The 56,269-nt window shown below is 71.4% G+C and carries 53 protein-coding genes (2 of these 53 only partly in view); 31 read left to right on the forward strand and 22 right to left on the reverse strand.

Annotated features, from left to right (window positions below; translation table 11 throughout):
* Window positions 1–400, reverse strand: the 5' portion of a protein-coding gene (locus ACQEU6_RS13125) for a LuxR C-terminal-related transcriptional regulator (RefSeq protein WP_499331799.1). It extends 812 nt beyond the left edge of the window; only the first 400 of its 1,212 coding nucleotides appear in the window; the start codon lies at window positions 398–400; its stop codon lies beyond the left edge, outside the window.
* Window positions 401–466: 66 nt separating this feature from the next.
* The gene (locus ACQEU6_RS13130) at window positions 467–1,525 is read right to left on the reverse strand and encodes an ATP-binding protein (protein ID WP_499331801.1); all 1,059 of its coding nucleotides are present in this window, start codon (window positions 1,523–1,525) and stop codon (window positions 467–469) included.
* A 641-nt stretch (window positions 1,526–2,166) separates the two neighbouring features.
* Between ACQEU6_RS13130 and ACQEU6_RS13135 the strand changes: the two genes are divergently transcribed.
* Together ACQEU6_RS13135 and ACQEU6_RS13140 are read left to right on the forward strand one after the other, a co-directional pair.
* Window positions 2,167–3,018: a DUF72 domain-containing protein gene (locus tag ACQEU6_RS13135; protein ID WP_499331802.1), complete on the forward strand. Its 852-nt coding sequence runs from the start codon at window positions 2,167–2,169 to the stop codon at window positions 3,016–3,018.
* Window positions 3,019–3,078: 60 nt separating this feature from the next.
* On the forward strand, window positions 3,079–4,506 hold the full coding sequence (locus ACQEU6_RS13140; RefSeq protein ID WP_499331803.1) for a GntT/GntP/DsdX family permease: 1,428 nt from the start codon (window positions 3,079–3,081) through the stop codon (window positions 4,504–4,506).
* A gap of 54 nt (window positions 4,507–4,560) precedes the next feature.
* On the opposite strand, the gene ACQEU6_RS13145 is transcribed toward ACQEU6_RS13140, so the two are convergent.
* The 4 genes from ACQEU6_RS13145 to ACQEU6_RS13160 are packed head-to-tail and all read right to left on the reverse strand — an operon-like array spanning window position 4,561 to window position 7,956.
* Window positions 4,561–5,517, reverse strand: coding sequence for a glycine betaine ABC transporter substrate-binding protein (locus ACQEU6_RS13145; RefSeq protein WP_499331805.1), 957 nt, complete (start codon window positions 5,515–5,517; stop codon window positions 4,561–4,563).
* Between the two features lie 17 nt (window positions 5,518–5,534).
* The gene (locus ACQEU6_RS13150; protein WP_499331806.1) at window positions 5,535–6,308 is read right to left on the reverse strand and encodes an ABC transporter permease; all 774 of its coding nucleotides are present in this window, start codon (window positions 6,306–6,308) and stop codon (window positions 5,535–5,537) included.
* Entirely contained in the window at window positions 6,305–7,315 is a 1,011-nt protein-coding gene (locus tag ACQEU6_RS13155) for an ABC transporter ATP-binding protein (RefSeq protein ID WP_499331808.1), read from the reverse strand. Before ACQEU6_RS13155 ends, ACQEU6_RS13150 begins: the two co-directional genes overlap by 4 nt.
* Window positions 7,312–7,956: an ABC transporter permease gene (locus ACQEU6_RS13160; RefSeq protein ID WP_499331809.1), complete on the reverse strand. Its 645-nt coding sequence runs from the start codon at window positions 7,954–7,956 to the stop codon at window positions 7,312–7,314. The genes ACQEU6_RS13155 and ACQEU6_RS13160 overlap by 4 nt, the downstream gene beginning before the upstream one ends.
* A gap of 435 nt (window positions 7,957–8,391) precedes the next feature.
* Here ACQEU6_RS13160 and ACQEU6_RS13165 point away from each other — a divergent pair, with 435 nt between their 5' ends.
* Entirely contained in the window at window positions 8,392–9,576 is a 1,185-nt protein-coding gene (locus ACQEU6_RS13165; protein WP_499331811.1) for an alpha/beta hydrolase, read from the forward strand.
* Between the two features lie 1,584 nt (window positions 9,577–11,160).
* Window positions 11,161–11,517 (forward strand): MmcQ/YjbR family DNA-binding protein, encoded by a 357-nt coding sequence (locus tag ACQEU6_RS13170; protein ID WP_499331812.1) that lies wholly within the window; start codon window positions 11,161–11,163, stop codon window positions 11,515–11,517.
* 33 nt (window positions 11,518–11,550) lie between these two features.
* Here ACQEU6_RS13170 and ACQEU6_RS13175 read toward each other — a convergent pair whose 3' ends face one another.
* Together ACQEU6_RS13175 and ACQEU6_RS13180 are read right to left on the reverse strand one after the other, a co-directional pair.
* Complete coding sequence (locus ACQEU6_RS13175) at window positions 11,551–12,453, reverse strand: type IV toxin-antitoxin system AbiEi family antitoxin (RefSeq protein ID WP_499331814.1); 903 nt, start codon at window positions 12,451–12,453, stop codon at window positions 11,551–11,553.
* A gap of 65 nt (window positions 12,454–12,518) precedes the next feature.
* On the reverse strand, window positions 12,519–13,337 hold the full coding sequence (locus tag ACQEU6_RS13180; RefSeq protein WP_499331816.1) for an alpha/beta hydrolase: 819 nt from the start codon (window positions 13,335–13,337) through the stop codon (window positions 12,519–12,521).
* Between the two features lie 87 nt (window positions 13,338–13,424).
* Between ACQEU6_RS13180 and ACQEU6_RS13185 the strand changes: the two genes are divergently transcribed.
* The 3 genes from ACQEU6_RS13185 (at window position 13,425) to ACQEU6_RS13195 (ending at window position 15,466) form a co-directional block, all read left to right on the forward strand.
* The gene (locus ACQEU6_RS13185; RefSeq protein ID WP_499331818.1) at window positions 13,425–13,997 is read left to right on the forward strand and encodes an RNA polymerase sigma factor; all 573 of its coding nucleotides are present in this window, start codon (window positions 13,425–13,427) and stop codon (window positions 13,995–13,997) included.
* Entirely contained in the window at window positions 13,990–14,865 is an 876-nt protein-coding gene (locus ACQEU6_RS13190) for a VOC family protein (RefSeq protein WP_499331819.1), read from the forward strand. Before ACQEU6_RS13185 ends, ACQEU6_RS13190 begins: the two co-directional genes overlap by 8 nt.
* Before the next feature lie 265 nt (window positions 14,866–15,130).
* On the forward strand, window positions 15,131–15,466 hold the full coding sequence (locus ACQEU6_RS13195; protein ID WP_499331820.1) for a hypothetical protein: 336 nt from the start codon (window positions 15,131–15,133) through the stop codon (window positions 15,464–15,466).
* A gap of 96 nt (window positions 15,467–15,562) precedes the next feature.
* Here ACQEU6_RS13195 and ACQEU6_RS13200 read toward each other — a convergent pair whose 3' ends face one another.
* Entirely contained in the window at window positions 15,563–16,804 is a 1,242-nt protein-coding gene (locus tag ACQEU6_RS13200) for an IS256 family transposase (RefSeq protein WP_499331822.1), read from the reverse strand.
* A gap of 587 nt (window positions 16,805–17,391) precedes the next feature.
* On the opposite strand from ACQEU6_RS13200, the gene ACQEU6_RS13205 reads away from it, so the two are divergent.
* On the forward strand, window positions 17,392–17,556 hold the full coding sequence (locus ACQEU6_RS13205) for a hypothetical protein (RefSeq protein WP_499331823.1): 165 nt from the start codon (window positions 17,392–17,394) through the stop codon (window positions 17,554–17,556).
* 226 nt (window positions 17,557–17,782) lie between these two features.
* Entirely contained in the window at window positions 17,783–18,688 is a 906-nt protein-coding gene (locus tag ACQEU6_RS13210; protein ID WP_499331824.1) for an LLM class F420-dependent oxidoreductase, read from the forward strand.
* On the opposite strand, the gene ACQEU6_RS13215 is transcribed toward ACQEU6_RS13210, so the two are convergent.
* Together ACQEU6_RS13215 and ACQEU6_RS13220 are read right to left on the reverse strand one after the other, a co-directional pair.
* Window positions 18,675–19,052, reverse strand: a complete 378-nt coding sequence (locus ACQEU6_RS13215) for a VOC family protein (RefSeq protein ID WP_499331826.1) — start codon at window positions 19,050–19,052, stop codon at window positions 18,675–18,677. The two genes, ACQEU6_RS13210 and ACQEU6_RS13215, sit on opposite strands and share 14 nt — an antisense overlap.
* Entirely contained in the window at window positions 19,049–19,669 is a 621-nt protein-coding gene (locus tag ACQEU6_RS13220; protein ID WP_499331828.1) for a TetR/AcrR family transcriptional regulator, read from the reverse strand. Before ACQEU6_RS13220 ends, ACQEU6_RS13215 begins: the two co-directional genes overlap by 4 nt.
* A gap of 276 nt (window positions 19,670–19,945) precedes the next feature.
* Here ACQEU6_RS13220 and ACQEU6_RS13225 point away from each other — a divergent pair, with 276 nt between their 5' ends.
* From ACQEU6_RS13225 to ACQEU6_RS13240, 4 genes are all read left to right on the forward strand, one after another.
* On the forward strand, window positions 19,946–20,863 hold the full coding sequence (locus ACQEU6_RS13225) for an ABC transporter substrate-binding protein (protein ID WP_499331829.1): 918 nt from the start codon (window positions 19,946–19,948) through the stop codon (window positions 20,861–20,863).
* Between the two features lie 307 nt (window positions 20,864–21,170).
* Window positions 21,171–22,205: a FecCD family ABC transporter permease gene (locus tag ACQEU6_RS13230; protein WP_499340173.1), complete on the forward strand. Its 1,035-nt coding sequence runs from the start codon at window positions 21,171–21,173 to the stop codon at window positions 22,203–22,205.
* A complete protein-coding gene (locus tag ACQEU6_RS13235) occupies window positions 22,202–22,972 on the forward strand; it encodes an ABC transporter ATP-binding protein (protein ID WP_499331832.1) in 771 nt (256 codons plus the stop codon). Before ACQEU6_RS13230 ends, ACQEU6_RS13235 begins: the two co-directional genes overlap by 4 nt.
* Complete coding sequence (locus tag ACQEU6_RS13240) at window positions 22,969–23,655, forward strand: adenosylcobinamide amidohydrolase (protein WP_499331834.1); 687 nt, start codon at window positions 22,969–22,971, stop codon at window positions 23,653–23,655. Before ACQEU6_RS13235 ends, ACQEU6_RS13240 begins: the two co-directional genes overlap by 4 nt.
* Before the next feature lie 287 nt (window positions 23,656–23,942).
* On the opposite strand, the gene ACQEU6_RS13245 is transcribed toward ACQEU6_RS13240, so the two are convergent.
* Both ACQEU6_RS13245 and ACQEU6_RS13250 read right to left on the reverse strand, forming a co-directional pair.
* Window positions 23,943–25,274, reverse strand: coding sequence for a chromosome segregation ATPase (locus ACQEU6_RS13245; RefSeq protein WP_499331835.1), 1,332 nt, complete (start codon window positions 25,272–25,274; stop codon window positions 23,943–23,945).
* Between the two features lie 77 nt (window positions 25,275–25,351).
* Window positions 25,352–26,899, reverse strand: a complete 1,548-nt coding sequence (locus ACQEU6_RS13250; protein WP_499331837.1) for an AMP-binding protein — start codon at window positions 26,897–26,899, stop codon at window positions 25,352–25,354.
* A gap of 219 nt (window positions 26,900–27,118) precedes the next feature.
* On the opposite strand from ACQEU6_RS13250, the gene ACQEU6_RS13255 reads away from it, so the two are divergent.
* The gene (locus tag ACQEU6_RS13255) at window positions 27,119–29,212 is read left to right on the forward strand and encodes a vWA domain-containing protein (RefSeq protein ID WP_499331839.1); all 2,094 of its coding nucleotides are present in this window, start codon (window positions 27,119–27,121) and stop codon (window positions 29,210–29,212) included.
* A 10-nt stretch (window positions 29,213–29,222) separates the two neighbouring features.
* The gene (locus ACQEU6_RS13260; protein ID WP_499331840.1) at window positions 29,223–30,596 is read left to right on the forward strand and encodes an extracellular solute-binding protein; all 1,374 of its coding nucleotides are present in this window, start codon (window positions 29,223–29,225) and stop codon (window positions 30,594–30,596) included.
* On the opposite strand, the gene ACQEU6_RS13265 is transcribed toward ACQEU6_RS13260, so the two are convergent.
* Window positions 30,593–31,189 (reverse strand): SACE_7040 family transcriptional regulator, encoded by a 597-nt coding sequence (locus ACQEU6_RS13265; RefSeq protein ID WP_499331843.1) that lies wholly within the window; start codon window positions 31,187–31,189, stop codon window positions 30,593–30,595. The two genes, ACQEU6_RS13260 and ACQEU6_RS13265, sit on opposite strands and share 4 nt — an antisense overlap.
* A gap of 78 nt (window positions 31,190–31,267) precedes the next feature.
* Here ACQEU6_RS13265 and ACQEU6_RS13270 point away from each other — a divergent pair, with 78 nt between their 5' ends.
* The 6 genes from ACQEU6_RS13270 to ACQEU6_RS13295 all read left to right on the forward strand — a co-directional run bounded on the left by ACQEU6_RS13270 (window position 31,268) and on the right by ACQEU6_RS13295 (window position 38,311).
* Window positions 31,268–32,881 (forward strand): carboxyl transferase domain-containing protein, encoded by a 1,614-nt coding sequence (locus ACQEU6_RS13270; protein ID WP_499331845.1) that lies wholly within the window; start codon window positions 31,268–31,270, stop codon window positions 32,879–32,881.
* Between the two features lie 8 nt (window positions 32,882–32,889).
* Window positions 32,890–34,827: an acetyl/propionyl/methylcrotonyl-CoA carboxylase subunit alpha gene (locus tag ACQEU6_RS13275; RefSeq protein ID WP_499331847.1), complete on the forward strand. Its 1,938-nt coding sequence runs from the start codon at window positions 32,890–32,892 to the stop codon at window positions 34,825–34,827.
* Window positions 34,824–35,753, forward strand: a complete 930-nt coding sequence (locus tag ACQEU6_RS13280; RefSeq protein ID WP_499331849.1) for a hydroxymethylglutaryl-CoA lyase — start codon at window positions 34,824–34,826, stop codon at window positions 35,751–35,753. The genes ACQEU6_RS13275 and ACQEU6_RS13280 overlap by 4 nt, the downstream gene beginning before the upstream one ends.
* Before the next feature lie 4 nt (window positions 35,754–35,757).
* Entirely contained in the window at window positions 35,758–36,906 is a 1,149-nt protein-coding gene (locus tag ACQEU6_RS13285; protein ID WP_499331851.1) for an acyl-CoA dehydrogenase family protein, read from the forward strand.
* A 108-nt stretch (window positions 36,907–37,014) separates the two neighbouring features.
* The gene (locus ACQEU6_RS13290; protein ID WP_499331852.1) at window positions 37,015–37,761 is read left to right on the forward strand and encodes an FkbM family methyltransferase; all 747 of its coding nucleotides are present in this window, start codon (window positions 37,015–37,017) and stop codon (window positions 37,759–37,761) included.
* A gap of 85 nt (window positions 37,762–37,846) precedes the next feature.
* Entirely contained in the window at window positions 37,847–38,311 is a 465-nt protein-coding gene (locus ACQEU6_RS13295) for an SAM-dependent methyltransferase (RefSeq protein ID WP_499331853.1), read from the forward strand.
* Here the strand turns inward: ACQEU6_RS13295 and ACQEU6_RS13300 are convergent.
* Complete coding sequence (locus ACQEU6_RS13300) at window positions 38,251–39,402, reverse strand: hypothetical protein (protein WP_499331855.1); 1,152 nt, start codon at window positions 39,400–39,402, stop codon at window positions 38,251–38,253. The genes ACQEU6_RS13295 and ACQEU6_RS13300 overlap by 61 nt on opposite strands.
* A 260-nt stretch (window positions 39,403–39,662) precedes the next feature.
* Between ACQEU6_RS13300 and ACQEU6_RS13305 the strand changes: the two genes are divergently transcribed.
* The 3 genes from ACQEU6_RS13305 (at window position 39,663) to ACQEU6_RS13315 (ending at window position 40,770) form a co-directional block, all read left to right on the forward strand.
* Window positions 39,663–39,923, forward strand: coding sequence for a hypothetical protein (locus ACQEU6_RS13305; RefSeq protein ID WP_499331856.1), 261 nt, complete (start codon window positions 39,663–39,665; stop codon window positions 39,921–39,923).
* A 17-nt stretch (window positions 39,924–39,940) separates the two neighbouring features.
* Window positions 39,941–40,273, forward strand: a complete 333-nt coding sequence (locus ACQEU6_RS13310) for a hypothetical protein (protein ID WP_499331857.1) — start codon at window positions 39,941–39,943, stop codon at window positions 40,271–40,273.
* Window positions 40,274–40,557: 284 nt separating this feature from the next.
* Complete coding sequence (locus ACQEU6_RS13315) at window positions 40,558–40,770, forward strand: hypothetical protein (RefSeq protein WP_499331859.1); 213 nt, start codon at window positions 40,558–40,560, stop codon at window positions 40,768–40,770.
* Window positions 40,771–41,878: 1,108 nt separating this feature from the next.
* Here ACQEU6_RS13315 and ACQEU6_RS13320 read toward each other — a convergent pair.
* Window positions 41,879–43,321: a recombinase family protein gene (locus tag ACQEU6_RS13320; RefSeq protein WP_499331860.1), complete on the reverse strand. Its 1,443-nt coding sequence runs from the start codon at window positions 43,319–43,321 to the stop codon at window positions 41,879–41,881.
* Window positions 43,322–43,388: 67 nt separating this feature from the next.
* On the opposite strand from ACQEU6_RS13320, the gene ACQEU6_RS13325 reads away from it, so the two are divergent.
* On the forward strand, window positions 43,389–43,871 hold the full coding sequence (locus ACQEU6_RS13325) for an SAM-dependent methyltransferase (protein WP_499331863.1): 483 nt from the start codon (window positions 43,389–43,391) through the stop codon (window positions 43,869–43,871).
* Window positions 43,872–43,913: 42 nt separating this feature from the next.
* Here the strand turns inward: ACQEU6_RS13325 and ACQEU6_RS13330 are convergent, their stop codons facing one another.
* The 3 genes from ACQEU6_RS13330 to ACQEU6_RS13340 all read right to left on the reverse strand — a co-directional run bounded on the left by ACQEU6_RS13330 (window position 43,914) and on the right by ACQEU6_RS13340 (window position 46,402).
* Window positions 43,914–44,939 carry a hypothetical protein gene (locus ACQEU6_RS13330; RefSeq protein ID WP_499331866.1) on the reverse strand — a complete coding sequence of 342 codons (1,026 nt, stop codon included), beginning with the start codon at window positions 44,937–44,939 and terminating at the stop codon, window positions 43,914–43,916.
* A gap of 4 nt (window positions 44,940–44,943) precedes the next feature.
* A complete protein-coding gene (locus ACQEU6_RS13335) occupies window positions 44,944–45,876 on the reverse strand; it encodes an LLM class flavin-dependent oxidoreductase (protein ID WP_499331869.1) in 933 nt (310 codons plus the stop codon).
* Window positions 45,877–45,988: 112 nt separating this feature from the next.
* The gene (locus ACQEU6_RS13340) at window positions 45,989–46,402 is read right to left on the reverse strand and encodes a MarR family winged helix-turn-helix transcriptional regulator (RefSeq protein WP_499331871.1); all 414 of its coding nucleotides are present in this window, start codon (window positions 46,400–46,402) and stop codon (window positions 45,989–45,991) included.
* Between the two features lie 222 nt (window positions 46,403–46,624).
* Here ACQEU6_RS13340 and ACQEU6_RS13345 point away from each other — a divergent pair, with 222 nt between their 5' ends.
* From ACQEU6_RS13345 to ACQEU6_RS13365, 5 genes are all read left to right on the forward strand, one after another.
* Entirely contained in the window at window positions 46,625–47,173 is a 549-nt protein-coding gene (locus ACQEU6_RS13345; RefSeq protein ID WP_499331873.1) for a hypothetical protein, read from the forward strand.
* Window positions 47,174–47,212: 39 nt separating this feature from the next.
* The gene (locus tag ACQEU6_RS13350; protein WP_499331875.1) at window positions 47,213–49,186 is read left to right on the forward strand and encodes a WD40 repeat domain-containing serine/threonine protein kinase; all 1,974 of its coding nucleotides are present in this window, start codon (window positions 47,213–47,215) and stop codon (window positions 49,184–49,186) included.
* 3 nt (window positions 49,187–49,189) lie between these two features.
* Entirely contained in the window at window positions 49,190–51,025 is a 1,836-nt protein-coding gene (locus ACQEU6_RS13355) for a WD40 repeat domain-containing serine/threonine protein kinase (protein ID WP_499331876.1), read from the forward strand.
* Window positions 51,026–51,133: 108 nt separating this feature from the next.
* The gene (locus ACQEU6_RS13360) at window positions 51,134–51,466 is read left to right on the forward strand and encodes a TfoX/Sxy family protein (protein WP_499331878.1); all 333 of its coding nucleotides are present in this window, start codon (window positions 51,134–51,136) and stop codon (window positions 51,464–51,466) included.
* Window positions 51,467–51,781: 315 nt separating this feature from the next.
* Window positions 51,782–53,317, forward strand: coding sequence for a DHA2 family efflux MFS transporter permease subunit (locus ACQEU6_RS13365; RefSeq protein WP_499331880.1), 1,536 nt, complete (start codon window positions 51,782–51,784; stop codon window positions 53,315–53,317).
* A gap of 76 nt (window positions 53,318–53,393) precedes the next feature.
* On the opposite strand, the gene ACQEU6_RS13370 is transcribed toward ACQEU6_RS13365, so the two are convergent.
* Together ACQEU6_RS13370 and ACQEU6_RS13375 are read right to left on the reverse strand one after the other, a co-directional pair.
* Window positions 53,394–54,929, reverse strand: coding sequence for an acyl-CoA synthetase (locus ACQEU6_RS13370; RefSeq protein WP_499331883.1), 1,536 nt, complete (start codon window positions 54,927–54,929; stop codon window positions 53,394–53,396).
* A 58-nt stretch (window positions 54,930–54,987) separates the two neighbouring features.
* Entirely contained in the window at window positions 54,988–55,218 is a 231-nt protein-coding gene (locus ACQEU6_RS13375; protein WP_499331885.1) for a DUF397 domain-containing protein, read from the reverse strand.
* 195 nt (window positions 55,219–55,413) lie between these two features.
* Between ACQEU6_RS13375 and ACQEU6_RS13380 the strand changes: the two genes are divergently transcribed.
* The gene (locus tag ACQEU6_RS13380; RefSeq protein ID WP_499331887.1) at window positions 55,414–56,040 is read left to right on the forward strand and encodes an ATP-binding protein; all 627 of its coding nucleotides are present in this window, start codon (window positions 55,414–55,416) and stop codon (window positions 56,038–56,040) included.
* Here the strand turns inward: ACQEU6_RS13380 and ACQEU6_RS13385 are convergent.
* Window positions 56,021–56,269, reverse strand: partial view of an alpha,alpha-trehalose-phosphate synthase (UDP-forming) gene (locus ACQEU6_RS13385; protein ID WP_499331889.1) — the final stretch only. 1,158 nt of this gene lie beyond the right edge of the window; only the last 249 of its 1,407 coding nucleotides appear in the window; its start codon lies beyond the right edge, outside the window; its stop codon occupies window positions 56,021–56,023. The two genes, ACQEU6_RS13380 and ACQEU6_RS13385, sit on opposite strands and share 20 nt — an antisense overlap.

Here is a 56,269-nt window from a genome sequence, read left to right on the forward strand (position 1 = left end):
CGAAGTCGCCCGCGAACAACGCGGCGACGCCCTGGCCGCAGCGGACGCCCGCGACCGCCGCCCGGTCGCCCTCCGCCTCCGCCTGGGCCAGCGCCCGCTCCAGCAGCTCGCCGCCCCCGGCGAGGTCGCTCTGCATCGTGCTCGCCAGGGCGGCCATCGTCAGCAGCCCCGACCAGCCCGGGCCCGCCGTGTCGCGGGTCTCGAGCAGCCGGTCCATCCAGTAGCGGCCCTCGCCGAGCACGCCCTTCAGCACCCAGAACCGCCCGAGGCTCTCCATGGCGCCTCGGACCGTGTCCTCGTCGGCCGTCGGAAGCACCTTCCCCAGCACGTCGCGGACGTTGGCGCGTTCGCAGTCGAACCATTCCAGCCACCGGACCTGCTCCGGGCCGGCGAGCTCCATGCGGGCGCGTTCCAGCAGTCCGGCGTACCAGTCGAAGCAGCGGGACCGCAGCCGGCCCTCCTCGCCCTAGCCCCACGCGGCGAGGCGTTCGGCGCCGTACTCCCGCAGCGTGTCGAGCATCCGGTAGCGGACCCGGCCGCGGCGGTCGGCGCGCTGCACGATGGACTTCTCCAGGAGGCCCGCCAGCACCTCGGCGACGTGCCCGGCGTCCAGACCGTCCCCGGAGCAGACGTGCTCGGCGGCGGCGGGGTCGAAGTCGGCCGCGAACACCGACAGCCGCGCCCACAGGAGCCGCTCCTCCGGCGAGCAGAGAGCGTGGCTCCAGTCGACCGTGGCGCGCAGGGTCTGGTGGCGCTGCAGGCCCGTCCGCCGGCCGCTCCCCTGGAACAGGCGGGTGCCGAGGCGGGCGAGGACCTGGTCCGGCGAGAACGCCCGCAACTGCACGGCGGCCAGCTCGATCGCCAGCGGGATGCCGTCGAGGCGGGCGCACAGCCGCACCACCGTGTCGCGGTTCGCGCGCGTGAGCGTCCAGCCCTGGACGGTCGCCGCGGCGCGCTCGGCGAACAGCGTGACCGAGTCGCACTCCCGCTCGTCCGGGCCGACGTCGCGGGCGGCTCGCGGCCCGTCCAGCGGCGGAACCGTGAAGGTGTACTCGCCCACGACGTCCAGCGGCTGCCGGCTGGTCGCCAGGACGCGCAGCCCGGGGGCCGACCGCAGCAGCGCCTCGCTCAGCACCGCGCAGTCGTCGACCATGTGCTCGCACGTGTCGAGCACGAGCAGGACCCGCAGGTCGGCGAGGTGGTCGGCGAGCCGGGCGGGGGCCGGCCGGTCGTCGCGCTCCCCCACGCCCAGCGCCTCGCAGACCGTCTGCGCGAGCAGGGTCGGCTCGGTCAGGTCCGAGAGGCAGACGAAGAACACGCCGTCGCGGAAGGAGTCCCGCGCGAGGTCGGCCGCCCGGACGGCGAGCCTGGTCTTGCCCACGCCGCCCGCCCCGGTCAGGGTGACCAGCCGGTGACCCTCGATCAGCCGCCGCGCCTGCTCCAGCTCCGCCTTCCTGCCGATGAAGCTGGTGAGCTCCGCGGGAAGTCGTCCCGTCTGTCGTTCCAGCGTCGCGGTCAGCGGCACGGCGTCTCCAGTCAGCTACGGCCGGGGTCCCCGGCCCCAGGAGGTACCTGGATTGTAGTCATACCGATACGCACCGCTACGGCTTTCCCAAAGTCGGTGCGCGCCGGTGACCGGCTTCGCGACACGGGCCGTCGCGCGGCCGCCGCCCTCGGTCGGTACGCCCGGGCGGTACGCGAATCGGTTGAAGAATCGGTCCGTCTACCGATGCGCGCTCCCCGGCGGGCCGTCAGGATGATCCACAGCCGGACGGGGAGGGCCGTCTCGCGGGGGCTCCGGTCTCTTCGGGGACGGGAGGAGCGAGCGCGGCCCCCCGCGGTTCCGCGGCGGCGCCGCCCCGTCCGCCGGCGTTCCCGTGCGGTTCGCCGGCCCGGCGGCCCGGCGTGCGCCCCCGCGAGAGGACGGGCAGCGCACCGGGCCCGGCGGGATCGGTTCCGGCCGGGGGCGCGTGCTGCGGGACTTCACCGCGGCGCTCCAGGCCGAACGCCCCGGCTCGTGGGGCACGGACTGGACGGTCCGGCTGAGGCTGGCGCGCAATCCGGAGTACCGCTACGAAGTCCTCCTCGCCATGGGCGTCCACACCCCCGGAGCCGACGCGGTCACCGTGGGGGCCGCTGACCCCGGATCACCGGTAGCGTCGGGGCATGCGGCTTCACGTGGGGTGCGCGATGTGGACTCACGCGCGATGGCAGGGACGGTTCGTCCCGCCGTCGCTGCCTCCGGGCGAGCGCCTGCGGGCCTACGCGAGCTGGTGCGACGCGGTGGAGGGCAACACCACCTTCTACGCGACGCCCGCGCGGGACACCGTGGAGTCGTGGGCGGAGCAGACCGGCCCCGGCTTCCGCTTCGTGCTCAAGCTGCCGAAGACGATCACGCACGAGCGGCGGCTCGCCGGGGGCGGGGAGGATCTGCGGGCGTTCCTGCACGCGATCGAGCCGCTCCAGTCGCGGGCGCACGCCCTGTGGGTGCAGCTCCCCGGATCCTTCGGCCCCGGCGACCTCGGGACGCTGGCGGCGTTCCTGCGCGGGCTCCCCGCGGCGTACAGGTACGCCGTCGAAGTCCGTCACCGCGCGTTCTTCGAGGACGCGGGGTCCGTGCGCGACCTTGAGCGGCTCCTGTCCCGCGCGGGGGCCGAGTGGGTCCCGTTCGACACGACCGCCTTCTTCCAGAGCCGCCCGACCAGCGACGCCGAGCGGGACGCCTGGACGAAGAAGCCGCGGGTGCCGCGCAGGTCGGCGGCGCTCACGGACCGGCCGATCGTCCGCTACCTCGGCAGGGACGACACCGAGCGCACCGTCGAGGGCTGGCGGTTCTGGGTCGGCCGCGTCGCGGAATGGCTGGCCGAGGGGCGCTCGCCGACCGTGTTCGTCCACACGCCGGACAACGCCGACGCGCCCGAGCTCGCCCGGCGCTTCCACGACGAGGTGAGGGCCCGCGTGCCCGGCCTGGAGCCGCTGCCCGAGCCCGTCCCGGCGGAGCCGCCGACGCTGTTCTGACGGGTCAGCCGGGCTCCAGCATGGCCCGGGTCGCCTCCTCGACGATGTCGCCTGTCGGCCATGCACGGCCTGGTCCCCCCGCACCCGGGGCCGCTCGTCGCGATCGACAACCTCAAGGCCGACCTCGGCCTCGCGCTCGCCCTCGGCATCGCCGTCGCGCTCCCCACCATCGCGCTGTCCGGCCCGGTGTTCGCCCGGTTCGCGTCCCGCTGGGTGGACGTCCCGGCGCCGGATCTCTACGTCACCGGCGCGGACCGACGCGGCACCGAGGACCACGCGGCCGACGACGCCGAGCCGCGGCGCCGCCCCTCCTTCCCCGTCACCCTGTGCACCGTGCTCCTCCCGGTCGTGCTGATGCTGGGCAAGGCCGTCGCCGACATCGCCCTGGACGAGGGCGGCCGGGTCCGCACCGCCCTGGACAACCTCGGCACCCTGCTGGTGGCGCTGATCATCGCGGTCGTCGTCGCCATGTTCGCCTTCGGCCGCGGCTCCGGCATGGACCGGGAGGCGATCGCCTCCTCGCTGGCCGGGTCGCTGCCGCCCATCGCCGGCCCGCTGCTGATCGTGGCCGCCGGCGACGGCTTCAAGCAGACGCTCGTCGACACCGGGATCGGCGACCTGGTCGCCGACTGGGTCAAGGACAGCGACCCTTCGGTGCTGTTCCTGGCGTGGCTGGTCGCCGTCCTCATCCGGCTCGCCACCGGATCGGCGACCGCCGCCACGGTCACCGCCGCCGGGATCCTCGCCGCCGCTCGCCGGGACGCTCGACAGCGGGGAGACCTCGCTGCTCGTCCTCGCGATCGGGGCCGGCTCGCTGTTCTTCTCCCACGTCAACGACGCGGGATTCTGGCTGGTCAAGGAGTACTTCGGCCTCAGCGTCGGGCAGAACATCAGAACATGGTCCTTGATGGAGACCGCCATCTCGGTGTGCGGCCTCGTGTTCGTCCTTCTGCTGAATCTGGTGGTGTAGCCATGACCTATCCCGACGCCCGCTACTTCGGGGACGGCGGCGAGAGCAGCGCGGCGCTCCGTCCCGCCGGGGAGGCGCCCGACCTGCTCATCGGCGCGGCCGACAGCGACCGCGTCCACCGCGGGACGCGCGTGCACTACCTCGGCACCGGCGGCTCGACGAACGGCGCGTTCGGCCTCTACCGCTGGGAGATGGGGCCGAAGCCCTCAGGTCCGATGCCGCACTTCCACCGGACGATCACCGAGTCGTTCTACATCCTGTCCGGGACGGTCCGGCTGCACGACGGGACGGACTGGAAGGACACCTCGGCCGGCGACTTCCTCTTCGTCCCCGAAGGCGGCGTGCACGGGTTCCGCAACGAGTCGGGCGAGCCGGCGGCGATGCTCTTGCTCTTCACGCCGGGCGCTCCCCGCGAGGCCTACTTCGAGGAGCTCGCCGAGATCGCCGCCACGGGGCGGCGGCTCGGCGACGAGGAATGGACGGAGCTGTACCGGCGCCACGACCAGTACATGGTGTGACGGCCCGCGGTCCGGGCGGCGACCGGCCGCCCGGACGCCGCGCCCGCCGCGCGGCTACCCGCCGATGAAGCCCTTGGACTTCAGCCACGTCTCGGCGACCTCCTCGGGCTGCTTGCCCTTGATGTCGACCTCGCCGTTCAGCTCCTGCAGAACCGCGTCGGTGAGCGCCGCGGCGATCGGGTTCGCGATCTTCTCGACCGCGGGATCGTCCCGGTAGACGGACTCCCGGACGGTGAGGGCCGGGTTGTAGACGGGGAAGAACCTCTTGTCGTCGGGGACCGGCGTCAGGCCGAGCGCCTTGATGCGCCCGTCGGTGGTGGCGACCTCGCCGAAGGCGCACGGCTTCCCCTTACCGACGGCGTCGTAGATGGCGCCCTCCGCCAGCGTCGCCACGTCCGACTTCGGCAGGCTGAACCCGTAGGCCTTCTGCAGGCCGGGCCACCCGTCGCTGCGTCCGGCGAACTCGCTCGCCACGCACGTGGACGCCTTCGACGGGTCGCTCTTCGCCAGCCGCGCGTAGCCCGACAGGTCCGCGATGCCCAGCTGCCGCAGTGTCGTCGTCTTCACCGCGAGGGCATAGGTGTTGTTGGCAGGCGCGGCGGCCAGCCACTTCACCTTGTTCTTCGCGAGGTCCTGCTCAGCGACGGCCGCGTACTGCCGGGCCGGGTCGCCGATCGGCTCCGTCTGCTTGAGGTAGTTGACCCACGCGGTGCCCGTGTACTCCCAGTACATGTCGATGCTGCCGGACGTCAGCGCGGCCCGCGTGGTGTTGCTGCCCTGGAGCCCGCACTTCTCCTTCACGGTCGCGCCCGCCGACCGCAGCGCGAGCGCGGTGACCTGGCAGAGGACGAGCTGCTCCGTGAACTCCTTGGACCCGACGGTGAGGGTGACGCCCTTCAGCGAGTTGCCCTCGGCCAGACTCCCGGCCTTGGCGTCGGTGCCGGTGGAACTGAAGCATCCGGCGGTCAGGGCCACCGCGGCGAGGGACGCGGCGACGGGGAGCTTGCGCATGGTGACTCTCCTCGGGTTCAGAGGCCTCGGGGGCGCAGGACGGACTCGACGATGCCGATCAGCCAGTCGGCGGCCATCGCGAGCACGGCGGTCAGGACGCTCCCCGTGAGCAGGATCGGGGTCCGGTTGAGGGAGATGCCGGTGTTGATGAGGTCGCCGAGCCCGCCCGCGTTGGTGAACGCGGCCAGCGTCGCGCTGCCCACGTTGAGGATCACCGCGACCCGGACGCTCGCGAGGATCACCGGGACGGCGAGGGGCAGCTCGACGCGGAACAGGACCGCCGCCCTGGACAGCCCGATGCCGCGCCCCGCCTCGATGAGCGTCCGGTCGACGCCCTGGAGGCCGACCATCGTGTTGCGCAGCACCGGCAGCGCGGACACGAGGATGAGCGCTATCACCGCCTTCTGGAAGCCGATGCCGACCGTGACGGCGAGCAGGACCAGCACCCCGATCGACGGGACGGCCTGCCCCACGTTGGCGAGCGCGAGGAACGGCGCCGCCAGCCGGTTCAGCCGCGGCCGGGTCAGCAGCACGCCGAGCGGGATCGCGACCGCGAGGACCAGCGCCGTGGACACCGCGACAAGCCTGACGTGCTGGAGGAACTGGTGGGTGATCTCGGACCGGTTGAGGGAGCGGCGCTCGATCGCGTCGAGGTCCAGGCCGCGCACGTACAGGTAGAGCGCCGCCGACACCGCGACGAGGAAGACGGGGGTGGCGAGGAGCCCGGTGAGGGAGCGCCCCGCGGTCTCGTCGCCGGGCCTCGTCCGCTCCGGCACCGCCGTGACGGTCACGGCCTCGGCTCCGGGGTCCGCCGGACGATCGCCGACCACGAGACCGCGCCCGCCGGGCGTCCGTCCCCGTCCAGGACGGTGGCGGTCTCCGTCCCCGCGCGGAGCATCGCGTCGAGGGCCTCGTAGAGGGACTGGTCCGCGCGGACGGTCGCGCCCGGTGCGCCCTCCGCGGCGGGCAGCAGCGCGATCGAGCCGACCTCGACCAGCCGCAGCCGCCGCATCGCGGCGCCCGCCCCGACGAACTCCGCGACGAACGCGTCGGCCGGCTCGGCGAGGATCGCCGCGGGCGTGTCGTACTGCACGAGCCTCGCCCCCTCCCCGAGGATCGCGATCCGGTCGCCGAGCTTGAGCGCCTCGGTGAGGTCGTGGGTGACCAGCACGATCGTCTTGCGGATGCGGGCCTGGAGTTCCAGGAACGCGTCCTGCAGCCGCTCCCGCGTGATGGGGTCGAGCGCGCCGAACGGCTCGTCCATCAGCATCGCGGGCGGGTCGGCGGCGAGGGCGCGGGCGACCCCGACGCGCTGCTGCTGCCCTCCCGACAGCTCCTTCGGGTACCGGCCCCGGTACGCGCCGGGGTCGAGGCCGACCATGTCGAGCAGCTCGTCGACGCGGGCGCGGACCCGCCCGCCGTCCCAGCCGAGCGTCCGCGGGATGAGCCCGACGTTCGCGGCGATCGTCATGTGCGGGAACAGCCCGACCTGCTGGATCACGTAGCCGATGCGGCGGCGCAGCCGGTCGGGGTCGACCCGGGTGACGTCCTCCCCGTCGAGCAGGATGCGGCCCGAGGTCGGTTCGATCAGCCGGTTGACCAGGCGCAGCGTGGTCGTCTTGCCGCAGCCGGACGGGCCCAGCAGCACGACGATCTCCCCGTCACGGACGCTGAGCGTGAGGTCGCCCACGGCCGGCGCGTCCTGCCCCGGATACCGCTTCGTGACGCCCTCCAGCCGGATCATCTCCCGTCCGGGCGGGGCGTCCCGCGCGGTCTCGGTCGCGGCGGATTCGGTCATCGCAGCCCCCTGGAGGTGGTGAGCCGGGACAGCAGGGCGAACAGCGCGTCCAGGACGAGCGCCAGGACGGCGACGCCGAGCGTTCCGGCGAGGGTGTCGTTCAGCGCGTTGGCGCCGCCGATGCGCGACAGCCCCCCGAAGATCAGCTCGCCGAGCCCCGGCCCGGCCACGGCGGCGGCGATCGCCGCGATCGCCACCGTCATGATCGTGGCGACCCGGACGCCGGTGAGCACGACCGGCCAGGCCAGCGGCAGCCTGACCCGCAGCATCCGGCTCAGCGGACTCATCCCCATCCCCCGCGCCGCCTCCTCCACCGCGCTCGGCACGCCGTCCAGACCGGTGATGGTGTTGCGCAGGATCGGGAACACCGCGTACAGCGCCAGCGCGGTGACGGTCGGGGCCAGGCCCAGCCCGAACAGCGGGATGAGCAGCCCGAACAGGGCGAGCGAGGGGACGGTCAGCATGGTGCCGGTGACGGCGAGGGCCAGCCCCCTCGCCCTCGGCCGCCCCTCGACCGCGGCGCCGAGCCCGATCCCGACCACGGCCGCGATCCCGACGGCGATCAGGACGACCTCGGCGTGCTCGCCCATCATCCGGGCGATCGTGGGCCAGCGTTCGGAGAGGTACTCGGAGAAGCTCATCACCGCCTCCCGTCGCCGCACGCGGCGGCGGGAGCCCGGGCAAGGACGGTGGCGTTCGCGTCTCCCATACCTCAGAGGCTGCCTACGGATGATCAGTCTGGCAATAACAAATCAGTAAGTCCGAACGCCCCACCACTCCCGAACCCACCCATCAACGGCCCCTACCCCGCGCAGCAACCCCCACGGGTGACGCCCACTCAGGAGGACCCCGAAACGCCCCCGACCGCACGGGCCGCAAGCAAGCAGGCACCGCCTAACGCCGCAGCACACCCCGCACCGGGGCGGGCCAGCGGCGCATGCCGTCGTCGTGGAGGAGGTAGGCGCCGAGGCAGACAGTGAGGAAGCCGACGGCAGACCTCTTCCGGGCGATCCGTGACTGGGCAGGCGGCGCGAACCGTCCGACACTGATGACGCACGGCCGAAAGGAGCCTTGAGGTGCCCTACGCCTACGATCCGGACCTCCTCCCGTGGATCGCGCGGGTCCCGCGCCTCTCGATCGCCGACATCGAGCAGACCCGCCGGGGCGAGAAGGACATGTTCGCCGACATGCCGAAATACGTCCCTCCCGCTCCGGTCGAGACCCGCGACCTCACCGTCCCCGGCCCGCGGAACGCACCCGACGTCCCCCTCCGCCTCTATGCACCGGCGAACCGGATGGGCGTCCTCCCTGGACTCGTCTACATTCATGCGGGCGGATTCGTCCTGGGCAGCATCGACCTGTCCTCTGACGACGCGACCGCCATCGCTGTTGAGGTCGGCGCTGTGGTGGTGTCCGTCGAGTACCGGCTCGCTCCCGAGCACCCCTTCCCGGCCGGGCTGGAGGACTGCTACGCCGCCCTCACCTGGACGGCGGCGAACGCCTCCGACCTCGGCATCGACCCGGGCCGGCTGGCGGTGGGCGGAGAGAGCGCGGGCGGCGGACTGTCCGCGGCCGTGGCCCTGCTGGCCCGCGACCGGGGCGGCCCTCCGCTGTGCTTCCAGCTCCTCGGCGTCCCGGAGCTGGACGACCGGCTCGACACCCCGTCCATGCGCGCCTTCACCGACACACCGATCTGGCATCGTCCCAACGCCGAACTGAGCTGGGACTACTACCTGGGCGAGGGCGTCCGCGGCACCGACGGCGTCTCCCCGTACGCGGCCCCCGCCCGCGCCGAGGACCTCTCCGGGCTACCGCCCGCCTACATCACGACCTGCGAGTTCGACCCCCTCCGCGACGAGGGCCTGACCTACGCGCAACGCCTGATCCAGGCGGGCGTCCCGACCGAACTGCACCACTACCCCGGCACCTTCCACGGCTCCACGATGATCAAAGACGCCCCCATAAACAAGACGCATGACCACCAACCGCACAACCGCCCTGCACCACGCCCTACACCCCACCCCCTAGACCACCCACCAACCCCCGCACAACCACCCAACACGAGCACGCGACAGACGCCCCCACGAACCACTGGCGCTTCCACACCAATACATCAGCCATCGCCAACCAATGCAGACGTCATTGATGCCCTTCCGCCGCCCCACCTTCAGGATGCCTCCCCCAGCCTTCGGGAAGCCGCCCCCACCCTTCGGGATGCCGCCTCCAGCCTCGGGTGCCGCCCTCCGGCACACCCCACATAGGCGTCCGCAGAACGCTCTCGCCCACAACCACCGCCATCTGACCTTCCGCAGAGCGGAAGAACTTCCCTCTCCCCCACTCCCAACCCGCAAGGATCCGAATCAAACAATCAGCGGCAGCCACCCCAGGTCGATCGACGCAGCGCGAACGTCCTGAACACCCCTTCATCCCTACGAAGCGTTTACTGCCGCCAATAGGCACAGCTCCGCCATTGAGCCCCGGGGTGGACGCGGCCCCCGCTTCCTAGGGCCGCGCCCATCCCCGGTCCGACCGATGCCTGCCAACGCCACCACCAACCCACGCCGCTACCGCAGTCCACGACCCCAGCCGCAACAAAGCCAGGCCCCAGGCAGAGCCAAAACCACGCTGGACCGAACCCACACCACAGGCACGTCCCCAAGCAACGTCCCAAGCCACCTCAACGCCCAAAGCCACCCGAACTTCCATGAACATCCGGACGTCCGTGGGCACCAGGACCTTTGCGGGGGTCGTCGAGACAGTGGTGGCCTCCTGGACGTCTTCGATACCTCGGCACCGCGGGCACAGCATCGCCTGGCACAACCCACGGCCAACACCAACTGTTGCTGGCCGCCCAGCCAGGGCGGCGGTGCCCCCGAGGGGCATGATTCAGCACGCGCCCTAGGGAGGAGCGGGGTCGTCTTGCTTCCCGTGGCGTCGTGTCGGTGCAACTGACTTCTGAGCATGGCTTCGCGCTTCCCCCCCCCGGTCCACTGCCTGGTCATCAACGCTTGTGAAACGACTACGCCCACCGCGTTCTGAACGGCCGCGTTCTGAACGGCCGCGTTCTGAACGGCCGCGTTCTGAACGGCCGCGTTCTGAACGGCCGCGTTCTGAACGGCCGCGTTCTGAACGGCCGCGTTCTCCACGGCCGCGTTCTCCACGGCCGCGTTCTGGAGGGCCGACCCGTTCAGCAGTTCTCTACCGCTCGGACGGCGACATCATTGTTGACGCGTTCCCAGTGCCTCCTCGTGCGGTACTGCATCTCTGACGCTGGCAGGAGGACCGCGAAGAGTCGGTCGCAACTGGGCCCCCGGCTGCTGAACGATCTGACCAGACCACCCGATCCAGCCCCTACCGGGCTTCCGCTGACGCGGGGGTTGGACACGGTCGATCCGTTCTTTTCGGGTTTGTGTGCCGCAGGTGGTGGTGGCGGCGTGTGCGGTGCCGGTGCTGGTGCGGGCTGGTGGCGGCGGATTGGGCGTCGGCGCTGGTGGTGACGGTGACGGTTCCGCTGGTGCCGGTGTTCGGTGCGCCGGTGGGAGCCTCGGTGTCGATCACGCCGATGCCACCGGTGTGCAGCCAGGCCCTGCTCGGATGCTTGGGAGGCCGACGTCCGTCGCATCCTCGCTCCTCGCGCTTCCTCTTGGCGCCTGCTGCTTGCTCCTGGTGGTCCTCCTCCTCGATGCTCGGTGTTGGGTGCTGGCGCGCCGGCCTCGGTCATCCGCCATGTGCCGTGGAGCGGGCTTGTGAACTCCGACGGCAACGGGTCTTGTGTGCTGCGACCTCTGAGCCCCCTACCGAATAGCTGTCCCGCGACCATGTCGCTTACAGAAAAGGAACAAGTGATGAGCGACTTTGAGCCCTTGGCTCGGATACGAGAGATCTGCATGTCGCTGCCAGAAGTGACGGAGAAGCCCTTCGGCGGTCACACCGCCCCCTCCTTCCGTGTTCGCGACAAACTTTTCGTCATGACTTCCGAGGACGGCCTGTATCTGACGTTCAAGGCTGGGCCCGGCGTGCAGGAAGCCCTCGTTGCGGAGGCACCCGAACGTTTCTTCGTCCCGAAGTACGTGGGCGCCAAGGGCTGGATCGGCGCGCGACTCGACGTCGACCATGACTGGGAAGAGATGGCCGAACTGGTCGAGGACAGTTACCGACTCATAGCTCCCAAGCGTCTGGCCAAGCTTCTCGACAGCGAGTAGTTCCTCCTCCAGTCGACATGCGACTCCTGCCGGTCAGTGTGGTCGGCGTTCTAGGTGTTTGAGGTGGGCGGCTATGTGGTCCATCGTGGCGTTGTCGGGTTGCCAGCCGCGTTGGAGTAGCGCCGTAAGGAGAGCGCCCAGGTAAGGAGCGGGGCGAGTCAGGAAGCTCTTGGTGACGGGGATGACGGCCCAGCCCATCTCCTTGGCGAGCCAGTCTCGGCGGCGTGTGTCGTGGGTCCTGGCCTCGCGGCCGGTGTGGTGGCGTTCGCCGTCGTATTCGAGGCCGACGCGGAATTCGCGGTAGCCGAGGTCGATGTAGAGCCAGTGACCTTGCGCGCCCCGCACGGGGATCTGGGTCTCGGGTTGCGGGAAGCCTGCGTGCACGGCGGCGGCACGAATCCAGCTTTCGCCGTGGGAGGCCGCGCCACGGTCACCGAGCCGGAGGATCTGGCGCAGCCGTTTGTTGCCGCGGTACCCCCGCAGCGTCCGGGCCATCTCGGTGAGATCCTCGACGTCCACGTCTCGCCGCAGGAACTGGTCCAGGGCCGCGACCGCTTCGTAGCGAGGGAGCCAGCGGGCGCAGTCCAGCGCGGTGCGGGCAAGGCTTGTGAGGCGCACATCGGATTCCTCCACTACATGTTCGGACGGCAGTTCGACATTGTCGGCGCTGATTTGGAATGCGCTTGATGGGGGTTCGGGAGTGATGAGCTCGACGTCCCAGTCGAGTTCGTTCACTCCCGGAGGTAATACGTCCAGGCCCCATACCCACGCGGCCGTGCGCCGTGCGACGACGCATTCCTGGGGAAGGATGCCGCTCAATGCCTCGGCGCGCGCGGAGAGGCCGGTCCCGTTGACGGGGACGAAGTAGGAGTCGGGTCGGATAGGGATGATCGAGTCGGCGGCCGTTCGCTTCCAGGTAAGGGTGAATCCGTCCATGGGATCGATGATGCCTGGCCGGGCGGGCCCGTGAAGGCGACCGCAAGAATGTGGATAACTTTGAGTTATCCCAGGTCAGAGCTTTGGTCGCGAAGATCACGGCCCGGCGGTTCCTCATCTGGGAGCGATGGAGCCGGGGTTGCGGAGACCGCCTTCGTCGCCCAGGCGGCAATGCGGTTGATCAAATCAGGAGTGGCCGCAACCTCGGCGTGCCCGAAGCCCGGTTCTATCCACAGTTCTTTCGGATCGGACGCCGCCTCGTACAGCTGGTGGCCGTGTTCGACGGGGAAGAACGAATCCGCGGCTCCGTGGACGACCAGCAGCGGCACCGGCGCGATCCGTCCGACGACCTCGTGTGGTGCCTCCGGGACCGGATCCCAGCCCTTGGGCGCGATTCGTGTGCCGCGCGCCAAGCGGGCCGCCAGTCGCCCTGCGCGTCGTTCGATCACCCAATGCACACGCCGCATCGGCACCGTTCCGCGGTAGTACCAGCGTGCGGGAGCGCTGACCGAGACCACCGCGTCCACTCCGCCGTGCAACGCCGCGTACCTGACGACGATGGCGCCGCCCATGGAGAAGCCCGTCAGGATGATCCGTTCGTATCCCCGACGGCGTGCCGCCGCGACCGCCGCTTCGATGTCGAGCACCTCTCGGTCGCCGACCGTGGAGTGTCCGCCGGACCGGCCGTGGCCACGGAAGTCGAGCCCGATCACGCCGCCGTGCCGGCCGAGGGCCTCGGCGATCCGGCGGAGCGCGGGCTGGCGCCACGAGCAGGTGAAGCCGTGGGCCAGGATGAAGCAGACCTCACCGTCGAAAGCCGCGTGACCTGCGTCGATTCGGACACCGTCGGCGGTGTAGAGGGTGAGCGGTTCGGGAATCACCACGCCTCAATGGTCGCGCATCCGCAGCGACGCCTCGAAAAATTTCCGTCCCGCCCGTCGGAGAAGCGGCCCGCCGAGCGATGGAGGGGTATGAACCACCCGGGAAAGCTGGAGCCCGACCCGGGGCCGGCCCTGCTCGATCTCTACGACACGGCCTTGCCCGAGGTCTACGGCTACCTGCTGCCCCGGTGCGGGCGGCGAGCTCTGGCCGAGGACCTCACGGCCGAGACCTTCCTGGCCGCCGTGGAGGCACTGCGCAAGGAGCCGCCCCCGGCGCTGTCGGTCGCGTGGCTCGTCGGCGTGGCGCGCCACAAACTGGCCGACCACTGGCGGCGGGCGGAGCGGGAGCAACGCGGTCTCCAGGCCCTGAACGGGGGCGTCCTGGATGCCGCCGAGGACCCGTGGGACGAACGCCTGGATGCGCTCGTCGCCCGAGAGGTCCTCAGCAGGCTGGCGCCTCACCACAGGGCTGCTCTGACGCTGCGCTACCTCGACGGGCTGCCGGTCCCGCAGGTCGCCGAGCATCTGGGCCGCACCCTTCACGCCACCGAGGCGCTTCTGACACGGGCTCGCAAGGCCTTTCGGCACGCCTACACCGATCACTGTCCACCAGGGAAACGGGTCTCCGGACACCGCGACGGAAAGGAGGGCCACGATGACTGATCCGCTGGAGGCTCTCCGTGCACCGGTCGTCCCCATCGACCCCGACCCCGACTTCGCAGCGCGCCTGCGTGAACGCCTTCAGCGCGCGCTGCTGCAACCGACGGGAGACACCATGACGACGGACACCATCCACGACAAGCGGCACGGCGACATCGGGTACGCCTCGGTCTGGGTTCCCGACGTAGAGCGCGCCGTCGCCTTCTATGGCGCCGTCCTCGGCTGGCACGCGGATTCGGGGGCCACCGGGGCTGTTCGCCACATCGAGGGACTGCCCGAACAGCACATCGGGCTCTCCGGCGGGCAGGAGCAGCGCACCGTCTACCTGGCTTTCGCGGTCGAGGACGTCCACGAGGCCGTCCGGCAGGTCCGTGACGCCGGGGGCGACGCCCAAGACCCGACCGACGAGCCGTACGGTCTCAGCGCCATGTGCACGGACGACCAGGGCCTGCGCTTCTCGGTCTACCAGCCTCCGGAAGTGGTCAGCCAGGTCGAGGCCAGGCTCGCGGAAGCGGCCGGGCTCACCGCTCGTCACGGCGAGATCTCCTACCTCACCATCGGCGTCCCCGACATCGCCCGCGCACGCTCCTTCTACGGCGAGGTGCTGAACTGGGAGTTCAGACCTGGTCATACGCCGGGCGGCTGGAGCGTCCACCTCCACGGAACGGAGGTCCGCCCGATGACCGGTATGTACGGTGGCGCCGACCGTCCCGTGGTCGTCCCCATGTACACCGTCGACGACATCGGTGCCGCCGTCACCCGCGTCCGCGAGGCCGGCGGCACCGCGACGGCTCCGGCCCGACAGCCCTACGGCGTCACCGCCGAATGCACCGACGACCAAGGGAGCCGCTTTTACCTCGGCCAGCACTGACATTCCCTACCAAACCCGATCCGCTCCTTCTCCAACCACGTTCACGAGGACGCCGCGAACGTCAAGACCCTCACTACCGACGCCCCCAATCCGTCTCTCGCCCGGCGCGAGTCCCGGGCCTCAGGGACCCCATGGCCGTCCATAGGGAAATGACGGGTTAGGTATGTGTCCGCCGAAGTGGGCTGAAAGGACACGCTGCCGGGTAGAAGTCGAACGTGTCTGATGGGCTGGTTGGTCGACGAGCTTCGGCGTCGGATTGGCTGGTATGGACAGCGAAGACCGCCCGCATCGGGTGAAGGCCGGCCGTACGCGGCGGGCCGGGGAGCGCAGAGCGGCAACGCGGCTGCCGGACGGCTCCGAAGCGCCTCTGGCGGCTCCGGAGCGCAGGCGCGAGGCTGAGGAGTACGCGCGGCAAGCGATGGTCTCATCGGCGCGAGCCCACGACCGAGCCGCGTCGCTGCTGGAGGAGATGGCCAACGTCCATCCCGAAGAGGCCGAGCTCCATCTCCAGTCAGCCGCGCGCCACCGCCGATGGGCCGACAACGACCGGCGACTGGCTCAACAACACGCACCCCAAAACAGCGAACCCCACACCACCTGACCCCAGCCTCCCCCGCCCAGCCGGCCAGCACATCCATGGGTCACGTCCAGCGGAGTGGTGTATGAGTCGGCCTCCGCGTGATCCTGTTTCTACAGGTTAAGCGGTGAGTTCCTGGTTGTCGATCTTGGGGTCGGGTGTGGTTCCGTCGATGACGCGCAGGCGGGCTTTGGCCAGGAACTCCAGGCCCATGTAGCGGCGGGCCTCGGTCCATTCGTCGGTCTGCTCCATCAGAACCGCGCCGACCAGGCGGACGATCGCGGCCCGGTCGGGGAAGATCCCGACCACGTCGGTGCGCCGACGAATCTCCTTGTTCAGCCGCTCCTGGGGATTGTTCGACCAGATCTGCCGCCAGATCTGCCGAGGGAACGCGGTGAAGGCCAGCAGATCGGGTTCGGCCTGGTCCAGGTGCTCGGCGGCATCGGGGTGCTTGGCCTCCAGCGAGGCGACCACGCGGGCGTGCTGGGCGTGGACCTCTTCGGAGGCGGGCTGGTCGAAGATGGTCCGCACCAGCGTCGCCACCCACGGCTGCGCCGACTTGGGGACCCTGGTCAGCAGATTGCGCAGGTAATGCGTCCGGCACCGCTGCCAGCCCGCGCCGGGCAAGGTGGAGCCGATCGCCTCGACCAGGCCGGCGTGGGCATCGGAGATCACCAACTGCACGCCGGTCAGGCCGCGGGCGACCAGCCCGCGCAGGAACGCCAGCCACCCGGCGCCGTCCTCTGCCGAGGTGACCTCGACGCCGAGGATCTCGCGGTGCCCGTCGGCGTTGACACCGGTGGCCACCAGCACGTGCACGTTCACGATCCGGCCGCCCTCGCGCACCTTCTGGGTCAGGGCGTCCACCCACACGAACGCATACGGGCCGCCCTCCAAAGGCCGGTTGCGGAACGCGGCCACCTGGGCGTCCAGCACCTTCGACATCTGCGACACCTGGCTCTTGGAGATGCCCTTGATGCCCATCTGCTCGACCAGCTTGTCCACGCGCCGCGTGCTGACGCCCAGCAGATAGGAGGTGGCGACCACGCTGACCAGGGCCTGCTCGGCGCGGCGACGCCGCTCCAGCAGCCACTCGGGGAAGTAGGACCCGCTGCGCAGCTTCGGGATCGCCAACTCCACGGTGCCGGCGCGAGTGTCCCATTCCCGGACCCGGTAGCCGTTGCGGCGGTTGACCCGCCCGTCCGAACGGGCCCCGTAGTCGGCCCCGCAGACCACGTCGGCCTCCGCCGACATGAGCGCCTCGGCCATCGTCTTGACCATCGACCGCAGCAGATCCGGCTCACACGCCCCGATCTGCTCGGCAATCCACTCGCCAGGGTCCACACTGTTGTCCGCGGCCATCGCGTTGTCTCCTTCTTCTTGATCATCCATCTCGAAGGATCTACGCGGTGGCCGTCTCACGTCACGACGCCACGCTCTTCACCTGCGGAAACTCGTACACCACCTCCGTGGACGCAACCCATCCATGCCATCGGTGGCCCGACATCGAGGACAACACCAGGAAGCGGCAGCACGCCCCGGGAACGATGTGGGTCGCGTGAATGAAAGGTGCCGCCGCCCGAAGACGATGAACTGCATCGTCCCGCCGTCGCTGGTCTTCAGGGGTATCGCTGCTAGTTGTGAATGTCGCCTCCGCCCGCCGCCAAGCAGGCGGCGGGCGGCAACGCCCCGGCCGGGGCGTTCTCGGCGACCGCCCGCCACCCTCAAAAAAAAGCCCAAGCCGACAGTCGCCATCCACGCTGGACGCGACCACGCAGGCGGCAGGGTACGACCGGCACGCTCCGACGATCCACCGGTATCTCGCTCGGCGGTGATCTGGCCGACGATCTGATGGCCGAGACGTTTCTGCAGGCGGGTGAACGAGCACGCCACCGACGCCGCCGGCCGTCTCGCCGTCTCAGGACTCCGACGGCGGCCGGCTGGAGTTGATGTTCGACCGCTCCACCTACCGCTTCCTGGGCAGCCGCTGCCTCGACCGGACGCCCCGCCCCCGCGGCGGGGACTGGACCGGCACGGCCGAGAGCGGCGCCGGAGAGGTGAAGACCACCGTCCTCCAGGTCGAGGTCGCCGACCGCCTTCCCGCCCGGTCCTGATCCGCGGCAGGCCCGCCGTCGCCACCGGGCTCGCGTCCGGTGGCGACGGCGAGGTCCCAGCCGTGCAGGACGCACCCGCCGAGCACGATGTCCTTGTTGTGCAGCTCCACGAAGACCGAGACCTGCGATGCCGGGCATGCCGGGTGTTCGCCTTGTGGCGGTCGGGGCGGGGCGCTTAGGTAGGGATGGTCATGTAAGGAGCTGGTTATCTCTCTGGGAGGTCCTTGTGCGGGTCGGGGTTCTGCTCAACGAGCGCGGCGGGGTCGAGGCGCTGGGGAAGCTGGCCGACGACGTGCGGCGCGCGGCGGACGACGGGTTCTCCTCCGCGTGGATGTCGCAGATCTTCGGGGTGGACGCGCTGACCGCGCTGGCCGTGGCGGGCGGCGGGGTGTCCGGGATCGAGCTCGGGACGGCGGTGGTGCCGACCTATCCGCGGCATCCGGCCGTGCTGGCGCAGCAGGCGAGGACGACCTCACTGGCGCTGGGGGGACGGTTCACGCTCGGCGTCGGGCTGTCCCACAAGATCGTCATCGAGGACATGTACGGGTACGACTTCGGCAGGCCGCTGCGGCACATGGACGAGTACCTGTCGGTGCTGGCGCCGCTGCTCGCCGGGGAGAACGCCTCGTTCACGGGAGAGACGTTGCGGGGCGCCATCGGGCTGACCGTGCCGAACGAGGGGCGGGTGCCGCTGCTGCTGGCGGCGCTCGGCCCGAAGATGCTGAAGCTGGCGGCGGAGCGCGCGGACGGGACGGTGCTGTGGATGACCGGTCCGGTCACCGTCCGCGAGCACATCGTGCCGACCATCGCGGCCGCGGCCGAGGCGGCCGGACGGGACGCGCCGCGCGTCGTGTGCGTCCTGCCCGTGTGCGTCACCGGTGACGTGGAGCGCGCGCGGGAGCAGGCCGGGGAGACGTTCGAGGTGTACGGGATGCTGCCGTCCTACCGGGCGATGATGGACCGGGAGGGCGTGGAGGGGCCGAAGGACCTGGCTCTCGTCGGGGACGAGGACGCGGTCGCGGCGAAGCTGGAGGAGCTGTCCAAGGCGGGTGTCACCGATTTCGTCGCGGCCGAGTACGTGCCGGGCGACCGGCGCACCCGGGAGTTCCTGAAGACGGTCACGGCGAGATGAGCTCGTAGAGGTTGCCGCTGGCGTCGGAGAAGTAGAGGCCGCGGCCGCCGAGCGGGTGGTCGTCGTCGACGCGGCCGTTGTCGGCGTGGGCGGGGTCGTCCCCGTAGGGGATCTCGCGGGCGTCGAGGCGGTCCACGACCGTGTCGAAGGTGACGGCGTCCACGTCGAAGGCCAGGTGGTGGCCCTGCGGGTAGGCGACGGTCATGAAGTCGAGGGTGAGGCCCTCGTTCACGCGGATCGGGACGAAGTGCCGAGCGTGCGGGTGCGGGCCGGTGTACTCCAGGCCCATGACGGCGGCGAAGAAGCGGGCGGCCTCGTCGTTGTCGGCGGCGGTCACGATCGCGTGGTTCAGGGTGATCGTCATGAGGCGGTTCCTTCCTTGAGCGCGCCGTGCAGGAAGACGTCCAGGTACTCCTCGACGGAGGGGAGCTGCGCGTCGGGACCGGCGGCGGGCCGGGCGCGGCTGAACACGAAGCCCATGAACAGGCCCGCGATCTGCTCGACGGGCAGGCGCAGCCGGTCCCGTTCGGGGTCGAACAGCTCGGCGAGCGCGTCGCGGGTGCGGGTCATGGCGGCGCCGCGGTCGGGGCCGGGCTCGCCGGCGCCGGGCTCGCGGCGCTCGCGCCGGCCCGTGGCGTGCAGGGCGCCGATCACCAGGCCCATGCGGGCGAGGTAGGCGTCGATCGCGGCGGCGGCCTCGGCGAGCCGCGCGGGCAGCGGCTGGTCGAGCGGGATCGCGCCGATCTCGGCGAGGACGTGGTCGGTCCGCAGCGCCTCGGCGACGCAGGCGTCCAGCAGCTCGTCCTTGTCGGCGAACACGCGGAAGATCGTCGCCTCGCCGATGCCGGCGGCGCGGGCGATCTGCGCGGTGGTGACGGCCGTGCCGTGCTCGGCGACGAGCGGCAGCGCGGTCCGAATGATCATCTCGCGGCGCTGCTCGGGGCTCATTCCCGGGGCGCGCCGGCGGGTCTTCTCCTCCATGCCCGCCACGGTACGGAGTGAGCACTCACTCCGTCAAGGGCGAAGTGAGTGCTCACTCCGCTCAATCCGACAGATCAGCATTCGGTGGCTGATACCGTTGCGATGCTGCGCGCCAGGAGCGAAGTCCGGTGGAAAATCCGGCGCTGTCCCGCAACTGTGGTGCCCCTCTCGAAGTGGCCGAGCCAGGTCGCCTCCTCGCGCGCCGACGCTTGTCGACCTCGTGGAAGGGCGATCCGTCATGACGGGCCGCGGCTTCCCTGCAGCCAGGAGGCTCCTGTGAGACCCGTACGCACCTTGGGCGCGGTGATGGCGATCGGCGTCGTCACGTTCGCCGCCGCATGCGGCGGCGACGACGGCAAGACCGGCGGCGCGGCGGACGGGAAGACCGTCACCGTCCAGGCCGCCAACGGGGCCGTGTCCGTCCCGGCCGACCCGAAGCGCATCGTCTCCCTGTCCCCCACGCACACCGAGACGCTCTTCGCCATCGGCGCCGGGCCGCGGGTGGTCGCGGTGGACGACTACTCCAACTTCCCCGCCGGCACGCCGCGGACGAAGCTGTCGGGCTTCAAGCCGAACGCCGAGGCGATCATCGCCTACAAGCCGGACCTCGTCGTGCTGTCCGACGACATGGACGGCATCGTCAAGGCGCTGGAGAAGGTGAAGGTCCCGGTCCTGCTGGAGCCGGCGGCGAAGAGCCTCGACGAGGCCTACGACGAGATCGGCGACCTCGGGCGGGCCACCGGACGGGAGGCCGAGGCCAAGAAGATCACCGACGGCATGCGGGCGGACATCCAGAAGACGGTCGCCGCGTCATCCAAGGCCAAGGGCCTCACGTACTACCACGAGCTGGACAACCAGCTTCACTCGGTGACGTCCAAGACCTTCGTGGGTCAGGTGTACGGGCTCTTCGGCCTGCAGAACATCGCCGACAAGGCGGACAAGGCGTCCGGCGGCTACCCGCAGCTGTCCCGCGAGTACCTGCTCAAGCAGGACCCCGACCTGATCTTCCTGGCCGACACCAAGTGCTGCGGGCAGAACACCGCCGCCCTCACCAAGCGCCCCGGCTGGTCGGATCTGGACGCGGTCGGCCACGGCGGCGTGGTGGAGCTCGACGACGACATCGCCTCCCGCTGGGGGCCGCGCCTGGCGGCGTTCGTCAAGGCGATCGGCGACGCGGTGCAGAAGGTTCAGTGACCGCTGCCGCCGAGGACGCCCGCCCGTGAGCCGGCGCCGACCGCGCGCCGGGGACGTCCCGGCCGCCGCCGAGGACGCGCCTGGGACGTCCCAGGACGTCCGCGCACGGCCCGAGGACGTCTCCGGACGCGATCCACGCGCCGCCGAGGACACGGACCCGCAGGCCGCAGGCGGGGATTCCGAGGACGTCCCCGGGCAGGAGCAACGGACCGGGATCTCCGGCGGCCGCGGCGGGCCGCCTGCCGAGACGGGCGGCCGCACCGGCGGCACCGGCGACCTGGACCGTGCCACCGCACCGCCCGGCGGCCTGAGCCGGGCCAGGCTGCGGCCGCTGCCGTTCGCGGCGGCGGCCGGGCTGCTGCTCGCGACGCTTCTGGCGGGGGTGCTGGTGGGATCGGCCGGGCTGCCCGTCGGCGGGGTTCTCAAAGCTCTGGCCGACAAGATCCCGTTCGTGCACGCCGACAGCGGGTTCGGCGTCATCGACGAGAACGTGCTGTTCCAGCTGCGGGTGCCGAGGGCGCTGATGGCGGCGCTGGTCGGCGGGATGCTCGCCGTCGCGGGCGCCGGGTACCAGGGGGTGTTCCGCAACCCGCTCGCCGACCCGTACCTGCTGGGCGCGGCGGCGGGGGCGGGCGTCGGAGCGACGCTGGTCATCGCGCTGGTGCCGGGCGACCCCGGGTACGCGGTGCCGCTCGCGTCGTTCGCCGGGGCGATCGGCGGGGTGGCCCTGGCCTACCTGCTGGGCAGCTTCGCGACGGGCCGCGGGAACGGGACGGCGACGCTGGTGCTGGCCGGCGTCGCGGTGTCGTCGTTCCTCGCCGCGGTGCAGACGCTGGTCCAGCAGATGAAGGCGGAGGAGCTGCAGCGGATCTACTCGTGGATCCTCGGCGGGGTCGGGTCGGCCGACTGGCACCAGCTGGCGCTCGTCTTCCCGTACGCGCTGGTCTCCACCGTGGTGCTGCTCGTCCACGGCCGGCTGCTGGACGTGCTGAGCGTCGGCGACGAGGAGGCGGCCTCGCTCGGCCTGTCGGCGGCGCGGGTCCGGCTGACGGTGCTGGTGGCGGCGTCGCTGGCGACGGCGTCGGCGGTCGCGGTGAGCGGGCTGATCGCGTTCGTCGGCATCGTCGTCCCGCACGTGGTGCGGAAACTGGCGGGCGGGTCGTACCGGATCGTGCTGCCGCTGTCGCTGCTGGGCGGCGCGGCGTTCCTGGAGGTGGCCGACCTCGTGGCGAGGACAGTGATCAAGCCGGGGGAGCTCCCGCTCGGGGTGGTGACGGCGTTCGTCGGCGGGCCGTTCTTCGTCGCGGTGCTGCGCGCGTCGCGCCGGCAGGTGGAGACGTGACCGTCTCGGTGCGGCGCCTGGACGTCGCGCTCGGCGGGCGGCCGGTGCTGGAGGGCGTGTCGCTGGAGGTCCCGGCCGGGTCGTGGACGGCGGTCATCGGGCCGAACGGCGCGGGCAAGTCGACGCTGCTGCGCGCGGTCCTCGGCCTGGTGCCGTCCCGCGGCGAGATCACCCTCGCGGGCGCCGACCTCCAGTCGCTCAAGCCGAGGCAGCGCGCCCGGCTCGTGGCCTACGCCCCGCAGAGCCCGAACCTCCCGGTGGGCATGACGGTGTACGACTACACGCTGCTGGGGCGCTCCCCCTACGTGCCGCATCTGGGCCGGGAGAGCTCCCGCGACCGGGCCATCACCGGGGAGGTCCTCGACCGGCTGGGCCTCACTCCCCTGGCGGCCCGCCCCCTGGACCACCTGTCCGGGGGCGAGCGGCAGCGCGTGGTGCTGGCCCGCGCCCTCGCGCAGCAGACCTCGGTACTGCTGCTGGACGAGCCGACGACCGCGCTCGACATCGGCCACCAGCAGCAGGTGATGGAGCTGATCGACCGGCTGCGGCTGTCGGACGGGCTGACCGTGGTGACCACGATCCACGACCTGACGCTCGCCGGGCAGTACGCCGACGGGCTCGTCCTCATCTCCGGCGGGCGGGTGGCCGCGGCGGGCCCGCCCGGCCTGGTCCTCACCCGCGACGCCGTCGAGGAGCACTTCGACGCCCGTGTGAGCGTCACCCCGGGACCGGGCGGACGGCCGGTCCTGTCGCTGGAGCGTCCGTGAACCTCGAGACGGTGTGGCGGGTGGAGGACGGCAGGCGCCTCGCCTCGACGGTGTGGCGGGCGGGACCCGGTCGGCGGATGATCTCCTCGGCGATGCTGGGCGGCGGCGTCGGCCCGGCCCGCTGGGTGCTGAACGCCCAGGTGCCCGGCGCCTACGCGCGCACCGACCCGGTCGCGCACCTGGCCGAACTCGCGGCGGGCAGCGGGCTGGAGGGCCCCGGCGTCGGGATGCTCACGGCGGCCTCGGTGGCACGCACGGTGCGCCGGGACGGCGAGGGCGTGAGCGTGTCGGCGACGGTCGGGCTGCGCGTCCCGACCTGGGCGGCCTCCCCCGCCGGGGCGCCCGATCCCGAACTGGCCCCGTTGGAGGGGGACGGGACCCCGGCCTGGAAGCCCGGGACGATCAACATCGTGGTCGCCGTGCCCGTCGCTATGAGCGACGCGGCGCTGGTGAACGCGGTCGTCACCGCGACCGAGGCCAAGACGCAGGCGCTGCTGGAGGCCGGCTTCCCGTGCACGGGCACGGCGTCCGACGCGATCTGCGTCGCGGCGGCGACCGGCGGAGCGCCGGAGGTGTTCGCGGGGCCCCGGTCCGTCTGGGGCGCGCGGATCGCCAGGACCGTGCACGCCGCCGTCCACGCCGGGGCTCTGGACTACGCCGCCCGCCTGAAGGCACCCGGCTGAGGCCTGTCTCGAAGTGGCCTCGGCGATGCGCGCGAACGCGTGAGCTGCCCGGTGGAGCGAAGCCGGAGGCGAGCGGAACCGGGCAGATCGCGAAGCGATGCCGCGTTCGCCCAGGCCCGGTCACGTAGCGAGCCGCCAGGCGAGCAAAGTGGGCCGGGACTGTAAAAACACAGCCTAGACCGGCCGCCGCGCCACCCCGGTGTGGTGCGGCGGCCGGTATCAGGGCCAGTGCAGTGTGGGGGCTGGGCCTCACCTCCTCCCTGTGGGTCTCGGGGCCGGCATGACGGTCAGCCGGCATGGGGAAGGCGATGCCCGTTGTGTCCTCCGTATCCGTTGTGACCATTACGGCGCAGGGGGCCGGTGGCGAGCGGATCGCCGCCGTCCAGCAGGGAGCCGCTCATCGGCGGCAGGGAGTGCAGCCCGGTCGGCGGTTCCCGGTCGACGTCCGGGCGCGGCCCGCCCTGACCCGGGTCCGCGCGCCCCTCCGACAGCGCGGTGATCGCGTCGACGCGGCGGCGCGCGCGCTCGGCCTCGGCGCGGGCGGCGTCCCGCTCGGCGGTCAGCGCCCGCACCGCCGCGCGCAGCTCCTCGGCGGTGCGGGCGATCTGCCAGTTGTGCCGCTCCAGCTCGCGGGCGCGCGCCTGGATCTGGTCGCGGTCGGCGACGGCCTGCCCCCGCTTGGCCTCGGCGTCGCGGACGGCGGAGCGCAGGTCCTCGGCGGCGCGGTCGGCGGCGGCCGCCTCGACGCGCCGGCCCTCGACGAGGGTGTCGGCCTCGGAGAGCCGCCCGTGCAGGGCGACGAGTTCGGCGCGGGCGCTCTCCAGGGAGGCCAGCAGCTCGCCCTCCCGGGAGGCCATGCGGTCGCGCTCGCGCTCGGCGGCGAGGCGGGCGGCGCCCGCGCCGTCGGCGTCGTCCCTGGCCTCCCGGCGCTCGCGCCGCGCGGCGTCCCGTTCGGCCGCCAGCCGCTCGGCCTCAGCGCGGGCGGACGCCGCCTCCTGCTCGGCGGCCTCGGCGCGGGCGCGGGCGGTGGCCGTCTCGCGCCACGCCGCCTCGGCCTGCCGCTGGGACGCGTCGCGCTCCCGCTGCGCGATCGCGACGAGCCCGGCGGCCTCGGCGCGGGTCTCGGCGAGCCGCCGCTCGACGCCCGCGACGCTCAGCTCGGAGATCAGCGACCCGGCGAGCCGGTCGGCGAGGCCCTCCAGCCGGTCGACCATCTCCCACGTCCAGGCGACCTGTCCGGTGAGGCCCGGCGCCTCCAGCCCGCGCTCCCGGCTCTCGCGCGCGGCCCGCTCGCACGCGCCGCCGCCGTCCTGGCAGTAGCGGACGGTGCGGGCGCCGCGCACCGGCTGCGGCACGGGCCGTCCGCAGCCGGCGCACGGCCAGACCGCGACCGGGTCGCCGAGGCGTGCGATCCCGGCGCGGTCGTCTTCGGGGACCGGCGGCTCCCCCGCGCCGGCCGGCGGGACGTCCGGCAGCGCGCCGGCGGACCCGCGCGGCGGCGCGGGGTCGTCGCCCTCGGCGTAGGCGGCGGGATCGGTGATGACGGGAAGGTCGGTCTGCGTCGGGGCGGCGGGGATCGGGGCGACGTTGGCGATCGGGGCGACCTTCTGGTCTTTCATGTGCCGTGGTACGCACGGTGGCCCGGAGGCGTTCGACGTTCGCCGCGACGAGTTGGGGCCCGGCCGTGGCGGCGGCGTCAGTCCGCGTGTTCGCGCAGGTAGGCCTCTCGGACGCGGTGACGGCTGAGTTTGCCGGACGGTGTGCGCGGCAGCGATTCGCGGAACTCCACGCGCCGGGGGTGCTTCAGCTTCGCCAGCCGGGGGCCGCAGTGCGCGAGCAGTTCGGCGGCGAGTCCCTCTCCCGGGTCGGCGCCCTCGGCGGGTTCGACGAGCGCGACGACACGCTGCCCCCAGTCGTCGTCCGGGACGCCGATGACGGCGACGTCGCCGACCGCCGGGTGCTGGAGCAGCACGGACTCGATCTCGGCGGGATAGACGTTGACGCCGCCGGAGATGATGAGGTCGGTGCGGCGGTCGCTCATGTAGAGCCAGCCGTCCGCGTCGAGGTGGCCGAGGTCGCCGGGAGTGTAGTAGGCGTCCCGCATGGCGGCGGCGGTCTTGGCCGGGTCGCCGTGGTACTCGAACCCGGGCTGCCCGGTCGCGTAGATGAGGCCGGTCTCCCCCGGCGGCAGCTCGGCCCCCTCGGGGTCGAGGATCTTGATCCGCACGCCGTCGACCGCGCGCCCGACCGTCCCGGGGCGGGCGAGCCACTCGTGCGGGGTCGCGACGACGACCGGGCCGCTCTCGGTGGAGCCGTAGTACTCGTAGAGCACGGGCCCCCACCACTCCATCATCCTCTGCTTCGTCTCCACGGGGACGGGTGCGGCGCTGTGGTAGACCTGGCGCAGCGTCGACAGGTCGTAACGGGCGCGGACGGCGTCCGGCAGGGCCAGCATCCGGTGGAACATCGTCGGCACCATGAACGTGTTGGTGACGCCGTGCCGCTGGATCAGCTCCAGGGTGTGCTCGGGGTGGAACCGCGGGGCGACGGCGACGGCGTGGCCGAGGTTCAGCGCCATCATCGCGTGGACGCAGGGCGCGGAGTGGTAGAGCGGCCCGACGGCCAGGTGCACCTCGTCGCCGGGCTCCAGCCCGAGGTGCCGCCCCAGCGTCCGCCGCATGATGTCCATCAGCACCTCGGGCGCGATGTCGAGCAGCGGCCGCCGGACTCCCTTCGGCCGTCCCGTCGTCCCGGACGTGTAGAGCATCACCGAGCCCATGCGCCGCTCGGCGGGCGGTTCCGCGTCACCCGTCGCGCAGAGCGCGGCCATCGACCGGTACCCGGTGCCGGCGTCGACGCTCACCCGCCCCTCGGCCGGGACGCCCGCCTCGTCGGCCGCGCCGGACACCGCCCCGGCCAGGGCGCTCTCGGCGATGACGGCCTTGGCGCCGCTGTCGCCGAGGATGTAGCCGATCTCGGAGGCGGTCAGGTGGCGGCTCACCGGGACCAGGTACAGGCCCGACTGGACCGCCGCGAGCAGGACGGTGAGGAACTCGGGCCGGTTGCCGAGGACGGTGGCGAGGGTGTCGCCGGGACGCAGCCCGATCCCGGCCAGCGCGTTGGAGAGCCGGTTCACCTCGGCGTGCAGCTCGCCGTAGGACATCGGCACGCCGGGGGCCAGCACGGCGGGGCGGTCCGGGTCGTTGCGCGCGATCTCGTAGAAGCCGGCACCCTCGACGCCCATGCGGCCCTCCTCTGTCCGGGGCATGCAACCGAATCGTGTTCGACCATCTGATCCGGAGGTGCTGGGAGAGTCAAGGCCGGCCATGGCCGGCCCGCCGGCCGCGGGGAAGATCGTCCGATGCAGGACAGGGCTTTTCCATGACCTTGCTCGTCCGGGCAATTACCATTGGGCGTCAGATCGAGGACGATACGTCGTGCTTTCCGCGTCGACGGAGCCGGTATGAGTGAGTCGGGCAACGGGAACTCTGACGCGCCGCTCGACCGGCTCGTGCGCGCGGCGGTTCCCGGCCTGATCGTCGGTGTGGCGTCCGGGCTGATCGCCAACCAGGTGCTGAAGCTGGTCGACGCGGTCGCCTGGCTGCAGACGGTCCTGCCGCTGGCCGTCATCGCCCTGGTGATCGTGGCGGTGTCGGTGGCGCTGTTCCGGTCCGAGCGGGCGGGCACCGCGCTGAAACGGCTCACCCGGATCCTGCCCTGGAACGCCGAGGCCGTGGCGTGGGCGTGCGCCGGCGCCGCGGCCATGGCGGCGGTCCTGCTGGCGCAGGCGAGCGTCGCCTCGCTGGCGGCGCACGCGCGGCCGTGCGGGCAGCCGCTGGAGCTGCGCGTCGTCACCGCGCCGGAGACGCTCATCTCGCTGCGCGACGCCGCGCGGGGGTTCGAGGCCGACAGCGAGGAGCGGGGCTGCCGCGAGTACAGCGTCAGCGTCGCGCCGGAGCCGGAGTTCGTGCAGCTCTCCGAGGCGTTCGGGCGGCTGTGGCGGCGCAGCGAGCCCGCCGGCGGCGAGGCGGCGCCGCAGGACGAGCGGCTGTACGGCCCGCAGCCCGACGTCTGGATCCCGTCGTCGACGGCCGAGTTCGACTACGTGGAGAAGAGCCCGGACCAGGTCCGCGAGGCGCGGGGCGCCGGTTCCCCGGCCCAGGGCCCGCCCGCCAAGGCCGATCCGGTGTTCACCACGCGCGGCTCGCTGGGGTCGTCGCCTCTGGTGCTCGCGCTGTTCGGCGGCGACCACGCCCAGGTGGAGGATCTGGCCATCAAGCCGCCGGAGCGGCTCACCACCGACCTGCTGCGGCGCTTCGGCAGGGCGGGCGTGGAACTGCGCGAGATCGCCCGTCCCGTCCCGGAGACGTCGGCCGCCGCGCTGGCGGTGACGCCCGTCCTCTACGGGGCACTTCCGGGGAACGACCAGCAGGACGAGGAGTTCGCCGAGCCCACCGACCTCGTGGCGCCGGACGCGGTGACCCTGCTGTGCAAGGCACGGCAGCGCGCCCACCCGCCGGACCGCGTGGCCTTCGCCGTCCCCGAGCAGGTCGTCAGCGACTACGACGCGGGCCGGCTCAAGAAGCAGTGCGGCGCCGCGGGCGCGCCGGGCGCCGGGGGCGAGTGGACGCTCTACCCCTACTACGCCGAGGACCTGCCGACGCTCGACTACCCGTTCGTCCAGGTGACGTGGCGCGGGCAGGACACGCGGGAGCGCGACGCGGCGGTCACCGCCTTCCGGCGGTGGCTGACGCGGCATCCGCTCACCGAGCAGGGCCTCCGGGACGACAGGGGCGCCATGCCCTCCGCGCAGGAGGGCGACTCCGCCCGCCCGGACCTGACGGCCCTGTGGACGCTGCTCGGCCCGAACGTCATCCCGAACCGGATGGCCCCGAAGCCGCTGGGGCCGCAGGGCGGGGACCGCGGCGGGAAGTACGTCGCCGAAGGACTCCAGCGCGTCGCCGCCGCCCGTCCCCCGACCTCGGTCTCCCTCATGCTGGACGTGTCGGGGTCGATGGGGCACCCGGCCCAGGGCCGCGACACCCGGCTGGCGCAGAGCGTCTCCTTCCTGCAGAGCCTGGTGGCCCAGTTGCAGAGCCGGGACAGCGCGGGTCTGCAGGTGGCGTCCAGGAAGAAGCCGCCCGACGACCCGGGCACCCTGGAGAACGTGGACCTCGCCGGGACGAGCCCCGCCCAGAAGAACCGCATCACGAGCCATCTCCAGGCGGTCGCGACCGCCGGGGGCGACGTCGCGCTCGCCGACATGATCGGCAAAGCCGACGTGGACCCGGGGTCGGACCTGATCGTCGTCACCGACGGGCAGACGCCGGGGACCAACGGCCCCGGATCGTCCCCCGGCGAGGCCGCCGCGAGGTTCCGCGACCGGCACCGCGACGTTCGGGTGACCGTGGTGCTGACGGGCCCGGCGGACTGCGGCGCCTCCCCCGTCAAGGAGATCGTGGACGCGTTCGGCCCCTCCGGCGGCAGCGGCTGCGTGCCGCTGACCGGCGCGCCGGCACCGCAGCAGGCAGCCCAGCTCCTCTCCGACCTGCGATGAACGGAAGGCCATGACGCGACGGCGGCGACGGTTCGTGCCCCACGGCCGGACGGCCTGGCTGAGCGCCGCGGGAGGGGCCGCCGCGGCGCTGGTCTGCGCCGAGGTGCTGGCCTTCTGGCCGGGCTCGTCCTACCGGGCGCTGACGCCGCACTGCGACCGCTCGGAGCTGGTCGTCGCGGGCGGCACCGACGTCAGCCTGAACAGCCAGCGCCGCCGGCTGATCCAGAAGTGGAACGAGGACAGGCGCAACCCGCACGCCACGCTCGTGGAGATCTCCGAGTCCACCGACTCCCAGCACAGCCAGATCAAGGCGATGCAGGAGTCCCGCGGCTGCGGCTACGACGTACTGGTCATGGACAACACCTGGACGGCGGAGTTCGCCGCGGGCGGCTACCTTCGGCCGCTCGACGACATCGGAGAGCGGAGCGACTTCTTCCCCGCCGCCCTGGAGACCGGGAAATGGCAGGGGAAGCAGTACGCGGTCCCGTTCAACGTCGACGTGGGGCTGCTCTACCGGCGCGACGGCGCGCAGGCCCCGCGCGACTGGCCGCATCTGCTCGGCTCCGGCACCGCCATGCAGCTCGACGACTACGAGGGGCTGACGGTCAACGCGCTCGAAGCGGTGTGGAACGACGGCGGCGGCGGCCTGCTCACCGGCGAGAGGCGCCCGGACGAGAAGGCGTTGCGGGCGAAAGTGTTCCCGGCGTTGAAGCGACTGGCGGCGCGTGCCCCCGACCCGCAGCCCGCGGCGCGGACGCACGGCCCGCTGACGGCGTCGCGCTCGTACGACGAGCAGATGAGCATGGAGGCGTTCACGTCCGGGACGCCGCTGATGCGGAACTGGCCGTACGCGTTCTCCACGCTCGCGACGGAGCCGGGGATGCGGGACGGGACGCGCCTGCGGTACGGGGTGACCGCCCTGCCCGGACGCACCGTCCTCGGGGGCCAGAACCTCGCCGTGTCCAAGTACTCCCCCAACCCGGACGACGCGCTCAGGCTGGTGAAGGAACTGAGCGGGACGGAGAGCCAGAAGCAGCTGTTCTCGTGCGGCGGCTTCGCGCCGGGACGCTACAGCGCGCTCGGGCTGGCCTCCGGGCAGCACGCCGCCGCCGACGTGCAGGCGCAGAACTGCTCGGCCCTCACCGGGGAGCGCCTCGATCCCGGCGACGTCGAACTCGACCAGGCGCAGCTGACCGAGCTGGGGACGGCCGTGGTGAACGCCCTGGACCGGGCGCGGCCCCGTCCCGTCACTCCGCACTACAGCACGTTCACCGGCACGTTCCGCGCGTGCGTGCAGAAGCTCTTCGACCAGACGGGAACCGACGCCAGGACGTTCGCCAGGGCCGTGGAGCGCTCGCTCGACGGGCGCACGGCGTCCTGCTAGCGGGCGTCTTCGAGGGCCGCGCGGGCCATGCGGTGCAGGAGGTCGGCCATCGCGGCTCGGCCGAGGCCCTGCGCGGCGCTGCGCGGGGTGGAGTTGAGCAGGCCGAAACAGGCGTGGACGGCGGCGCGGGTGCGCTCGTCCGGCCGCCGGGGGCCGAGGCGGCGCAGGACGGCGACCCACTCCTCGACGTAGGCGCGCTGGAGCCGGCGGACGCGGTGGCGCTGCGGCTCGGGGACGTTGTCCAGTTCCCGCTCGTGCACGGTGATCAGGGCGGGGTTGTCGAGGGCGAAGGCGATGTGCCAGCTCAGCAGCGCGTCCAGGGCCCGGCCGGGGTCGGGGCCGGCGGCGCGGCGCCGGCCCTCGGCGAGCAGCCGCTCGCTGATGTCGAGGAGCATCTCGGCGAGCACGGCCTCCTTGCCGCTGAAGTGGCGGTAGAGGGCGGGGCCGGTGAGCCCGACGGCCCGGCCGAGGTCGCCGATCGACGCCCCGTGGTAGCCGTGGCGCGCGAAGAGCTCGGCGGCGGCGCCGAGGATCTCGGCCCGGCGCGGGTTGGGCGGGGGGCCCGGCGGCGCCTCGGCGGGGTGGGACGTCATGCGGGCCAGTCTAGACTAGAGTTGTTAACGGCCGTTAACATCGGCATTGTTAATGAACGTTAACCGGGAAGGGGGGTCATGAGCGGACCCGAGATCGGCTCGCGCGCCGACGTCGCGGGCGAGGCGTTCAAGGCGAGCGCCGCGCACAACGAGGCGCTCGTCGCCGAGCTGCGCGACCGCGTCGACCGGGCGGGCCGCGGCGGACCCGAGCGCGCCCGCGAGCGGCACGCGGCGCGCGGCAAGCTGCTGCCCCGCGACCGGGTCGACACGCTCCTGGACCCCGGCTCGCCCTTCCTGGAGCTGTCGCCGCTGGCCGCGGACGGCATGTACGGGGACGAGGCGCCCGGCGCGGGGATCATCACCGGCGTCGGCCGCGTCTCCGGCCGCGAGTGCGTCGTCGTCGCCAACGACGCCACCGTCAAGGGCGGCACGTACTACCCGGTCACGGTGAAGAAGCACCTGCGGGCGCAGGAGGTGGCGCTGCACAACCGCCTCCCCTGCCTCTACCTGGTCGACTCCGGCGGCGCGTTCCTGCCGCGCCAGGACGAGGTGTTCCCCGACCGCGAGCACTTCGGCCGCATCTTCTACAACCAGGCCACGATGTCCGGCCGCGGCATCCCGCAGATCGCGGCGGTGCTGGGCTCGTGCACGGCGGGCGGCGCCTACGTCCCGGCGATGAGCGACGAGGCCGTCATCGTGCGCGGCCAGGGGACGATCTTCCTCGGCGGGCCGCCGCTGGTGAAGGCCGCCACCGGCGAGGTCGTGACGGCGGAGGAGCTGGGCGGCGGCGAGCTGCACTCGCGCACGTCCGGCGTGACCGACCACCTCGCCGAGGACGACGCGCACGCGCTGCGGATCGTCCGCGACATCGTCGCCACGCTGGGGCCGCGCGAGCCGCGCCCGTGGGAGGTCGCGCCGCCCGAGGAGCCGGCCGCCGACCCGGCCGAGCTGTACGGGATCGTCCCCCCGGACTCGCGCACCCCCTACGACGTGCGCGAGGTCATCGCCCGGATCGTGGACGGCAGCCGCTTCCAGGAGTTCAAGAAGGAGTACGGCGCGACGCTCGTCACCGGGTTCGCCCGTGTCCACGGGCACCCGGTCGGGATCGTCGCCAACAACGGCATCCTGTTCGGCGAGTCGGCGCAGAAGGGCGCGCACTTCATCGAACTGTGCGACCGGCGCAGCGTCCCGCTGGTGTTCCTGCAGAACATCACCGGGTTCATGGTCGGGCGCGAGTACGAGGCGGGCGGCATCGCCAAGCACGGCGCGAAGATGGTGACCGCCGTCGCGTGCGCCCGCGTCCCGAAGTTCACCGTGGTGATCGGCGGCTCGTTCGGCGCCGGCAACTACGCGATGTGCGGCCGGGCGTACTCGCCGCGCTTCCTGTGGATGTGGCCGAACGCCCGCATCTCGGTCATGGGCGGCGAGCAGGCGGCGAGCGTCCTCGCCACCGTCCGCCGCGACCAGATGGAGGCGCGCGGCGAGGAGTGGGCCGCCGAGGACGAGGAAGGGTTCAAGGCGCCGATCCGCGAGCAGTACGAGGCGCAGGGCAACCCGTACTACTCGACGGCGCGGCTGTGGGACGACGGGGTGATCGACCCGCTCGACACCCGGCGCGTGCTGGGGCTCGGGCTGTCGGTCGCGGCCAACGCACCGCTGGAGCCGGTCGGCTACGGCGTCTTCCGGATGTGAGGGTGTTGATGTTCGACAGCGTCCTGGTCGCCAACCGCGGGGAGATCGCCGTCCGCGTGTTCCGCACGCTGCGGCGGCTCGGCGTCCGGTCCGTGGCCGTCCACACCGGGGCCGACGCCCTGGCGCGCCACGTGCGGGAGGCGGACGAGGCCCTGCTGATCCCGTCGTACCTGGACATCGAGGCGGTCATCGCGGCCGCCCGCGACGCCGGCGCGTCGGCCGTGCACCCCGGATACGGGTTCCTGGCCGAGAACACGGCGTTCGCGCGCGCCTGCGCCGAAGCGGGACTGGTCTTCGTCGGGCCGCCGGCCGAGGCGATCGACGCGATGGGCGACAAGATCCGCGCGAAGCGGACCGTCGCGGCCGCTGGCGTCCCGGTGGTCCCCGGGCGGGACGAGCCCGGCCTGTCCGACGCCGAACTGGAGGCCGCCGCGTTGGAGATCGGGCTGCCGGTGCTGCTCAAGCCGTCCGCGGGCGGGGGCGGCAAGGGCATGCGGCTCGTCCGGGACGCCGCCGGCCTGCCGGAGGCGATCGCGTCCGCCCGGCGGGAGGCGCGCGGCTCGTTCGGCGACGACACGCTGCTCGCCGAGCGGTTCGTCGAGAACCCGCGGCACATCGAGATCCAGGTCTTCGCCGACGCCCGCGGCGGCGCCGTCCACCTCGGCGAGCGCGAGTGCAGCCTCCAGCGCCGGCACCAGAAGATCATCGAGGAGGCGCCGTCCCCGCTGCTGGACGCCGCCGCGCGCGAGCGGATGGGCGCCGCCGCCGTCGCCGCCGCGCGGGCCGTCGGATACGTGGGCGCCGGGACGGTCGAGTACATCGTCTCGGCCGACCGCCCGGACGAGTTCTTCTTCATGGAGATGAACACCCGGCTCCAGGTCGAGCACCCCGTCACCGAGTTCGTCACGGGACTCGACCTGGTCGAGCTCCAGCTCCGGGTGGCCGCCGGAGAGCCGCTGCCGTTCACGCAGGACGGCGTGCGCCTCGACGGGCACTCCATCGAGGCCCGCGTGTACGCCGAGGACCCGGCGCGCGGCTTCCTGCCCACGGGCGGGCGGGTGCTCGCGCTCAGCGAACCCGAGACCGCGCGGGTCGACTCCGGCCTGGACGCCGGGACGGAGGTCGGCGGCTCCTACGACCCCATGCTCGCCAAGGTCATCGTCCACGGCGCCGACCGCGCCGAGGCGCTGCGCAGGCTCGACCGCGCGCTCGCGTCCTACACGCTGCTCGGCGTCCCGACGAACATCGCGTTCCTGCGCGCGCTGCTGCGGCACCCGTCGGTCGTGTCGGGCGACCTCGACACCGGCCTGGTCGAGCGCGCCCTGGACGGCCTGGTGGCGGGCGCGTCCGTCCCGTCCGAGGTGCTCGCCGCCGCCGCGCTGGAGCGGATGCTCGACCTGGAGGCCGGCGACGACCCGTGGGACGTCCCGGACGGCTGGCGGCCCGGCGCCCACGCCTGGGCGTCCTGGATCATCACCCCGGCCGGCGGCGACCCGGTGGAGGTCCGCGTCCAGGGCAGGGCGGCGTCCGCGCGCGTCGCCGTCGGCGGCGAGCCACCGGTCGCCGCGTCGCTCACCAGGCCGTTCACGCTGACCTACGGTGGAAGGACGACCTCGTTCGCCGGCGCCAGGGACGGGCGGACCCTGTGGCTCGGGCGCGACGGGCACGCGTGGGCGCTGGGCGAGCACGTCCGGGCCGAGGGCGGGGCCGACGCCTCCGCCGGGGGCGACGGCGTGCTGCGCAGCCCGATGCCCGGGACGGTGCTGGCGGTCAAGGCGGCCGAGGGCGACCGCGTCGAGGCCGGGCAGCCGCTCGTGGTCGTCGAGGCGATGAAGATGGAGCACACCGTCACCGCGCCGCTGGCCGGCGTCGTGGCGAAGCTGCCGGTCCGCGCGGGCGCGCAGGTCGCCCTCGACGCGGTGCTGGCCGTGATCGAGGAGGCATGACGGTGCCGGTACCCCTTCCCGGCCTTCCCGAGCGGGTCACGATCTACGAGGTCGGGCCGCGGGACGGGCTGCAGAACGAGAAGGCGGTCGTCCCCGCCGAGGTCAAGGCGGAGTTCGTGACCCGGCTCGCCGGCGCGGGGCTGCGCACGATCGAGACGACCAGCTTCGTCCACCCCACGTGGGTGCCGCAGCTCGCCGACGCCGAGCAGCTGCTCGACATCCTGCCGCGCTCCCCCGAGCTGCGGTACCCCGTCCTCGTGCCGAACGAGCGGGGCCTGGACCGGGCGCTCGCCAACGGCGTCACCGAGATCGCGATCTTCGGCAGCGCCACCGAGACGTTCGCCCGCCGCAACCTCAACCGCACCGTGGACGAGTCCCTCGCGATGTTCGCCCCGGTCGTGGAGCGGGCGCGCGCCGAGGGCCTGTGGGTGCGCGCCTACGTGTCGATGGTGTGCGGCGACCCGTGGGAGGGCGACGTCCCCGTCGAGCAGGTCGTGTCCGTCGCGTCCCGGATGATGGACCTGGGCTGCTCCCAGCTCAGCCTCGGCGACACCATCGGGGTCGGCACGCCCGGCCAGGTGACCGCGCTCATCGAGGCGCTGGGCGAGGCGGGCATCGGGGCCGACCGGCTCGCCGTCCACTTCCACGACACCTACGGGCAGGCTCTGGCGAACACCCTCGCCGCGCTCCGCGCGGGCGTCACCGTCGTGGACGCCTCGGCGGGCGGCCTCGGCGGCTGCCCGTACGCCGAGAGCGCCACAGGCAACCTGCCCACCGAGGACCTCGTCTGGATGCTCGACGGCCTCGGCGTCGAGACCGGCGTCGACCTCGCCGGGCTCGCGGCCACGAGCCGCTGGATGGCGGGCCGGCTGGGCCGTCCCAGCCCGTCCCGCGTAGTGCAAGCCCTGCGACCTGGATCGGAGTAGCCAAATGATCGAATTCACGCTCGGCGAGGAGCAGGAGGAGCTGCGGCGCACGGTCGAGCGGTTCGCCCGCGAGAGCGTCGCCCCGGTGATCGGGGACCTGTACGAGCGCGGCGAGTTCCCCTACGAGATCGTCGCCGCGATGGGGAAGATGGGGCTGTTCGGGCTGCCGTTCCCGGAGGAGCACGGCGGGATGGGCGGCGACTACTTCGCGCTCTGCCTGGCCCTGGAGGAGCTGGCGCGCGTCGACTCGTCCGTCGCGATCACCTTGGAGGCCGGGGTGTCGCTCGGCGCGATGCCGATCCACCGGTTCGGGTCGGCGGAGCAGAAGGAGCGCTGGCTGCCGCGGCTCACCTCGGGCGAGCGGCTGGCGGGCTTCGGGCTGACCGAGCCGGGCGGCGGGTCGGACGTCCCCGGCGGCATGCGCACCACGGCCCGCCTGGACGGCGACTCCTGGGTGATCAACGGGTCCAAGTCGTTCATCACCAACGCCGGCACCGACATCACCGCGTTCGTGACGGTGACCGCGTTCACCGGCGACGGCGAGATCTCCACGATCCTCGTCCCGAACGGGACCCCGGGCTTCACGGTCGGGCGCAAGTACTCCAAGGTCGGCTGGTCGGCGTCCGACACGCGGGAGCTGTCGTTCGACGACGTCCGCGTCCCGGCCGAGAACCTCGTCGGCGAGCGCGGCCGGGGCTACGCCCAGTTCCTGCGGATCCTGGACGAGGGGCGCATCGCGATCGCCGCGCTGTCGGTCGGCCTCGCCCAGGGCTGCGTGGACGAGTGCCTGCGCTACGTCCGCGAGCGGGAGGCGTTCGGCCGGGAGATCGGCCGCTACCAGGCGATCCAGTTCAAGGTCGCCGACATGGAGGTCCGGGCCCACACCGCCCGCCTCGCGTACTACGCCGCGGCCGCGCGGATGCTGGCGGGCGAGCCGTTCAAGAAGGAGGCCGCCATCGCCAAGCTGGTCGCCTCCAACGCCGCCATGGACAACGCCCGCGACGCGACGCAGGTGTTCGGCGGCTACGGCTTCATGAACGAGTACGCCGTCGGCCGCTTCTACCGGGACGCGAAGATCCTGGAGGTGGGCGAGGGCACCTCGGAGGTGCAGCGGATGCTGATCGCCCGCGCCCTCGGCCTCCCGCCGTCCTGACGCCGCGCCGCGCCGCGCCCGGCCTCGCCGCCGGGCGCGGGCGCGCGTGTCCCCGTGCGAGGCGCCGAGTTCCCGCCGGTCGCGGAGCCCGCGCGGTAAAGTCGGCGAATGCTGCTGCGCGCCTACGGGATCGCTCGCTCACTGGTCATGTACCACGGAATTCCGGGCCGGCACCGGCGCGCGTCGCGCCTCTACGGGGAGTTCCTCGGGCCCGGCGACCTCGCGTTCGACGTCGGCGCGCATGTGGGCGGCCGGGTGCGCGTGTGGCGGGGGCTCGGGGCGCGCGTCGTCGCGGTGGAGCCGCAGCCCGACTGCCTGCGCGTGCTGCGCCTGTTCTTCGGCCGCGACAGCGGCGTCGCCCTCGTGCCGGGCGCCGCCGGAGCCGAGCCCGGACGGGCGCGCCTGGCCCTGTCCACCGCGACGCCGACGGTGTCCTCGATGTCGCCCGGCTGGATCAGGGCGGTGACGACGGACCGCGGCTTCGCCCGCGTCCGCTGGGACCGCTCGATCGGCGTCGACGTGACCACGCTGGACGAGCTCATCGCCGTCCACGGCGTGCCGGCCTTCTGCAAGATCGACGTCGAGGGCTTCGAGGCGGACGTGCTGGCGGGGCTGTCCCGTCCGCTGCGCGCCCTGTCGTTCGAGTACGTGCCGTCCGCGCACGAGGCGGCGCTGAAGTCGCTGGACCTCGTGGACCGGCTGGGCGACTACGTCTACAACTACTCCCCCATCGAGACGATGCGGCTCGCCAGCCCCCGCTGGCTCGACGCGGCCGAGCTGGTGCGGCGGCTGGAGAGGATCCGTCCGCGCGGGAGGTCGGGCGACATCTACGCCAGGCTCCGCGAATCCGGGTGAGAGCGGCACCGGGAAAGGCGTCCCATTAGATAACAAGGCTTACTAATATCGGCGGGCGCCAGCGCACCGAGCGACGGGGCCCATCGTGCCGGACAAGACCACCCGTGAACCGACGTCCGCCGATCTGAGGACGGACGTCGCCCACTCGGCCCGGGTCTACGACTACCTGCTCGGCGGCAAGGACAACTACGCCGCCGACCGCGCCGCCGCCGAGGAGGTCGTCAGGATCGCCCCGTACATGCGCACCCCCGTGCGGGCCGACCGCGACTTCATGGTCCGGGCCGCCCGCCATCTGGCGGCCGAGCGCGGCGTCCGGCAGTTCCTGGACGCCGGGACCGGGCTGCCGACCTCACCGAACCTGCACGAGGTCGTCCAGGAGGCCGACCCGTCCGGCCGCGTCGTGTACGTCGACAACGACCATGGCAAGCGGGGTTGTGCACACGGAATGCACCGCGTATCCCCTGGTCAAGGCGGCCAACCTGTTGAGCCTCAGGTGGCGCGGCCGGTGGGGAACGGTAGGACCGACCGCAGTTGCTCCCGCGCACGCTGAATTTCCGGAACCTTCGACCACGGCGCTGAAATAGCGAGAATCTCGCGCAAGCGCGAGTCCAGCCGTGCCGAATCGACAAGTGGCGCGATACGCACAAGGCTTGAGATTTGGTCTGCCGCCTCCGGAAGCGCCACCGCACTAAAAGACGCCTTTACCTGCTGTGTCGCCCATGTTGCACGAGACAGCGGAAAGGTCTCAAACAGATGCAGGCACTCAGTGAATGCGACATCCGCTTCTTGGTAGCGTCGAAGGCCAGCCAATGCGAGTGCCGCATTTCCAGTGATTACGGCACCTGTGACTTGCGGGAGGCCATCGAACCCTCTCGCGATATCAATGGCAGACTGCGAGGGCCTGGGACCGCGATGCGCATATGGGGACTTCTTTGAAAGGGCGACGGCAAGTCGAGCATTCAACCGGGCGTGATGTTCCTCTGCCAACTCCGCTATCTGAAGTCCGCGCTGCGCGTAGTGGGCTGCACGAACGGGATCTATCGAGGTAGTGAAACAGCAAAGATTCTCGTAGTTATGCGCGGTTCCCTCTACATAGTGCGCGCGCCGCGCAAGAGCCAGTGAAACGTTGCCGACTTTCTCCGCAAGCTTAAGATTTCGTGCATCGTAAAGAACCAAGGATGCGCTACGGGCAAGGTCTGATGCGGCCCGTTGCAGGGCGACATCTCTGCTATTCATCGCCCCTTCAACACGGCGTACATGACGCAGCGCAGTAGCGACCAGTGGCACCCCTCCGAGTTGCTCTTTGGATCCCTCAAGACGTGACGCCAACGCCTGCACATAATCCGGATCTTGATACGGGCTCGCTGAAGGCGACGGAACGAAAGCTACAGAAGCGGCAACGGTAAGAAATTCTCTGCGGTCCACAGGATCACGGTCCTTTGCCACGGGGGTTATGCGTACCTCCCAGCCAACTCGCGACAGGAGGTCGATTGCCTTGCCGATAGGGGTATCCCTGGTGCCCTTGATGACCTGGGAGACCCAGGGCTGGGATACCTCCAGCTCACGGGCGAGATCAGCTTGCGTCCATGCCCGCTGATCCATGATCAGCTTAAGGGCTTCGGCGAGGCTGTGTGCTTCCACGACCTCAGCTTATAACTCTCAGCAAAAGATCGCACTAGCGAACCTGTAAGAGCGTGACAGGATGCGTGGCAGACAAGATAAGGCGCACTTCTAGCGGACAACACAACAAGCTGTCCGGCGAGGTGATATCCGACATGGGCCACCACACGATTCATCGACACGTTTCGGGGAAACGGTCCGGAGCGCCGTACCGAGTGCCGCCCACGCACCCGGGAACGCTGCCCCCAGATCCTTCTCCTCTGCTGCCGATCCTTGAGCCCGTGCACCGGGAGCGACTCGGGTTCTTCCGCGCGCTGATCGTGGAAATCTCCGACGCTAGCGATCTCGCTGCGGTGATCACGGAAGAGGATGGCTATCCGGTCTTGAGTGTGACTCGCGTGGACGCGACACGGTCGCTCATTGTCGGGTGCCTGTACTGGCATGGCGTCTGGTACTTCACCACTCCGGATATCCGGACGTTCGCGCGGGCGGACAATGCGCCTGCGGCGGCACTGGCTGTCAAGCGGGCAATGCGCGAGTAGAGCGAAGGGAGGAAAGAGTGGCTGACTGCACGGAGCAAAGGACAGCGCTTCCGGTGGACCTCGTTGAGGTAGCGGTGGCTGGCTTTGAGGAGGTATGGCGTTCGCGGGATTACTCTCTGACGCTCTTGAGCGTCCTGTCAGCCACTGCGAGGCAGGAGGCGGAGTTCCGACTCAGGATCGCGCCGCGAAGGGACGCCACGGACGCTCTCACGCTCGCGTGGGGTGTCGTATTCCCCATCCTCGTACGGCTCTTGCAGGATCAAGGGTTCTTTGCGGCGACGATCGATTCCCTGATCGCCGAATCGGCGGAGAAGGTAACGCAAGTCACGAAAAGTGACGGCGGCCTATGAGACTGCCCGCACGTGAGTAAGCAGGGCGGTCTCACATGCGGGCGCGGCCCCGGGGAAACCAGTCCCCTTACCCCGGGGCCGTTCCAAACCTCGCCTTGAGGCCGGTATCTACTGACCTCGGCTGGGCGTGGCGTCTGTTCACCGTTCCCCCGGGACGGACGCCACATGGGGGGGCGGAGGTGTGCGGCGAGGGTCGCTCGTCGCACACCTCCGTTACTTCATCCGAAATACCAGAGAACAGGAGATGCGCGGTGCTGTGCCGAAAATACCGACGGAGGATTCAAATGCGGGTTCTGCGGTGGCGTTTCCCCGCATGGGACGTCAAGTACATGCCCGGCAACACGTGGACTTTTAGCCGCGCCAAGATCCGCCGCACCAGCAACGACGGAGCAAGGGCCGTCTGGCGGGAAATCAAGGCACTAGACGCCATGTTCCGTGACGGAGTGATCCGGCCGACCGACGACTACAGCAGCGCGCGGGGGACGCAGAACACCTAGAGCGTTCTGCGCCACGTAGCGCGAATACCCCTCCCAGCAGTGACCGGGAGGGGTATTCGCCATTCCTTACCCCCTTCGCTTCCGCATTCGTTTCGGCTTTCGTCTCCGCCTTCACGAAAGCGAAGCCCTACAGGGCGTATACCCCCAGGCCAGCGAACCAGAATCCCCGGAACCCCCTGCCTAAACTCCCTCCGGTCGTCCCGTCGTCCCTCCGGTCCTCCGCGAACCCGCCCTCTCTCCCCTTTTAGAATCAAATCTCGCGCAAATTGACTCGCCGGCCGCCTCGCACAACAAAATTGAAAAATCACCGACACGCTACGCCGGACTCAATTCCGCCTCCATTGACGACATTCGTTGGCTGCATTTCGATGGATTCACCATGTAGAACTGACAGTACGTTATGCGTCGACCGAGAATGGCGTGTCGCGCCGTGGCCAATGTTGAACAGAGAATTGTGGGGTTCTTTCGCTTCCGGACAGCGGGTTTGCTTCCTCGCCCCTGCGGCAATGCGCCTCATGCGCTTTGTGCAGGCCATAAATGCATTGGCGATTCAACCGACCACCGTACCGGCCAATGCCATACAGACACGCCCTGACGATCTCGGAATTTTAGCTGCAGTGCGTTGAAGCTGTCCGCAAGAACGCACTTCAACTCGCGAATTCGTGACCGAACCAGCCTGCCGACTGGGCGGACGGAATCGGCGTACACCTCCGGACGGACACTCATTTATCAAGGTCACCGTTCCAGAGACGAAACGCAGACAACATTGCGTTCCGCCGAATCACGTCGCTTAGGCCCGCGAACGGCGGGAGCCGTGCCGATGACCCTTCCCGCCCACAACGGCACTCAGGGAGCCTCTCAGGCCCGCGAACGGCGGGAGCCGTCCCGATGACCCTTCCCGCCCACAACGGCACTCAGGAAGGCGCTCAGGGCGACCAGGGCGACCAGCCGCAACACTCACCCCGGACAGTGGGAAGCGATCAGCCGGAAGCTAGCGGCCCTAGAGCCGTTGACCGCCCCCGCCTAAACGACCGGACAACAAGAGAGGCCCACTCGGAATCGCTACCGAGTGGGCCTCTCTTGCTGTCCGGTCTTTGTATGCCGGAGGTCAGGCGACTTCGACAGATTGGCGATGGAAGCACAATCCATTCCCGAGGTCCACAATCCCGCCCGCGTTCGCCGAGTCTTTTGCGTCCGCCCCGATCACGATTCGCGGCTCCCCACCGTCAATCACGAGAAGCATTCCCCATGCCTCCTGAACCGCCCGGACCATTCCCCTCTTGACGCCGTCATCGCCGCCCGTCCACATCTGCGCAACCGTCTGCCCGGTCGGCGCGTAGTCGTAACTGTCCGGCACGACCCCGAATCCCTCGATGCGCGCTTTCATCGCTTTGCGCTCCGCGACCAGTGCATCCAATTCGTCATCGTCTTCGGTCGCGGAAAGGCGCGCCTGAATTTTGCGGAGTGCGGCCTTGAGCGCGTCCAGTTCGTGAGCGTTGCCTGCAACTTTTTGGAATGCGAGGATGTCTGTTGTGTCGTTGGCGAACATGCTTTCAATCAGTTCGAGAACGGGGCGGGCGTTGTGACCTTTGAAGCGTCCGCATGTGAGTCGCCGTTTGGCTGTACCTCCGCATCGCAATTTAGGGGTACGCGGGTTCCCTGCTGGAGTGGCTCCGAGGTTTATAAAAAGCTTCCCCCCGCATTCGGGGCATGGAAGGAGACCCGAAAGCCAATTCGAGGGCGAAGCGACTGGGCGGCCACCTTTGTTCGCGCGGGACGCAGATTTGTTGGCATCAAGCACTTTGTTCGCGCGCCACCATAGGGGCGAATCGACTACCGGGGCCACTTCGTGCGACCACCTGTCTGTAACACCTTCATAGGTGTACGAGCATTCCACTACGCCCGTGTGGTTCGCGGCGAACCGGATTAGGTTCCTGACACTGTTCGGGTAGAGACCGTAGGCCCGTCCCACAGAGTTCAAAGACTCGCCATTAGCGATGCGTTCGTAAACGTCGACCACCGCTTGCGGGTTGGCGCAGTAAGCCTGCTTCGCGTAACGGACCCCCTTCACCTTCCAGAACGCGGGCAATTGTCCATGGTGCGCTTTGTTGTCGCGAACCATGGACATTCCCCGGTAAGTCGTGCGCTTCACGGTCAAGGACTTCTCGGCATTCGCATGCTGCGCAACCAGGGTGACGACTCGCCCGGCAAAGTCGGTCGTTCCGAAAGTCGGCTCAGCTATCGAGGCCACGTCGCCGCCAGCGGAACGAATCGCTAGAAGAATCTCCGCTTGCGCGTCCAAGTCCTCGCGCCGGTCAAGTCGCGAAGACTCCGTGACAATCAAAGTTCCGTAGTCGCCCCGTTGAATATCCGCAATCGCCTCGCGGAGCGCGGGCTCTTGTGTCCCCTTTGACGCGCTGTAGCCCTTCAGTCGGAAGGTCTTAACGATCGTGATCCCGCGCTCTTGCGCGTATCCGTCGATGGCTTTGACCTGGGACGTTTCGTCCTGGCTGCCCGTGCTGACTCGGACGAACGCTGCGGCGAGACTCATGCGCGTGATCCCTTCGGACGGCTTGCCCTACCGCCGTGCACACTACCCGGCACGATGCGACCCGATCGTGCTGGCCCACGCTCGCGCCCTGCTGACCGGCACCCCGCAGGGACGCTCCCGCTACATCCACGCGGACCTGGCCGAGCCGGAGGCGATCCTGTCCTCGCCCGAGGTCCGGGCCACGTTCGACTTCGCCGAGCCGGTGGCGCTGTGCCTGATCGCCGTCCTGCACTTCGTCCACGACGACGAGCTGGCGCACGACGTCGTCCGGCGGCTTCTGGGACCTCTCGCGCCGGGCAGTTTCCTCGCCCTCTCCACGATCGCCATCGACAGCGCGCCCGAAGAGGTCGGGGACGCCGTGAAGAGGTACAACTCGCGCGGGATCAAGTCCAAGGCCCGCACCAAGGCCCAGGTGAGGAGCTTCTTCGACGGCCTGGAGCTCGTCGATCCGGGCGTGGCGCCCGTCCACCGCTGGCGACCGGACGACAGGGCCCGCGCGATCGACGACTCCCAGGTGTCGATGTACGGGGGCCTGGCCCGCAAACCCTGAGCCGCGCCGCTCCCGCCAGGGCCGATCCGGCCGGGGCCCCGCTCAGCCGGAGGCCGCCGCGAAGGCGGCGAGCCGGGCTTCCACGTCATCACGGGGCAGTTCGCGAAGGCCGACCTTCGCCTCCAGCGCCTCGTGCAGGGCCGGATACATGTTCGCCGGGGACCACTGGGCGTTGATCGACCGCTCGTCCAGGAACAGGGTGGGGAGGCCGTCGAGCACGGGGACCGCCTCGAAGGGGGCGGAACCGGGGAAGAACGACGCCGGCTCCGCGCCGGCGCCCGGGTAGTGGAACCCGATCCGCAGGGAGTCGATCAGCTCGGGGGCCTCCTGGTGCTCCTGCGGAGTCAGGGCCTGGTTCCGCGCGTACCGCACGAGCGCGGGGTCGGCCGCCTCGGCTCCGAGGTAACCGGGGCCCGCATGGCGTTCGAGGGCGTCCTGGGCGAGCGCGAAGAAGTGGTACATCCGGTCCTGGACGCCGGTCAGGCCGAGAACGAAGCCGCGCCGGCCGCGCGGGTCGAGCAGCAGGATCTCCCGGTCGTCCAGGAGGGCGAGCACCTCGCGGACGTAGTAGAGGGTCTCGTAGTGCTCGTCGAGTTCGTCCGCGAGCCGCGCGACGTCGGGCCGGGCCCGCAGCCGCCGCCGCGCGCCCACGTCGCGGCTGAGCATCGTCATGGCCGCGAGGAGGACGAAGGGCAGGGCGTGGTGGGCCCGGACGAGATCGGGAGACACCCGGAACACCTCGTCCTGCGCGCTCGCCCCGCCCCGCGCCGCGAACTCCTCCGCCAGGTGCAGGTACCGCTCCGTCACCCGCATGACCGCGTCGACCGGCACCGCGGCCGAGCCGCCCCGCTCGACCAGCACCCCGCAGACGAAGGCCATCATCCCCGCGCGGAAGACGTCACCGGTCTCGAACGAGGCGGCCAGTTCCGCCGTCGCGGCATCGACGCCGGTGATGGAGCCCAGGAACGCCCGCACCTCGCCCCGGCCGATCAGGTCGGTTCCGGCGAGGCATTCGCCCAGGTCGCTCGGCTGCCGGACGAACTGCGCGATCCCTACCGTCTGCGACATTCGATCATGCTAGCGGCGACCGCTCCCCTCCGCGGCCGCCCCTCTCCTTCGCGACCGCCTCGCGGACGGCGGGGGCGATCTCCTGCCCCCAGCGGCCGACGGAGGCGGGGTCCTGCGTCCCGCCGCCGGGCGAGAAGAGGGTGAAGCCCGACGCGCCGTGCTCCAGGACCGCCCCGGTCAGCTCCTCGGCCCACTGCTCGGACGAGCCGCCGATCCAGCGTCCGTCGCGGTCGCGCGTGGCGGGCAGCGGCCGTTCGGTGACGCGTCCGGGAAGGTTGAAGATCGTGCGGATCCCGCGCGGGTCGCGTCCCACCGCCGCGGCCGCCTCGTCGATCACCGGTCGCGACGTCCGGTAGCGCTCGCTGAGCCAGTCGGCCGCGTGGCCGGGGATCCAGCCGTCGGCCACCCGGCCGGTCGCGGCGAGGGACCTCGGGCCGACCGACCCGGTCCACACGGGCGGCGCGGCGACGGGAGCCGGCTCGATGTCCTCCACCCGGTAGTGGCGGCCCCGGTGGGTGACCGGCGGACCGCCGCCGGCCAGCTTCCTGACCAGGACGATCGCCTCCTCGAAGGCGTCCACGGCCTCACCCGGCGACATCCGCGGAACGCCCATGTCGGAGATCCGGTCCCACAGCCCGCCCGCCCCCATGCCGAGCACGACGCGGCCGCCGGAGAGCACCGAGAGCGACGTCACCGTCCGCGCGAGCAGGGGAGCCGGCCGGGTCGGCAGGTTCGTGACGTTGGCGAAGCCCGCGATGCGCTCGGTGCGTCCGAGGACGAACCCGATGGCTGCGTAGGCGTCCACGCGGTCGCCGAGGTAGGGGTGGTCCGACAGGGAGAAGTGGTCCAGGCCGTCGCGGTCGGCCTGCCGAGCCATGCGCAGCAGGCCGGCCGCCTCGTCGATGACGGTGTGCGCGCCGAACCCGAACAGGGGCATGCCTTCACCCGCGGCCGATTGGCTCATCATTTCGTGCTCCCAACGACGGGCTTGCAGTTCGTATTACGAACCATATTAGTTCGTGACACGAACTGCAACCGAGGACGCCGGCTCAGGACTTGCGGGCGTCTCCCTCGTCCGGATCCGCGAACACCACCGGGACCTCGTTGGCCAGCACGACGCGGCCGAGCAGGTCGGCGAGCGCGCCGCGCTCGGCGTCGCCGAGACCCTCCGGCAGCCGGTCGATCCGCCGGCAGGTCTCGGCGTAGAACTCCTCGACCAACCGGCTCCCCTGCGAGGTCAGCACGATCCTCACCGCGCGCAGGTCCCGCGGGTCGGGCTCGCGCCGGACCAGGCCGTTGCGCTCGGTGCGGTCCACCAGGCCCGTGAGGCTCGACTTGGCCAGCCCCAGCATCGCGCCCAGTTCGCCCATTCCCCGCGGCCGCGCCATGAGCACGCACAGCAACTGCCCCTGCTGCGACGTGATGCCGTACTCCCGCGCCGACTCGCCATATACGGCGTTCACGAGAAACGCCCCTCGCACCAGCGCACTCACAACACCGATCCGACCCTCGTCATCTTTGGCCACGCGCCCAGGATAGCCCGTCAGTTCGCGCGACGAACTACAGAGGCGCACCCCCGCCCGGCGGCGTCCCGCCCTGGCGACCGATGAATAGCTTGACAGCTAAGAGCCATAGCTTCATGATGATGGCTAAGGCCGTTAGCCACCGTTCGGAAGGACGTCGTCATGACCGCAGCCGTCACCCGGGGCGAGATCTCGGGCATCCGCGTCGTCCGCCGCATCGCGTGGTCCGCCGGCGCGCTCTTCTGGTCGGCCTTCGCCGTCCTCGAAGGCGTCAACCACGGCTGGCTCGCGGCGTTCCTGGCGCTCGCCTTCTTCGTCGCCCCCGACCTGACCTTCCTCGTCGGGCTGCGGGAGGCCCGCACCGTCGAGCGCGGCCGCCTCCAGCCGCGCGCCGTGCCGTACTACAACGCCGCGCACCGGGCCCTGGTGCCGTTCGCGCTGATGCTGCTCTGCACGGTCACCCCGATGTCCTGGACTCCCCTGTTCGCCGGCCTGTGCGGCTGGATGGCCCACATCTCCCTCGACCGCGCGTCGGTTACGGCCTGCGCACCAAGGAGGGCTTCCAGCGCACCTGACCACAGGCCCGGCCTGATGAGGACAGGCGGCCGGCCGGCGAAATCATCCTCACGGAGAGTCGGGCGACCGGCACGGTTCATGCCGTACGTCACACCGGGTCCGAGGCGGTGTCAAGGGAACACTTGTGTCTGCTAGAAAATGCCGGACGCTTGCAGGCCCAACGACGGGTGGCACATGGAACCCCTCCATCCCGGTGATCCCCGGCGGATCGGACCGTACGAACTGGAGGCCCGGCTCGGCGCCGGCGGCATGGGGCAGGTGTTCCTCGGGGCCTCGCCCGGCGCCCGCAGCGTCGCCGTCAAGGTCATCCGCGCCGAGCATGCCGAGGACGCGCGGTTCCGGCGGCGGTTCGCCCGCGAGGTCGAGGCGGCCCGCAAGGTCGGCGGGTTCCACACCGCGCAGGTCGTCGACGCCGACCCGGAGGCCGACGCGCCGTGGCTGGTGACCGCGTTCATCCCGGGGCCGTCCCTCAGGGAGGTGGTCGCCGAGCGCGGGCCCCTCGATCCGGACGATGTCCGGGCGCTCGCGGCGGGGCTGGCGGAGGGCCTGGCCGCGATCCACGCGTGCGGTCTGGTGCACCGCGACCTCAAGCCCGGCAACGTCATCATGGCGGCGGACGGGCCCCGGATCATCGACTTCGGCATCGCCCTCGCGACCGACGCGACCGTGCTGACCTCGCACAACGTGGTCGTCGGCACCTACGCCTACATGTCGCCGGAACAGGTGCTCGGCGATGTCCCCGGTCCGCCCGGCGACGTGTTCTCGCTCGGCTGCGTCCTCGCCTACGCCGCGACCGGCGCCGGCCCCTTCGACGCCACGTCCATCCCGGCGATCGTCCACCGCGTCCTGCACGAGGAACCGGACCTGTCCGGGATGCCCGGCGACCTGACCAACATGATCGCCGCGTGCCTGGCCAAGGATCCCGGGCAGCGGCCCACACCGGACGCCCTCATCACCGCGCCGCAGAGCATCGAAGCCCCGACGCCGCGGCCGACGTCCTCCCCGCCCGATGACGCGGTCAGCACGCACCCCAACGCGACACGCGTCGCGACCCGGCAGCAGGAGGCCCCGACCGTCGCGCCCGCCGGGCAGGTCGCCGTCGGCCGCCGGGCGCTGCTCATCGGCGCGGGCGCCGTCACGGCGGCCGCCGCCGTGGCCGTCCCCGCCGGGATCCTCCTGACCCGGGGTGACGGGAAGGGGGCCGCGGCGCCGCCCGCGCCCGCCCAACGTCCGAAGGGCCTGGTCTCCCCCAGCAGGTCGCTCAGCGCCACCGACGTCAAGAGCCTCAGCGAGGTCGCCCTCACCGCCGACGGCGGGACCGTCGCCGCCGGGGGCCTGGACTCCACGATCACGCTGTGGGACGTCGCCACCGGACGCGTCCTGCGGACGATCAAGAAGACGGGCTGGGTGAGCGCGCTGGCGTTCAGCCCGGACGGCCGGTCCGTGGCCGGCTCGTGCAGCACCCCCGGCCTCCTGCTCGTCTGGGACGCGGCCACCGGCCGCCTCAAGGTGAACGTGCGGAGCGGGGAGTTCGGCCTGAACTCGCTGGCCTACAGTCCCGACGGCCGGACGATCGCGGGCGCCAACCCCGACGTCCAGCTCTTCGACGCCGGCACCGGCCGCAGGCTGGCGTCGTTCGACCTCCGCCACAGCGGCGTCAATGCGGTCGCCTACAGCCCGGACGGCAGGCTCGTCGCGGCCGGCGTGGACGGCTACTACGACAAGCCGCCCGGCAGCACCGTCCAGCTCCTCGACAGCCGTACGCTCCGCAAGCGCGGGCAGCTCGCCGGCCACACCGAAAGCGTCACCGGTGTGGCGTTCAGCTCCGATGGCAGACGGCTGGCCAGCAGCGGTGCGGACAAGACCGTCCGGATCTGGGATGTCGCCTCACGCCGCGCCCTGCGCGTCATCAGGACGGGCGATGCGACGGCCAAGGACGCGAAGTTCTCCCCGGACGGCTCGTCCGTCCTCGGCGCGTGCTCCGACCGGACCATCCGGATCTGGAACGCCGCCACCGGCGTGCTCACCGCGACGCTCGTCGGCCACCCCCAGTCCGTCGAGCGGATCGTCCTCACCCCGGACGGCCGGACCGTGATGGGCGTGGGCGGCGCCAAGGCGGACGGCACCGTGACCCTCTGGAAGGTCTGACCCTTGGATCCGCTCCGCAGTGAGGACCCCCGCCAGGTCGGCCCGTACCGGCTGGAGGGACGGCTGGGCGCCGGCGGCATGGGCGAGGTGTTCCTCGGCTCCTCGCCGAGCGGGCGCAAGGTCGCGGTGAAGGTCGTCCGCGCCGAGTACGCCGCCGATCCGGGGTTCCGCCGCCGGTTCGCCCGCGAGGTCGAGGCGGCCCGCAAGGTCGGCGGGTTCCACACCGCGCAGGTGGTCGACGCCGACCCGGAGGCCGCGTCGCCCTGGATGGTGACCGCGTTCGTGCCCGGTCCGTCCCTGCGGCAGGTCGTGCTGCGCCAGGGGCCGCTCGCGCCGCCCGAGCTCCGCGCCCTGGGCCGGGGCCTCGCCGAGGGGCTCACCGCCGTCCACGCGTGCGGGCTGGTGCACCGCGACCTCAAGCCCGGCAACGTCATCATGGCCCCGGACGGCCCCCGGATCATCGACTTCGGCATCGCCCGCGCCGCGGACGCGACCGCGCTGACCTCGACCGGCGCGGTCGTCGGCACGTTCTCGTTCATGTCGCCCGAGCAGGTGCGCGCCGACGCCACCGGCCCGGCGAGCGACGTGTTCGCGCTCGGCTGCGTGCTCGCCTACGCCGCGCTCGGCCGCGGCCCGTTCGACGCGCCGACCATCCCGGCGATCGTCCACAAGATCGTCGGCGCGTCACCGGACCTGGCCGGCCTCACCGACCCGCAGCTGCTCGATCTGGTCGTCCGCTGCCTGGAGAAGGATCCCGCGCGGCGGCCGTCCGTCCAGGAGGTCATGACCGGGTTGAGCACCGCACCACCGCGCGGGCTCCCCCGCCGCGCCCTCCTGTTCGGCGGAGCGGCCGCCGCGGCGACCGCCGCCGTCGCCGTTCCGGCCGTCCTGCTCTGGCCCTCGGCCGGGCCCGCGGCCAGGCGGAACGTGCCGAAGACCCCGACCGGCGTCCCCACCGGCTTCAGCCTCCCGAGTACGGAGGTCGCGGTCTTCGACCTGGTGTTCTCCCCCGACAGCCGGGCCCTGTGGGGCGCGGGCTTCTCCTCGATCCTGCGCTGGGACCTGTCCACCGCGCAGGTCACCACCCGCGAGATCGAGAACTCCGGCGACACCTACAAGCGCCCGATGTCCTTCACTCCCGACGCCGGGACTCTCGCCACAGGCGGCGGCGACGGGACCGTCCACCTCTGGGACGTGGCGTCGGGGCGGATCCGCAAGACCTCTTCCGGGCTGCGAGGCGCCAAGGCGCTCGGATTCGCCCCGGACGGCCGGGCCCTCGCCGTCAGCAGCGAGAGCGGCTCCCCGTACGTCCAGATCTGGGACACCGTCACCGGCAGGACCGTTCCGATGAAGATCGACTACGCCGCCAACACGCTGGCCTTCTCCCCGGACGGGAAGAAACTCGCCGGCGACCGGTCCCTGTCCGGCCGCTTCACGCTCTGGAACGCCTCGAACGGCGACGGCACCGAGGTCGCGCCGCTCTACGCCACGGGGGTCCCGTGCCTCGCGTTCAGTCCGGACGGGAAGACCATGGCGGTGTCCACCGGCGGCTATTACGGGTTCGAACTGCGGCACGCGGACGACGGCAAGCTCAAGAAGACCATCAAGGGCCTCGCCGGCGAGGTCCATGCCATGGCGTTCAGTCCCGACGGCAACACCCTCGTCACCGCCGACGAGAAGAACATCCGTCTCTGGCACGTCCCGACAGGCCGCAGCACGGCAACGCTCCCCGGGGACAGCGACGAGGACCAGACCGTGGCCTTCGCCCCGGACGGCCAGAGCTTCGCCACGACCAGCGGCGCCGGCACCACCCGCCTCTGGACCTTCGGCTCCGCCTGACGCCTGGAAGCGCGCGGGCCCCGACCTGCCGGGCAGCCGGCGGCGGCCTGCTCGGCCCTGGTCGAGGCCGCGGAGGACGCGTGCGGGCCGAGGAGGGAAGATGCCGGGGTGAGCTACGACGAGGAACTGGCCGGCCGCGTGGAGGACCTGCTCGGGGCGAGGCGTGACGCGACCCCGAAGCGGATGTTCGGCGGCGTCGCCTGGATGGTGAACGGCAACATGGCCGTGGTCGTGAGGAACGAGGGCGGACTCATGATCCGGGTCTCCCCCGACGACCACGAGGCGGTGCTGGCCGAGCCGGGCGCCGCCACGACGGTCATGCGCGGCCACCCGATGCGCGGCTGGATCACGGTGTCGCCCGAAGCCTGCGCCACGCCGTCCGCCGTGGCCGCATGGGTGGACCGGGGGCTCGCCTACGCGCTGTCCCTGCCTGCGAAGTAGTCTCGGACACCGGCCCGCCGGGCGCCCGGTCCAGAGCGCGCGGGCCGGGGAGCCTTCGGATGTCGCGTCGGTCACACTTGATCGGCCCCGGACGCGGTCGAGGCGGGGGCGCGGACCGCGCGGAACAGGGCGGATTTGTCAGACCCGGCCGGAATACTCCCGGAGCGCCCGAAGTTTAATCGTTCGCGAAAGTGTCAGTCGCTGCAGTATTTTGCGGCAGTACCCAGGTGAGCCCTGAGCGAGCCCTGACACCCCCTGAGCAACGAGACCACGGCCCCCGCGTGCCCGCATGCGGGCCTGACGATTGGAAGAGAGTTGACCGCTCCCGCATCTCCCAAGGTGGCGGACGGCCCGCTGGAGGAACCCGGCGCCGGAGGAGGACTGGACCGCGGTGTGCTCGCCACGGCCATGGTGGTCGTCCTCGGGGCGATCATGTCCATCCTGGACGTGACGGTCGTCAATGTCGCGATCAACGACCTGGCGAAGGAGTTCGAGACCTCGCTGGCGACGATCCAGTGGGTCGCGACCGGCTACACCCTGGCGCTGGCCACCGTGATCCCGATCACGGGTTGGGCCTCGGCCCGGTTCGGCACCAAGCGCCTCTACATGATCTCCATCGGGCTGTTCGTCGCCGGTTCGATGCTGGCGGGGATGGCGTGGTCCGCCGAGTCGCTGATCGCCTTCCGGGTGCTGCAGGGCATGGGCGGCGGCATGATCATGCCGGCCGGCATGACGATCCTGACCCAGGCGGCGGGGCCGCAGCGTGTCGGCCAGGTGATGAGCATCGTCGGCGTGCCGATGCTGCTCGGCCCGATCCTCGGCCCCATCATCGGCGGCTACCTCGTCGACGACGTGTCGTGGCGCTGGATCTTCTTCATCAACCTGCCGATCGGCATCGTCGCGCTGACGCTGGCGGCGCGGATCCTGAAGAAGGACGAGCCGAAGCCGGCCGAGCGCCTCGACGTCATCGGGCTGCTCCTGCTGTCCCCCGGCCTGGCCTCCCTGATCTACGGCGTGGCCAAGGGCGCGGAGATGAAGGACTTCCTGAAGACCGGGTCGCTGGCCTTCTGGGCCGTCGGCGCCGTGCTGATGCTCGGCTTCGTGGTCCGCGCGCTGAAGGCCGAGAACCCGCTGATCGACCTGCGGCTGCTCAAGCGGCGCTCGGTGGCGGCCGCGTCCGGCACGATGGTGCTGTTCATGGCCGCCTTCATGGGCGCGATGCTGCTGCTGCCGCTGTACTACCAGACCGTGCGCGGCGAGGGCGCCCTCCAGTCCGGCCTGCTGCTGGCCCCGCAGGGCCTCGGCGCGATGATCACGATGCCGATCGGCGGCAAGCTGACCGACCGGGTCGGCCCCGGCCGCGTGGTGCTGGCCGGCATGGTCGTCGTGGTCCTGTCGGTGTCGGGCTTCGCCGCGATCCTGGAGGCCGACACCTCCTACTGGGCCCTCGGCGGGACCCTGTTCGTGATGGGCCTCGGCATGGGCATGACGATGATGCCGACCATGGCGGCCGCCATCCAGACCCTCGTCCACGACGAGGTGCCGCGGGCGACCACGATGCTGAACATCATCCAGCAGGTGTCCGCGTCCATCGGCACCGCGATGATCTCGGTGCTGCTGGCCAACCGGCTGGCCTCCGAGCTCGGGGGCGGGGGCGGCGGCGAGATCGGCAGCGCCGAGAAGGTGCCGCCGGCGATCATGCAGAAGATCGCCGAGCCGATGGCCGCCGCGTTCCAGCACACCTACTGGTACTCGGCCGGGCTGCTGCTGCTGGCGTTCCTGCCGGCGCTGCTGCTGCCGCGCAAGAAGCCGGACGCCCCGGCGGTCGACGCGCCGATGCCGATGCACTAGAGCGTCCCTGGCGCGTTCCAAACCCCGGTCGGCCCCTCGTGGGGGCCGGCCGGGGTTTCGGTCGTCCAGGGCCGTCTCAGGCCGTGGCAGGGCGCTCGTCCGCCCAGTACTCGTCCTTCAGCAGCCGCTTGTAGAGCTTGCCGGTCGGGTGCCGGGGCAGCTCCGCGCGGAAGTCCACCGAGCGCGGGCACTTGTAGTGGGCGAGCCGGTCGCGGCAGTACGCGATCAGCTCGGCCTCCAGCGCGGGGCCCGCGTCGCCGGGGGACATCGGCTGGACGACCGCCTTGACCGCCTCCCCCATCTCGGCGTCCGGGACGCCGAACACCGCGACGTCGGCGACCTTCGGGTGCACCGCGAGGACGTTCTCCGCCTCCTGCGGGTAGATGTTCACCCCGCCGCTGATGATCATGTAGGCGCGGCGGTCGGTGAGGTAGAGGAACCCGTCCCCGTCCACGCGGCCGACGTCGCCGAGGGTGGTCCAGCCGTGCCCCCAGGGGTCGCGGGACGCGGCGGTCCTCGCCTCGTCCGCGTGGTACTCGAACGCGGGGCCGTCGCCGAAGTAGAGCGTGCCGGGCTCCCCCGGCGGCAGTTCCCGGCCGTCCTCGTCGCAGACGTGGACCTCGCCGAGGATGGGGCGTCCGACGGTGCCCCGGTGGGCCAGCCAGTCCTCGGAGTTCGTGTAGACGAAGCAGTTCCCCTCGGTGCCGGCGTAGTACTCGTGCAGGATCGGCCCCCACCAGGCGATCATCTGCTCCTTGACCGGGACGGGGCAGGGCGCGGCGGCGTGCACCGCGCAGCGCAGCGACGACAGGTCGTAGCGGGCGCGGGTCTCCTCCGGGAGCTTGAGCATCCGGATGAACATGGTCGGCACCCACTGGCTGTGCGTGACGCCGTGCTCCTCGATGGCGGCGAGGGCCTGCTCGGCGTCGAACTTCTCCATCACGACGACGGTGGCGCCGAACCGGTGGAAGTTGAGCGAGTAGCGCAGCGGGGCGGCGTGGTAGAGCGGCGCCGGTGAGAGGTAGACCGAGTCCGCGTCGGGCTGGAAGAGGAAGGACAGGAGCTGGTACAGCGTCCCGCCCTCGCCCATCGGAGCCTTGGACAGAGCCGGTTTCACGCCCTTGGGGCGGCCGGTCGTGCCGGACGAGTAGAGCATGTCCGCGCCCTCGCACTCGTCCTCGATCGGCGTGGGCGGATGCTGGGCGACGCGCTCCTCGTAGGAGGCGTAGCCGGGGGCCGTGCCGCCGAGCATCAGGCGCAGCGGCACGTCCGGCGGCGACTGCGCGGCGGCCTCCATCGCGGCGCTGGTGATGAAGGCCTTCGCCTCGCAGTTGCCCGCGATGTAGGCGAGCTCGTCGGGCTGGAGGCGCGAGCTGATGGCGGTGTAGTACAGCCCGGACCGCTGCGCGGCCCAGGCGACGGCCAGGTAGAGCGGATGGTTCTCCAGCATGAACGCGACGTGGTCCCCCGGGCGCAGCCCCTCCGCGCGGAGCAGCTGCGCGAGCCGGTTGGACTCCTCGTTCAGTTCCCGGAAGGTGACGACCCGCCCGGAGCCCGCCATCACCACGGCGGGCTTGTCGGGCGTCCGAGCGGCGATCTGCCCCAGGTGCATGGCCGCAACCTACCTGGCCGGACCGGCTAATGGAATCCCATTCGGTTTGCCGGCCGGGTCAGACGAGCATGTGGTCGAAGTCACCGTCCTTGGCTCCCCCGACGAACGCCTCCACCTCTTCGCGCGTGTAGACGAGGATCGCTCCCTCAGGGTCTCTGGAGTTGCGCACGGCGATCTCCCCGGTGGGGAGTTCCGCCATCTCGACGCAGTTGCCGGACGGGTTGCTGCGCCGGCTCTTCTGCCAGACGAGCCTGCCGCCCCGGACGTCCGACATGTGGTGGCCGTCCATCTTTGCCCCCTCTAGGCATCTCGGCCTCCCTGTCCCGGAAGGCCGCGATCTCGCCCCACCCCACACCATGGTACGAGATGCACGTGCATTCGTTCTTGCATTGGTTCATGCAGACGGTCTTGCATCTGCACGACTTGGGGAGCAAGATAGCGAACGCTCGCCGGTGACCAACCCGCACGCCTCTGAGGTTTGACCATGACCGTTGACCAGGCAGACGACGTCGCAGCCCACGCCGCCATGGGGGGCGGGCGGCCGCGGCACTTCTCGGCCGTCCACACGCCCTGGCCGGACGCCCCGCCGATGACGCTCGCCCCGAACGCCCCCGCGGCGGCCGCCCACGGCCCGGCCGCGACGCCCGGCCTCGCCGGGCTCTGGCCGGCCCCGCACGCGGGCAGGCCGCGCACGGCCCGCCGGGTGCTCCCGGCGGAGATCACCGCCCCCCGGTCCGCACGCGAGTTCACCCAGGTCACCCTGGACGCGTGGGGACTGGCAGGCGACGCCGGAGACGTGGTCGTCGCCGTGTCGGAGCTGGTGACCAACGCGTTGCGGCACGGCCTGGAGGGGCTCGCCCAGCCGCTGCCGCTGTGCCCCATCCAGCTCGTCCTGATCGGCCATGCGAGGCGGCTGGTCGTGTCGGTGACCGACCCGGGCGCCCGCGCGCCCGAGCCGGCGTCGGCCGAGCCCGACCGCTGCGCGGAGGGCGGCCGCGGCCTCCTCGTCGTCGGCGCGATCAGCGACTCCTGGGGCTGGGCGCGCCTCGCGACGGGCGGGAAGGCGGTCTGGGCCGCCTTCGACCTGCGGTTCAGCCCTCCGGCGCGGTAGGAAGCTGCTCGGCGGAGGCCGGGCGGGCCGGGTTCTCCAGCTCGCTGAGGAACTCCTGGGCCCACCGGTCCACGTCGTGCTCGATCACGCGGCGGCGCATGGCGCGCATCCGCCGCGCCTGCTCGGCGGGCTCGGCGTCCAGCGCCGCCATCAGCGTGCCCTTCAGGCCGTCGATGTCGTAGGGGTTGACCTGGAAGGCGCCGCGTTTCAGCTCGGCGGCGGCACCGGT

The sequence above is a fragment of the Spirillospora sp. CA-108201 genome, from assembly GCF_050936235.1.
Taxonomy (GTDB): Bacteria; Actinomycetota; Actinomycetes; order Streptosporangiales; family Streptosporangiaceae; genus Spirillospora.

Coding starts and splice junctions, on each gene's coding strand:
- ACQEU6_RS13140 (WP_499331803.1), top strand. CDS start 3,079: ATGCACGGCCTGGTCCCCCCGCACCCGGGGCCGCTCGTCGCGATCGAC.
- ACQEU6_RS13155 (WP_499331808.1), bottom strand. CDS start 7,315: ATGACCGAATCCGCCGCGACCGAGACCGCGCGGGACGCCCCGCCCGGA.
- ACQEU6_RS13375 (WP_499331885.1), bottom strand. CDS start 55,218: ATGGACGGCCACCACATGTCGGACGTCCGGGGCGGCAGGCTCGTCTGG.
- ACQEU6_RS13215 (WP_499331826.1), bottom strand. CDS start 19,052: ATGACGATCACCCTGAACCACGCGATCGTGACCGCCGCCGACAACGAC.
- ACQEU6_RS13255 (WP_499331839.1), top strand. CDS start 27,119: ATGAGTGAGTCGGGCAACGGGAACTCTGACGCGCCGCTCGACCGGCTC.
- ACQEU6_RS13245 (WP_499331835.1), bottom strand. CDS start 25,274: ATGAAAGACCAGAAGGTCGCCCCGATCGCCAACGTCGCCCCGATCCCC.
- ACQEU6_RS13270 (WP_499331845.1), top strand. CDS start 31,268: ATGAGCGGACCCGAGATCGGCTCGCGCGCCGACGTCGCGGGCGAGGCG.
- ACQEU6_RS13200 (WP_499331822.1), bottom strand. CDS start 16,804: ATGGCCGCGGACAACAGTGTGGACCCTGGCGAGTGGATTGCCGAGCAG.
- ACQEU6_RS13380 (WP_499331887.1), top strand. CDS start 55,414: ATGACCGTTGACCAGGCAGACGACGTCGCAGCCCACGCCGCCATGGGG.
- ACQEU6_RS13290 (WP_499331852.1), top strand. CDS start 37,015: ATGCTGCTGCGCGCCTACGGGATCGCTCGCTCACTGGTCATGTACCAC.
- ACQEU6_RS13315 (WP_499331859.1), top strand. CDS start 40,558: ATGCGGGTTCTGCGGTGGCGTTTCCCCGCATGGGACGTCAAGTACATG.
- ACQEU6_RS13185 (WP_499331818.1), top strand. CDS start 13,425: ATGAACCACCCGGGAAAGCTGGAGCCCGACCCGGGGCCGGCCCTGCTC.
- ACQEU6_RS13320 (WP_499331860.1), bottom strand. CDS start 43,321: ATGAGTCTCGCCGCAGCGTTCGTCCGAGTCAGCACGGGCAGCCAGGAC.
- ACQEU6_RS13285 (WP_499331851.1), top strand. CDS start 35,758: ATGATCGAATTCACGCTCGGCGAGGAGCAGGAGGAGCTGCGGCGCACG.
- ACQEU6_RS13190 (WP_499331819.1), top strand. CDS start 13,990: ATGACTGATCCGCTGGAGGCTCTCCGTGCACCGGTCGTCCCCATCGAC.
- ACQEU6_RS13175 (WP_499331814.1), bottom strand. CDS start 12,453: ATGGACGGATTCACCCTTACCTGGAAGCGAACGGCCGCCGACTCGATC.
- ACQEU6_RS13275 (WP_499331847.1), top strand. CDS start 32,890: ATGTTCGACAGCGTCCTGGTCGCCAACCGCGGGGAGATCGCCGTCCGC.
- ACQEU6_RS13260 (WP_499331840.1), top strand. CDS start 29,223: ATGACGCGACGGCGGCGACGGTTCGTGCCCCACGGCCGGACGGCCTGG.
- ACQEU6_RS13280 (WP_499331849.1), top strand. CDS start 34,824: ATGACGGTGCCGGTACCCCTTCCCGGCCTTCCCGAGCGGGTCACGATC.
- ACQEU6_RS13265 (WP_499331843.1), bottom strand. CDS start 31,189: ATGACGTCCCACCCCGCCGAGGCGCCGCCGGGCCCCCCGCCCAACCCG.
- ACQEU6_RS13250 (WP_499331837.1), bottom strand. CDS start 26,899: ATGGGCGTCGAGGGTGCCGGCTTCTACGAGATCGCGCGCAACGACCCG.
- ACQEU6_RS13220 (WP_499331828.1), bottom strand. CDS start 19,669: ATGGAGGAGAAGACCCGCCGGCGCGCCCCGGGAATGAGCCCCGAGCAG.
- ACQEU6_RS13135 (WP_499331802.1), top strand. CDS start 2,167: ATGCGGCTTCACGTGGGGTGCGCGATGTGGACTCACGCGCGATGGCAG.
- ACQEU6_RS13345 (WP_499331873.1), top strand. CDS start 46,625: ATGACCGCAGCCGTCACCCGGGGCGAGATCTCGGGCATCCGCGTCGTC.
- ACQEU6_RS13335 (WP_499331869.1), bottom strand. CDS start 45,876: ATGCCCCTGTTCGGGTTCGGCGCGCACACCGTCATCGACGAGGCGGCC.
- ACQEU6_RS13145 (WP_499331805.1), bottom strand. CDS start 5,517: ATGCGCAAGCTCCCCGTCGCCGCGTCCCTCGCCGCGGTGGCCCTGACC.
- ACQEU6_RS13370 (WP_499331883.1), bottom strand. CDS start 54,929: ATGCACCTGGGGCAGATCGCCGCTCGGACGCCCGACAAGCCCGCCGTG.
- ACQEU6_RS13330 (WP_499331866.1), bottom strand. CDS start 44,939: ATGTCGCAGACGGTAGGGATCGCGCAGTTCGTCCGGCAGCCGAGCGAC.
- ACQEU6_RS13350 (WP_499331875.1), top strand. CDS start 47,213: ATGGAACCCCTCCATCCCGGTGATCCCCGGCGGATCGGACCGTACGAA.
- ACQEU6_RS13160 (WP_499331809.1), bottom strand. CDS start 7,956: ATGAGCTTCTCCGAGTACCTCTCCGAACGCTGGCCCACGATCGCCCGG.
- ACQEU6_RS13195 (WP_499331820.1), top strand. CDS start 15,131: ATGGACAGCGAAGACCGCCCGCATCGGGTGAAGGCCGGCCGTACGCGG.
- ACQEU6_RS13205 (WP_499331823.1), top strand. CDS start 17,392: ATGTTCGACCGCTCCACCTACCGCTTCCTGGGCAGCCGCTGCCTCGAC.
- ACQEU6_RS13170 (WP_499331812.1), top strand. CDS start 11,161: ATGAGCGACTTTGAGCCCTTGGCTCGGATACGAGAGATCTGCATGTCG.